The sequence below is a fragment of the Streptomyces sp. NPDC052079 genome (assembly GCF_040680275.1).
In the GTDB taxonomy this organism is placed as follows: Bacteria; Actinomycetota; Actinomycetes; order Streptomycetales; family Streptomycetaceae; genus Streptomyces.
Genome location: NZ_JBFAWL010000036.1, coordinates 1 through 41,927, shown reverse-complemented (window position 1 = coordinate 41,927; position 41,927 = coordinate 1). Strand labels below are relative to the sequence as shown.

Below are 41,927 nucleotides of genomic sequence, written 5' to 3'. Positions count from 1 at the left end.
ATCGTGAAGCAGTACATCGAGCAGCAGAACCGGCCGCTCTGACCCGGGTTGAGGTGAACAGTGCGAATCCGTGCACACAGCTGAGGTCAGAGCAGCTCTCAGATTCGCTTCACCACCGGGCCGAAGCCCGGTGCACTGCGAATACTCCCGGTAGCGCGCGCATGCGACGAGAGGGGGCGCCCGGTGATCACCGGGCGCCCCCTGTCGTCGTACCGCCTACTCCCCGAGCAGGGCCCGCACCCGGTCCTGCCCCACCGCCAGCAGCAGCGTGGGCAGGCGCGGCCCGGTGTCCCGGCCCACCAGCAGGTGGTAGAGCAGCGCGAAGAACGACCGCTGGGCGGTCTTGATCTCCGGCGGCAGCTCCTTGGGCGTGGCGTCGGCCGGGAAGCCCGCCTGGACCTTCGGCACGCCGTAGACGAGGTGGGTGAGCCCGTCCAGCGACCAGTTGTCGGAGAGCCCGTCGAGCAGCAGGCGCAGTGACTGCTGTGCCTGCTCGTCGAGCGACTTGAGCAGCTCCGCGTCGGGCTCCGTGCGGACGATGGTGCGCTGGTCGGCGGGGACGTAGGTGTTGATCCACGCCTCGGCCTTGTCGTACCGCGGCCGGGCCTCGTCGAGCGAGCTCAGCGGGTTGGCCGGGTCGAGTTCGCTGAGGATCCGCAGGGCCTGGTCCTCGTGCCCGGCGGTGATGTCGGCCACCGAGGCCAGCGTGCGGTAGGGCAGCGGACGAGGCGTCCTCGGCAGCTCACCGCTCGCGGTGCGCACCGCGCGGGAGTGCGCGGCGATGTCGGCGGGCAGGGCGGAGCCGTCGGCGACCTTGGCGTCGAGGCGGTCCCACTCGTCGTAGAGGCGCTGGATCTCCTGGTCGAAGGCGATCTTGAAGGACTGGTTGGGCCGGCGTCGTGCGTACAGCCAGCGCAGCAGCTGCGGCTCCATGATCTTCAGCGCGTCGCCGGGCGTGGGCACGCCGCCCCGGGACGACGACATCTTCGCCATGCCGCTGATGCCGACGAAGGCGTACATCGGCCCGATGGGCTGCTTGCCGCCGAAGATCCCGACGATCTGCCCGCCGACTTGGAATGACGACCCGGGCGAGGAGTGGTCGACGCCGCTGGGCTCGAAGACGACCCCCTCGTAGGCCCAGCGCATGGGCCAGTCGACCTTCCAGACCAGCTTGCCGCGGTTGAACTCGCTCAGCCGGACGGTCTCCGAGAAACCGCAGGCCGTGCAGGCGTAGGTGAGCTCGGTGGAGTCGTCGTCGTAGGCGGTGACCGTCGTCAGGTCCTTCTCGCAGTTGCCGCAGTACGGCTTGTACGGGAAGTACCCTGCCGCGCCCGAGCTGCCGTCGTCCTCGGCGGCGGCGCCGGACCCCTCGGCGGCTTCCAGTTCGGCCTCGTCGACCGGCTTCTGCTGCTGCTTCTTGGCGGGAGCCTTCTTGGTGCGGTACTGGGCGAGGATCGCGTCGATGTCCCCGCGGTGCCGCATGGCGTGCAGGATCTGCTCGCGGTAGGCACCGGAGGTGTACTGCTCGGTCTGGCTGATCCCGTCGAATTCCACGCCCAGCTCGGCCAGCGACTCGATCATGGCGGCCTTGAAGTGCTCGGCCCAGTTGGGGTGCGCCGAGCCCTTGGGGGCGGGGACGGAGGTCAGCGGCTTGCCGATGTGCTCGGCCCAGGACTCGTCGACTCCGGGGACGCCGGCCGGGACCTTGCGGTACCGGTCGTAGTCGTCCCAGGAGATCAGGTGGCGGACCTGGTAACCGCGCCGGCGGATCTCGTCGGCGACGAGGTGGGGGGTCATGACCTCGCGCAGGTTCCCGAGGTGGATGGGGCCCGAGGGGGAGAGACCGGACGCGACGACGACGGGTTTGCCCGGGGCCCGACGCTCCGACTCCTCGATGACGTCGTCCGCGAAACGGGAGACCCAGTCGGTGGTCTCGGTGCTCTGAGCCACGATCGGCACGTCCTTCTCTCTGCTCGGGCAGCCGGTACGGTCGCACGGCTGACCGCTTCATTCTCCCAGCCCGGCCCTCATCCGCGAAAATCGCTTTTCACCGCGTGGGATACTCGATGTTCGTAGCAGTCCACGAACCCGAGCAGAACGGCAGCCTCCATGGCCTCGGTCACGTCCCTCACCGACTCCGTCCAGCAGCAGCTCGCGTCCGCCCTCTCGGCCACCCGGCCGGAGGCAGCCGGCGCCGATCCGCTGCTGCGCCGAAGCGACCGGGCGGACTTCCAGGCCAACGGCATCCTCGCGCTGGCCAAGAGGGCGAAGGCGAACCCGCGGGATCTGGCGGCCGAGGTCGTGGCCCGTATCACCACGGGCGATCTGATCAAGGACGTCGAGGTGTCCGGTCCCGGCTTCCTCAACATCACGGTCGCCGACGGGGCGATCATCCGGAACCTCGCCGCGCGGTACGCGGACGCCGAGCGTCTCGGTGTGCCGCTGAACGAGAACGCGGGCGTCACGGTCATCGACTACGCCCAGCCGAACGTGGCGAAGGAGATGCACGTCGGTCATCTGCGGTCGGCGGTCATCGGCGACGCCCTGCGCGGCATGCTCGACTTCACGGGCGAGAAGACGATCGGCCGGCATCACATCGGCGACTGGGGCACCCAGTTCGGCATGCTCATCCAGTACCTGTTCGAGCACCCGGGCGAGCTGGCCCCGCCGGAGGAGGTCGACGGCGAGCAGGCCATGTCGAACCTGAACCGGGTGTACAAGGCGTCGCGTGCGCTGTTCGACGCGGACGAGGAGTTCAAGGAGCGGGCCCGCAAGCGGGTCGTCGCGCTGCAGTCCGGCGACAAGGAGACCCTCGAACTCTGGCAGCAGTTCGTCGACGAGTCGAAGGTCTACTTCTACTCGGTCTTCGAAAAGCTCGACATGGAGATCCGTGACGAGGAGATCGTCGGCGAGTCGGCGTACAACGAGGGCATGCCGGAGACGGCTCGGCTCCTGGAGGAAATGGGCGTCGCGGTCCGTTCCGAGGGCGCGCTCGTAGTCTTCTTCGACGAGATCCGGGGCAAGGACGACCAGCCGGTCCCGCTGATCGTGCAGAAGGCCGACGGCGGCTTCGGCTACGCGGCGTCCGACCTCACGGCGATCCGCCACCGGGTCGGCGAGCTGAACGCGACGACGCTCCTTTATGTGGTGGACGTCCGCCAGTCCCTGCACTTCAAGATGGTCTTCGAGACGGCCCGCCGGGCGGGCTGGCTGAACGAGGACGTCACCGCGCACAACATGGGCTACGGCACGGTGCTCGGCGCGGACGGCAAGCCGTTCAAGACGCGTGAGGGCGAGACGGTGCGCCTCGAGGACCTGCTGGACGAGGCCGTCCAGCGGGCCGCCGAGGTCGTGCGGGAGAAGGCGAAGGACCTCACCGAGGACGAGATCCGGGAGCGGGCCGCGCAGGTCGGCATCGGCGCGGTCAAGTACGCGGACCTGTCGACGTCGCCGAGCCGGGACTACAAGTTCGACCTGGACCAGATGGTCTCGCTCAACGGCGACACGTCGGTGTATCTGCAGTACGCGTACGCCCGTATCCAGTCCATCCTCCGCAAGGCCGGCGAGGTCCGCCCCGCGGCCCACCCGGAGCTGGAGCTGCACGAGGCGGAGCGTGCGCTGGGCCTGCACCTGGACGCGTTCGGCGACACGGTCTCCGAGGCGGCGTCGGAATACGCCCCCCACAAGCTGGCCGCGTACCTGTACCAGCTGGCGTCGCTGTACACGTCCTTCTACGACAAGTGCCCGGTCCTGAAGGCGGACACCCCGGAACAGATCGCCAACCGCCTCTTCCTCTGCGACATGACAGCCCGCACCCTGACCAAGGGCATGGCCCTCCTGGGCATCCGGACGCCCGAACGCCTCTGACGACACCCACACCCATAGGAACGGCCCCACCGCCCGAACAGGACCGGCCGGGGCCGTTCGACCGTTCCGGCCGGCTACGCTACAGGGCCCCGCCAGATCACATTTCTGGCGGGGCCCTACAGTGACTTTCTGAGTCCCACGGTATTACACGCATCCCTTTACGGCTCTAATACGAGCCGTAAAGTAGCGGGATTTCCTCAGACGATCGGATTCCTATTGGGATCGAGAACGTTTACGCCTTCCGCGTCCAGCATGGATTCGAACTCATCAAGAGTCTGACGCTTGATGAAGTCAGCCTCGCTCTTGTGGATCGGAAGCAGCCACAAGAATCGGGCACCCCCCGCTTCCGTCGGAGCCCATTCAAGTTCAGGCCCGTAGGGGTACGGAAGGCTCACCAAGAGGTGATCCATGCGTGAATCCGGCATCCAAGGGCGGCCAATATTGATGACCGATCCCACACCCAACTGATGAGCCTCGAACGAGTGGTAGTGACTCACCATTGCCAACGTTTCCGAGTGAATGTCGGCAGCCACGGGAGACATGAGGAAGAACTCGATTCCGTCGTCTGCAGATCCATGCACAGAGGACCCGACTGTCACGTAAACCCATGCCTCACCAGCACGCTGGGGGTAGACCCGGTAGGTGGCGAAGTGCGGAACCCGCTCCAGGATCGGCCCGCGGTCCCAGGTGGAGGACTCCACAATATGACCATCCCAGAATCTCCGAACATGCCGCTCGAGGGCCGACAATCGTTCGCTTTCCTCGGTCATAGTCCCAGATTCCTTTTTATCGCCTTGGAGACCTTCGCCAGCTCGGCCCCCTGCGATCGCTGACAGACCTGACATGCGGCCCCATTGATGCCTTCTTCCCTTGCGTAGGCCCTTCGCTCTGCATTCGTCATTTCCGACCCGCCGCCGCGATAGTAGTGCATGACAAGCGGCGGGTCGTGCTCGGGAATGGGGGCATGAGCGGTTCCTGATGTCATCGTAGTGCCGCACACCGGGCACGGCTGGCCCTCTGCCGCCGCTCGCGCCGCCCGGCCGCCAGGGCCGTTCGTCTGAGAGCCACCGTAATGCGTAGCCCGATTGTACGGAACTGTGGCCGTGACCGGGTTTGCTGTGTCACTCACAACCCCGCTGGAATCCACTTCGAACCGGGCGGTACCGCAATTGTGAACGAGGACCGAAGTGGCGCCTGCCAGCACATGGTACGTGTGCGTGTTGCCGACGGTGAGGTTGTGGACCGTGGCGTCGGTGGTGGTCCAGCGCTCCACTGCGGAAACCTGGACATACGTGCCCGCGCTGGTCTGCAGCCACTGGCCGGGCTTGAGGGCCGTCGCGTCGACCCACTCGCGGAGCTCGGGGACCCAGAAGGGGTGGCCGTCGGTCGCGGTGACCTGGGCGGTCTTGGTGCCCTTGTCGCCGTCCGTGTCGATGGTGACCTTGACCAGGTGCTTCAGGCCCTCGCCCTTGATCTCGGCGGTAACCCTCTCGATCCGGGTCTTCCCCGTCTTCGGGTCGGTCGCGACGACCTTGTCGCCGGCCTTGACCTGCTCGATCGGCTTCGTGGTGCCGTCGGCCATCAGGACCTTGGTACCGGGTACGAAGCTGTTGTTGATCGGGCAGGAACCACCGCCGTCGGACTTGCCCGAGCCGCCGCTGCCGCTCGAGCCGCCGTTGCTCTTGGCGGAGCCGCCGGAGCTGCCGCCCGGCTTGGAGCCGCCGCCCTTTCCGGCGCCGCCCGAGCCCTTGCCGGCGGAGGACACCTTGGGGGCTGCCTTGGCCTGCGCCTGCTTCTGGACGGGGTTGCCGGTTTTCTTGGTTCTCTGGGCCGCTTGGTCGGCGATTCTCTTCGCCCGTTCGGCGGCCTTCTTCTTCGCTCTCTGCGCGGCCGCCTTCTTGGCCTTCTCGATCGCCGCCTTCTTGGCCGCCAGCGCGGCCGCCTCCGCGGCCTTCGCCTTCTTCAGGACGGCCTGCGCGAGCTTCTTCGCCTTGTTGAAGGCCTTGACCGCGCTGATCGTCCGCTCGACCGCCTTGATCACCTTCGGGATCTTGCCGATCTTGGTCCACGGGATCGCGCCGACGACGAGGCTCACGCACGACCACATGTCACCGCCGAAGCAGGCCATGGCGTCGTTGATGCCGATGAAGTCCTTCAGCGTCTCCCAGGCCACGGCGAGGATCACCGAGGTGAGGGACTTGTTCATGGTGGCGTGTGCCTGGGCGACCTGCGCCGCCGAAAGGCCCGCGCCCTGCAGGGCCGCCGCCCGCTCGGAAGCGGTCAGCGAGATGGCCAGACCCGAGGGGTCGGACATCGTCACCGGGTTGTTGTGGGCGTAGGCGTACCCGTTCGACTGGAGCGGGTCGTTCAGGTCCAGCACCGGGTCGACGGACAGGAAACGTCCGACCACCGGGTCGTACAGACGCGCACCCAGCGGGACGAAGCCCGATGAGTCGTCACGGGGTGCCCCGAGGAACCCGGTGTGGGCCTGGAAGTTCTCACCGACGGTGTCGGCGCCGCGCTGGTTGCCGAACGGGTCCTGCTTGCGGATGCGGACGGGGTTGTCGGCCCTGAGCCCGACCTCCACGAAGGTGCTGCCCTGGTGGTCGCCGGCGAGGGCGACCAGCTGGTCGGCGCCGTTGCCGTAGGCGTACCGCATGACCGCGCCGCCGGGGGCGGAGTAGGTGCGCTGGGTGTTGATCAGCACACCGCCCTGCCCGACGGTGACCTCGGCCTCGCTCAGGTGCAGCGTGGCCTGCTTGCCCTTGATCGTCAGCAGGCGGGAGCCGTCAGGGCCGTAGATGTGACGGGTGTCGTTCTGCGCCGCCCACTGCTGCTCGGCCTTGGTGGCGTCACAGCCGGCCAGCACGATCGGGGTCGAGTTGGCCGAGTCTCCGCCCTGCACCGCCAGGCACAGGCCCGACGCCACATGCGTGAGCTGGCCGGTGGCATTGCGCTTCAGCTCCTGAGCCGCCGAACCGTCGCACTTCTGGAGCTGGACGGCCGAGCCCGCCGTGTTCGCGGCCGGCTGCACGCACCAGGTGTCGTAGACGTTGAGCGTGCCCCGGTCCGGGTCGGTCTGCGTGGCGCCCGGCGAGGGGGAGAACCGCCAGCTCTGTGCGGGGGACGTGTTGCAGGAGTACAGCTGGATCTTGCGGCCCGCGGTCGCCAGACCGCCCGAGAGGTCCAGGCACTTGTCGGCCAGGCCCACGTACGGGGTCTTGCCGCCGGCGCCGGCGCCCTTGATCCGGTCGATCTTGCCGTCGTAGGTCCAGGTCAGCTCCTGCTTGTCGCCGTTGTCCAGCGAGGTGACCGACTTGGTCTCGCCGGTCAGCTCGTACAGCCGCTCGGCCTCCGCGGTGACCTGCGCCCCGGCCGGGGTGGTGTAGGTCTTGGACACCTTGGTCAGCGTGTGCGGCTGGCTGCCGTCGGCCTTGCCGTAGGAGTAGGTGCTCACGGCGTCCTTGGCCGCGGCGCCGGTGAGGTCCTTCTCGGTCAGCTTGGTGCGGTTGCCGAGCAGGTCGTACTCGTACTCCTGCCAGTAGCCGGACTTGTCGGTGCCGGGGGCCACGTTGAGGGTGCCGTCGGACTTGACCGGTCCCGTGCAGGAGGTCTGGTCCTGGGCGGTCCAGGCCTTCTTCAGCTGGCCCAGCGGGTCGTAGGTGAAGCACTGCCGTTCCGCGATCCCGGTGGAGTGCTCCCGGATCGAGGTGACGTTGCCGGCCGGGTCGTAGGTGTAGCTGCGGTCGGAGACGAGGTTGCCGCCGACCACGGAGGTGTCGCCGGCCTGCTCGCGGTAGACCGACTGCTGCTTCAGCTCACCGCTGGACTCGTCGTACAGGGCCTGGGTCCATACCCGGTACGGCTGGGCGCCGAGGGTGGAGCGCAGGACCTGGCCGTAGACGTCGTAGACGGTCTCCGCGCCGTACCAGTCCTTGCCGGAGACGGAGAGCGGCTTGCCGTCCTCGTTGTAGCGGACGACCAGCTTCTCGGCGTCGAACTTGCCGACCGCCGGCAGGGACGCCGCCTTCAGCATGCCCTGGTCGTTGTACTCGTAGCCGTATGTGTACGTCTTCGGCAGGCCCCAGCCGGTGGACAGCGACTGCGGCAGGGTCAGGGTGGTGGAGGTCGGGTCGTAGTCCTTGGTGTAGCCGTTGATCTGCTGGGTGAAGGCCTCGCCGTCGGTGTAGCGGACGGCGGTGGCCGGCAGGCCCTTTCCGCCGGGGGCGGTGTCGTAGAAGTACTTCGACAGCAGCGTCCCGGTGGAGGTGTTCAGGCGCTGCTCGGTCGGCCGGGACAGGACGTCGTAGCCGTTCCACACCGTGACATCGCGGGCGTTGGTGGTGGTCAGCGGGCGGTCGCGGTCGTCGTACGACGTGCGGGTGGTGCCCGAGTCCGGGTCGGTGGCGGTGATCTGGCGGCCGCGGTGGTCGTAGGTCCACTTCCACGGGTGGGCCGTGTCGGCGGAGTTGGTGGCCGTCACCAGGTGCCCGCGGCCGTCGTAGGCGTACCGCGTCGAGGTGAAGCCGCCGGGCGCCTCGGGGTTGAAGGTGTCGGTGCGGACCGTGCGGCCGAGGGCGTCGGTGTAGACGCGGTACGAGGAGGCGCCGGTCGGGTGGACGACCTTGGACCAGTCCTCGCCGTACTCGTACCGGGTGGCCCGCTCGGGGACCGGCTGGGAGGACGACTCGCCCGTCAGCGGGTCCTTGACCTTCAGGACCGGCGTCTCCTGCACCACGCGGCCCAGGCCGTCGTAGGTGTAGCGGGTGATGTTGGGGACGGCCGTGTCCGCGAGCGGCTGGAACAGCACGCCCGGGGTCGCCTCGTCGGTGTAGTAGGCGTTGTTGGTCTGCCAGACCTCCCCGGCACTGTTGTAGAGGGTGTCGGTGATCAGGTGTCCGCGTCCGCCGTCGGCCTCCTCCTGCGTCTGGCGCTCGCGGCCGAGGCCGTCGTAGAGGGTGACGGACTTCTCGACGCGGTCCTTGTAGCCCCGCGTGTACGTGGTGACGTACGGCGGCTTGTGGTCCGACTTCGCCGGGTCGTCGGGGTCGTACTCGGGGACGGTGTAGACCGCCCGGAAGTCCGGCACGGCGGAGGACGACGGGGTGCGGCCAGGTGCCCAGGCCTCCAGCAGGCGGCCCAGGGGGTCGTACTGTGCCTCGCTGACGTGGCCGTTGGCGTCGGTGGTCCGCAGCGTGGTGGCGCGGCCGGGCTCCAGCTCCTGGATCTCGGTGTGGCCGAGTGCGTTGGCCGTGGTGATCTCAAAGACCTGGCCGGTGGCCGGAGTGTAGGTGATCGACCCGGAGTTGCCGTCCGGGTCGGTCTGCTTCACGACGCGGCCGACGGCGTCGAACGCGGTGGTGCCGTCGCTCTGGAAGCCGGTGCCGGAGCCGTTGAGCGACCAGGACGCCGTGGCCAGGCCGCGTGTGCCGGTGCCGAGCGCGGTGCCGTAGGCCTGCCCGTCGTACGCGGTGCGCGTGGCGCCGCTCAGCGTGGACAGGTCGGTGAAGTCGGCGGCGGCGCACGTCGTCGGCGAGACGAGGGCCTGCTTGCTCAGGCCGATGAGGTTCTTGCCGGTGTGGTGGAGGTACTCGAGCTTGGTGCAGGACTCGTCGCCCGACTTGCCGGTGTCGCCGAGTGACTCGACCTGGACGGGCAGGCCGTGGGTCGCCTCGTACGTCGTCTTCGTCCTGACGACCCGCTCGGTGCGGGTGTCGTCACCGGTGCCGGAGGACTTGGTGTACGCGATCTCCTCGGGCTCGGTGACCCGCCAGGCCCGCAGCGGGGACAGCCCGTCGTCGCGGTCGCGCCTGGCGAGTTCGGTCACGGCGGGGACGGTGACGCTGCGGGACAGCCAGTCCGTGTCGGCGGCGTCGGCGGTCGCGTAGGTCAGTTCCTCGGCGATGCGGCCGGCGAACGCCTCGCGGTCCTTGGCTATCTCGGTGCCGGTGATGTCGGTGACCGGGACGGTGTCGCCCATGCCGCGGAAGAAGCGGGTGACCGCCTTGGACCGCTTGGCGCCGACGGACGGTTCGTCCTGGTCGGGTCCCGTGATCACCGTGGTCTGCTCGAAGCCGGCGAAGGTCGAGTAGGTGCGGGTGGCCTTCTTGGTGAACTCGGCCTCGGCCAGTTTCCAGCCGGCGTTCTTGTAGGCGTAGGACGTCTTCGTCGCGAACGCCCCGTCGACGTTGGGCAGTTCCTCGATCGACTGCACCACGTACTTGTGGAACCAGTCGATGTCCTGCACCTCGGGGTCCGGGTGCCAGAACGACGGGTAGCACAGCCGCGTGTTGGACTTCAGCGCGCCGGTGTCGGACTTGCCGGGCAGGCCGGTGCCGGTGGCGCAGTCGCCCGCGGCCGGTTTGTAGGTGACGACGGTCTCGCCGCCGTACTCGTTGATGACGCGCGCGATGCGCAGCCGGGAGAAGCCGGGACGCGGGTCGGTGGAGCCGCGCATCACCCGGTTCGGCATGTCCTCGGCGTTGGGCTCGAAGCGGACCGCGTTCAGGGTCACGCTGTCGTCCGTGGAGCCGTTGCGGGCGTAGCCGGTGCGCTGGACGGACTCCAGCCACAGGGCGGTGTTGGGGCCGGTCCGCAGGACCGGGAAGTTCTGGGTGAGCTGGTACTTGTCCACCACCTGGCGGGCGGTGGTGTCGGTGCGTCGCTGCGCGGAGGTCTGGATCTCCGTCAGGCGCTTGCGGGTCCAGAACGTCGGCCCGGCGTTCCAGCACTTCCTGGTCTGGGTCGAGGTGACGGGCTGGCAGTTGAGGTCGGCCGGGGTGTCGTACCAGATGCGGTACTTGCCCGGGTCCTTGTCCGTGAAGTTGGCGTCCGTGCAGGTCAGCGAGGATTCGGTGAAGCAGCGCTCGTCGACGGTGAAGCCGACGCGGGCCGGGGCGGTCGCCGTGAAGAGGCTGTCCTTGCGCTGGCCGTAGTAGATGTGGGAGAGGTAGCCGCCGCGGTCGTAGACCACGGGCGCCTTGAAGTTGAAGTTCCGCGCGTAGTAGTTCTTCTCCTTCTTCCACCACAGCGACATGGCGTTGCCGTGGACGTCCTCGACATAGTCGAGGTTCCACCGCCAGGCCTGGGTGCACCACGAGCCCGGCCAGTCGCCGGCCTTGTAGCAGTCCTCTCCGGCGTGGTTGCCGTAAACGGGGACGGTCAGCACGGAGTCGGTGACGGGGTCGTCCGTCGACCAGCCGGGCAGCTTGTGCCGGCCGAAGTGGTAGCGGGTGCCGTCCCGGGTGGTGACCACCCAGTACTCGCCGTCCTTGGCCCCGTTGCCCGAGGTGTTGTCGCGGATCCGCTCGATTGTGGACCCGTCGCCGTTGGCGGTGAACCAGGTGTTCTGGGTGTCGTCCCAGACCAGTTCCGTGGTCGTCCCGCCGAGCGACAGGGTGGCGTTGTCCGAGCCCCAGCACAGGTCGGCGGTGCGGTGCGTGGCGTTGTTGGACCCGGACTTCTTGGAGTCCTCGCGGCAGTTGGCGTAGGTGCGGGTGATCGAGCCGGGGTTGTAGTCCCAGCCGTCGCCGATCCAGGAGGCCTGGTTGTTCGTCGCCGATGTGCGGCCGTCCACGGACTGCGAGGAGTAGCCGAGGGCCACCTTCGGCATCAGTCCGCCTGCGGTCTCCGGGACCTGGACGGCGTAGCTGTAGGTGAAGGCGCCCGAGGAGGCGCCGGCCGACCAGGAGCCGGAGGACAGCAGCGGGGTGGCGCTGAAGTCGCCGGCGGCCGAGGCGCCGGTGTCCAGGGCGCCGATCACCTGCGGGCCGGAGGCGTCCACGGCCTGGAGCGCGTCGCCGCGCGCGAAGGAGGCGGTCCGTACCGAGGCACCCGACGTCGACGAGTCCGCGGCGGTGTCGCCGAGCAGGTTCGCGACCGGGACCGACCCGGTGAGGATCTTGCGGGACGGCGCCTTGGCCGCGGCCTTGGACTTGGTGGGCGCCTTCTTGGCGGGCACCACCTCGACCGAGCTGGGCAGCCGCTGCGCCTTGTCCTCGGCTGCGGCCTTGAGCGACATGGTCGTCGTGCCGCCCTCGGCGGCGCAGTCGCCGCTGTCGGGGGAGGTCAGTACGCAGTCCGGCAGCAGCACCAGGCCGAAGCGCTCCGCCGCCTGGGGGCCGTAGAGGTCCGCGAAGCCGGTGGTGTCGACGGCGAGCGCCACCTGTGCGGCCGGGTCCGCGTCGGCCGGCGGGGTGACTTGCATGATCATGCCGGAGACGCCCGCGTCCTGGGACGTCGTGGGCGCCGCCAGGTCGACCTGCCACTCGCCGTCGAGAGCGGCCGGGTCGGTACCCTCGGGGACCCCGATCGCGACCGGCAGGCCGTTGGACAGCGGCACGGTGCTGCCCGGCGCCGTGGTCGCGTCAAGGGTCGCCGTGCCCGTACCATCCGTCCACGGCGTGACCGCGACCGGTTGGTAGGGGGTGACGGGGACCTCGGGCGCGGTGGTGAGGTTCTTCTCGGCCTCCTCGTCCCCGTCGACCGGGACGTCCTCGGGCAGGTCGGGGAGTTCGACCCCCGCACGGTCCATGCCCGGGCCCGGAATCGCCCACGCGTCCGCGCCGAGGCTGGTCACCGTCAGCGTCGAGGACAACAGAAGGACGGTCGCCAGGCGGCTGTGCCGTCGGCGCCGTCGTTGTGACTCCGTCACGGCCAGGCGTCCCCGCCCCAGCCATGACAGCGGACGTTGAGCACGCATACGCGTCGTCGACTCCCCCACCAGGCAAGCGAATCCAGAGGCACGTGCCTGATCAGGCGCATGCGTGCCCGAACCCTCTGTCATGCACGGGGCGCGTTTCAAGATCGCCGCGTGAGCCGGACATCAGGCTCATGTGATATACGTCACGCGCCATAGGGGGGCCAGGACGTCGATATGTCCATCAATGCGAAACGACGCGAAAATCCCTGTCCATGCAGCGATGACCGGCAATTAAATCGAACAACCCAGACATGTCCGATCGTCGGCCATGGGCCGGCCAGGCGTTCATCACAGCCTTATAAATTCTTCATATATGGACGACCTGCGTCGATCATGTGATCGTGTCGGCGCTCATGCCCCGCGGCCAGCCGACCGGGGCTGTCTGTGCTGTCCGCATTCGCCTGGTCCACACGGGAGTAACCACAGCCGTGTCCGCGCCGCCTCGTTTTCTCAGCCCGTTCGTGCGCACGCGCACCCGGCTGACACTCAGCCTCGGCCTCCTCGTGGCCACCCTGACCGCAGCCCTGCTCCCGTGGTGGCTGCCCGACGATCCCTCGGCGTCCCGCGCGGACCGGGCGACCGGCGCACGGCAGGCCGGCACCGGCCCCCGCGACGAGGCCGCCGCCCAGGCGGAGGCCCGGCGCACCGGCAAGCAGGTCCTCGTCGACACCGCCACCACGCCCACCTCCCTGACCTGGGCCCGGCCCGACGGCCAGATGCGTACGCAGATGTCGGCGACCCCCCGGCGGGCGAAGAACGCCGAGGGCGAGTGGGCCGCGATCGACACGCGGCTGCGCCGCACCGACACCGCCGACGGCCTCGGCATCCGCCCCGCCAACCCGGCGGCCCCGGTGCGCTTCGCCGACGGCACGCGCGGCGGGACCCGGGCCGAACGCTCCTTCGCCCGCGCCCCGCTGATGGACGCTCAGGCAGAGGGAAGCGTCCTGGCCGAGATGGACGTGGCCGGACACACCCTCACCTACACCTGGCCCGGCACCCTGCCCGAGCCGGTCCTCGACGGCCCCCGCGCCCTCTACCCCGAGGTGCTGCCCGGCGTCGACCTGCTGCTGGTCGCCCGCGAGGAGGGCGGCTTCGCGCAGCTGCTCATCGTGAAGACCAAGGAGGCCGCACGGAACAAGGCCCTGGCCACCGTCTCCTACGGGCTGCGCTCCGACACGGCCGTCTTCCGGCACGACGAGAGCGCCGGCCGGGTCCTCGTACTCGACAAGGACGGCAAGGAGATCGGCTCGATCCCCACCCCGTTTGCGTGGGACTCCGGCGGCCGCGACCCCGAACTCCCCCAGCCGGAGGCCGAACCGCGGACCTCGGTCGCCACCTCCGCCGACGTGCTCAAGCTGTCCGGCCTGAGCGGCATCGAACCGGGCGCCCGCAGCGCCCCCCTGCCGCTGCGCCTGACCGGTGACGAGACCGGCAGCGCACGGCTCGAACTGGACGTCGCCAAGACCGGTCTGCTCACGGCCGCGGACGTGACGTACCCGCTGTTCGTGGACCCGACCGCCACCACCGGTTGGGCGGCGTGGACGACGGCCTACAAGCCGTATCCGAACACCAGCTTCTGGAACGGCACCAACTTCAGCTCCGGCACCTCCGACGCCCGGGTCGGCCACGAGGACGACACGGGCGGCACCGGCCGCTCCTTCTGGCGGATGGACTTCAAGAGCTCCATCAAGGGCGCGGACGTCACCTCCGCCTACTTCAAGGTGCTCAACAACCACTCCTGGTCCTGCACCGACCGCCAGTTCCAGCTCTGGCTGACCGGAGGGATCTCGACCGGCACGACGTGGAACAAGCAGCCGAGCTGGTCCAGCGAGATCCAGCGCAAGTCCTTCGCGCACGGCTGGTCCTCCAGCTGCCCGGACGCCTACGAGTCGTTCACGGTGACGAGCGCCGCGCAGAAGGGCGCGGACGGCGGCTGGTCGAGCATCACCTTCGGCATGCGCGCCAGCAGCGAGTCCGACACCCAGACCTGGCGCAAGTTCCGCGCCACATCGGCGACGCTGGAGGTCAACTACAACCGCCCGCCGAACGAGCCCACGGACGGCAAGTCCTCCCCGGGCGGCAACTGCGTCGTCGGCGGCACGGGCGTGACGGTCGGCAAGACCGTCATCACCCTGTCGGCGAACGCCACCGACGCCGACGACAACCTCAGCAAGCTGCGCTTCCGCTTCTGGGTGAACGGTGACACCGCCACCCGCAAGGAGTACCTGGTCACCCCGAACGACAACGGCACCGCGAGCCAGTCCATCCCGGTCGACTTCCCCCTGACCGACAAGACGACCTACGCCTGGGACGTGCGCGCCGAGGACTCCGGCGGTCTGGTGTCCTCCTTCCACCCGCCGGGCACCGCGCCCTGCATCATCACCGTCGACGGCAGCGGCCCGGCCCAGCCCGAGGTCGCCAGCACGGACTTCCCCCAGGCGACCTCCGACGGCACGACCTGGACCAAGGTCAAGTTCGGCTCGACCGGCTCGGTCACCTTCACCTCCTCGGGCGCGAAGAAGTTCAAGTACGCCTTCGAGGGCCTGGGGTACAAGGAAATCCCCGCCGACGCCAACGGCGTCGCGACCGTCCCGGACCTGCGGCCGGAGCACGCCGGACCCACCCGGCTGAACGTCTACGCCTACGACCAGTACGGCAACCCGAGCGTGCGCACCGACTACAACATGTACGTACCGCCGCGCGACAAGGCCGACGGGCCCGGCGACACCGGCGGCGACGACATCCCCGACATTCTCATCGTCAACTCCAGCGGCTACCTGTACACCTGCCCCGGAGCACCCGACGGCGAGCTGTTCTCGTGCATGGTCTCCTCCTACACGGTGGACGACTCCGGCGAGACGCGGCTGAACCCGGCCGGCCACTGGTACGACCCCGCCACGGACAAGGCGGCCCTGATCACGCACTACGACGACGCCTACCCGGGCGACGGTGCCACCGACCTGTTCGCCGTCTCCCCCGACGGCGGGTTCTGGCTCTACCCCGGTGACGGCTACGGCAGCTTCAACGTGGACAAGCGGCTGAGCATCCGGCTGCCCTCGAACGCCCCGGCCCCCTCGACCTGGACCCAGATCAAGGCCGTCGGCGACATCACCGGTGACAAGCACCCCGACCTCGTGCTGCGGGCCGGCGCCGCGTTCTGGACGCTGTCCGGCTACACCGGCGCGAGCTTCGAGACCGCCACGCTGATGAACGACGACGCCTGGGGCCGCCGCGACATCGTCAACGTCGCCGACATCAACGGTGACAGCACAGCCGACCTGCTGTGGCGCAACCTGGACAACGGCAATATGTACGTCCGCCACGGCAAACCCGGCACCGAGGGCGGCGTCGACCTCGAGTCGCTCAAGCTGGCGGCCAACTCCCTGAACGGGGACGTCTCCTACGGCACCAGCTGGACGGAGTCGAACGTCTCGACGGCGCTGGGCATCCCCGATGTCAACGGTGACGACATCCCCGACATCTGGGCCCGGTTCGGCGGTGACGGCCAGACCCGTGTCTACCACCCGTCCCGCACCAACACGGGCTCACCCGTCAAGATCGTGCTGTCGACGGACTGGAGCACCATGAAGGCCCTCGGCTGAACCGTCCGCCGACGCCCACCCGGGTGGGCGTCGGCGCGCGGCTACATCGTGGTGCCCTCCGGCACCCACTCCTCGCCGCCCAGCGGAAACTCGTACGCCGGGCGCCCGTTGTTGCCGCTGGTGCGGAAGGGGCGGCCCTTGTCGTCCACGGTCAGCGTGCCGCTGCGGGAACCGCTGGACCACTTCAGCTCCAGGTACCAGCTCACGTCGTACGCGGAGGCGTCGGCGGTGATGTAGTAGACCTCGGGGTCGGACTCGCTGACCGAGAACGGGAAGTTCCGGTGCCCGGCCTCCGGGGTCACGGCCGGGCGGGCGGCGTCGAGGGCGACGGTGAAGGAACGCGTGGGCACGTTGCCGCCGCAGCCGACGCCGGGGTAGCCCATCACGAAGTCGTTCCAGGGGAGCGGCGACCGCTTGCCCGCCACCCGTACGCTGAGCCCCTCGACGACCACCGTCCGGTCCGAGGTCCCCTGCACAGTGAGCTGCACGTACTGCTCTCCGGAGGAGACGGCCCCGAACGAACTGATCCACGCCGTCGCGTCCGACTGCAAGGGCGGCGGTGCCACCTCGCTCGCCGGCCGGTTGACCAGATAGCGCTGCCCGCAGGGGTCGTCCCAGGCGTACGGGTCGGTGTGCACGGTGAGCGGCACCCCACGGTCCCCGCGGCCCCGGGCCCGGGCGTCCGGCGCGGCGGAGGCCCGGGGGGCCGGCGGGCTGCTCGCGTCCTTGCCCTTCGCGCCGGGGGCGGACGCGGACGGGGACGCGGAGGGAGAGGCGAAGAGCGACGGTGAGGGCGTGACGTCCTTGCCCTCGACGCCCGCGGCCCCGACCGATCCCTTGCGCCCGCCACCGTCCGTCCCGCCGTCCGTCCCGCCGTCCGGCAGGCCCACGGCCAGCGTGACACCGACGACCACGGCGGCCACGGCGGCCACGGCTGTCCCGGCGAGGACGGCGGTACGGGTACGGTGCCGAGGGCGGGGACCGGGACGGGGCCGGGGTTCGCCGTCCGCCTCCGGGGCCCCGACGGCCGGAAGCTCCGCCTCCGCTGGAGGTTCCGTGTCCTTCCCCGGCGTCTCCGCCACCGCCGGTCCGGTGTCCTTCTCCCGCGCCGCCGCCCCCGCGGGCTCGGGCCTGCGCCGCCGCGCCGCATCCGCCAGCACCCACCGCCGGTGCAGCTCGACCAGTTCCTCGGGGCCCGCCTTGCACAGCCGGGCCAGCCGTTCCACCGGCGCGTAGTCCGTGGGCACCGCGTCCCCGTTGCAGTACCGGTGCAGGGTCGACGTACTCATGTGGAGCCGCTTGGCGAGGACCCCGTAGCTCAGCCCCGACCGGTCCTTCAACTCCCGCAGGAACGCGGCGAACTCCGCCGCGGGCATGCCTTCCGACACCGTTCCCCCCTCCCCGTGTCCCGTTCCGCCGTTCCAGGGGACGGTCATTTCCCCAGGTCAGAGCGGTGTGAGCGTTCCAGCGTCCCGGATGGTCCGCCGGATGTGGCGGCCGGGACGGATCTCCCCACAAGCTCTGGTCATCCAAGCACGCCGCTCCCGCCGAAACGGTCGAGCGGCCCGTACCGACCCGTACCGATGACAAGGAATTCGCCATGCGCAGCTCCCGCCTCCGCCTGCTCGCCGCCACCGGAATCACCCTGGCCACGCTCGCCCTCACCGCCTGCGAGGACGGCACGGGCACACAGGACGAGGGCACGGGCACGCCGACCGCGACGGCGACCACGGAGAAGCCCGCCGATGCGCCCTCGGACCCGTCGGCGGACGGGACGGGTTCGGGTTCAGGTTCGGACAAGTCCTCCGAGCCCGGCGGCGGCAAGGACAAAGGCGACGACGGCGGCAAGGACAAGACCGGCGGCACCTCGGACGGTTCCGACGACCCGCAGAGCCGCGTCGCCTGCAACGGCTCCAACACCGCCGTCACCGCCCGGCCGGTCCCCCGTCCCGTCAACCACATGCTGATCACGGTCAAGAACACCGAATCCAAGCTCTGCGACCTCACCTACTACCCGGTGCTCCGCTTCGACGAGATGCAGTGGGTGCCGCGGCCGGTCGAGGAGAGCCAGGGCCAGGCCGTGGTGAGTCTCGCCCCGGGCGAGTCGGCGTACGCCGGTGTCCTGCTGTCGGCCGCCGACGGCAGCGGCGACGGCGGCACCACCGGCCACAAGCTCACCGTCGGCTTCCAGGGCAGCACCCCGAACAGCAGCGGCGGCCCGTCCGCGGTCCCGTCCCTGCCGGCCAAGGGCGTCTACTACGACAGCTCGCTGAAGGTGACGTACTGGCAGCAGTCGATGGACGACGCCCTCTCCTACTGAGCGGCCCTCAGCTTCTGGGCCACCTCGGTGGCCCAGTAGGTGAGGATGTTGCGCGCGCCGGCCCGCTTGATGCCGGTCAGCGTCTCGAGGATCGCCCGCTCCCGGTCGATCCAGCCCTTCTCGGCGGCCGCCTCGATCATCGAGTACTCACCGGAAATCTGGTACGCCGCCACCGGCACGTCCACCGTGTCCGCGACCCGCGCGAGAATGTCCAGATACGGGCCCGCCGGCTTCACCATCACCATGTCGGCGCCCTCGTCCAGGTCGAGCGCCAGCTCGCGCATCGACTCACGGACGTTCGCCGGGTCCTGCTGGTACGTCTTGCGGTCGCCCTGGAGCGAGGAGGCGACGGCCTCCCGGAACGGCCCGTAGAAGGCGGAGGCGTACTTGGCGGTGTAGGCGAGGATCGCCACGTCCTCCCGGCCGATCTGGTCGAGGGCTTCGCGGACGACCCCGATCTGCCCGTCCATCATGCCGCTGGGCCCGACCACGTGCGCTCCCGCGTCGGCCTGGACCCGTGCCATCTCGGCGTACCGCTCGAGGGTGGCGTCGTTGTCGACGCGGCCCTGGTCGTCGAGCACCCCGCAGTGCCCGTGGTCGGTGGTCTCGTCGAGGCAGAGATCCGACATGACGAGCAGGTCGTCCCCGACCTCGGCCCGCACGTCCCGCAGGGCGACCTGGAGAATCCCGTCCGGGTCGGTCCCCGGCGTCCCGAGGGCGTCCTTCTTCGACTCCTCCGGCACACCGAACAGCATGATCCCGGAGATCCCCGCCGCCACCGCCTCGGCGGCCGCCTTCTTCAGACTGTCCCGCGTGTGCTGCACGACACCGGGCATCGCCGCGATCGGCACCGGTTCGTCCGCACCCTCGCGCACGAAGGCCGGGAGGATGAAGTCGGCCGGGTGCAGCCTGGTCTCGGCGACCATGCGCCGCATGGCGGGGGTGGTACGCAGACGCCGCGGCCGCGCGCCGGGGAAGGATCCGTACGTCGTCATACCACCTACGCTACGCCCGCCCCACCCATGCCTTTGCCGACGGCGAGTCGGCGGCATCGCCCGGGGCGATGCCGGAGGAAAGGCCCCCGCCGACGACGGCAGACCGGATCCGCATCCGGTGCGTGCACCGGGAGCCCCTGCCTTTTGGACCTGTAGACCCCACACCTTTTGGCTCTGCCCTTCGGACCATGACCGCACCAGGCTGGGAGAACCGTCGATCTCCCGGAGGGATCCTGTGAGTCTCGCGTTCCTTCTGACCACCCTGGTCGTGGTGGTCACCCCCGGCACCGGCGTGGTGTACACCCTCGCCGCCGGGCTGTCCCACGGCCGCCGGGCGAGCCTGGTGGCCCGCCCCCGGGTCATGACCGGCATCCGCCGGGTCTTCGCCGTCTGCTTCGTCGGGCTGAGCGCACGCATGGCGGTGGCCTGACATGCGCTTCCGGCACGCGGACGCGATCTGGTCCGACCACCCCCGCCTCGCGGTGGGCGCCCTGCACGCCACCGGCATCGGCCCGGCGGCCGACGTCGGCCCCCGCCTCACGGAGTACACCGCCCGCGCCCTGACCCGGCTGGCCGACGCCCCCGAAGGCCAGTTTCCCGAAGTGCTCGCGTGGCGCCGGACCTTCGCCCGGATGGGGCTGAAGCCGACGCGGTACCGGTGCGCCTCGGAGTCCCTGCTGCGGCGACTGCGCAAGGAAGGGACACTGCCGCGCATCCACCCCGTGGTCGACCTGTGCAACGCGATCTCCGTCGCATACGCGGTCCCGGTCGCCGTCCTCGACGCCGACCGCATCACAGGACCGCTGCTCGAAGTACGCCATGCCCACGGCGACGAGGAGTACACGGCCTTCGGCGGCGGCACGGAACACCCCACCCCCGGCGAGGTGACATACGCCGACTCCGCGGGCCGGGCGCATGCCCGCCGCTGGACCAACCGGCAGAGCGGCCACTCGGCGGTCGGCGAGCACACCGGCCGGATCTTCGTCGTCGCGGAGGCCATGCACGAGGGCGGTGCGGACACCGTCGCGGCGGTGGTGGAGACGATCGCCGCGGAACTCGCCGCGCACTGGCGGACCGACCCGGTGACGGCCCTTCTCACCTCCTCCGCGCGGGAGTTCACGTTCGGCGACGAACCCGTGTCCGGCACCCGGGCACGGTGACGGGCACATGGCACCATGGGCGCGGTGAGCGAGCAAGAACGGCCGACGACCGACGCGGCGACGGACGCCACCGCCCCGGCGCCCGGTTCCGACTTCCTCTCACTGCACCCCGGGGAAGCGCCCGCGGGCGGCAAGGCGGACTGGCTGGCGCAGCGGCTGCGGCAGGCGATCACCGATCGCCGGCTGACCGTGGGCAGCAGACTGCCGGCCACCCGGGTGCTCGCCGCCGAACTGCGCGTCTCGCGCGGTGTGATCACCGAGGCGTACCGGCGGCTCGCCGAGGACGGCCATGTCGAAGGGCGCCGACGCGGCGGCACGGTGGTGGTCGCGGCACCCCCGGCCCACGGCCCGAAGGCCCGGCACACCGCTGAGCCGGCGCCGCACTCCCCCTTCACCGGCGAACCCGGCGCCGACGTCTTCGACGTACTGCGCGCCGCCGACGCCCGCGTCGACCTCACCCCGGGCCGGCCCGACCTCTCCGCGTTCCCCCGCACGGCCTGGCTGCGTGCCGAACGGGCCGTGCTCGCCGAACTGTCCGCCCCCGACCTGGGATACGGCGACCCGCGCGGCGCCCCGCGACTGCGCCGCGCCGTGGCCGCCTGGCTGGCGCGCAGCCGCGGCATCCGGGTGGACCCGGACGGGATCCTGATCGTCGCCGGCACCGCGCAGGCGCTCACGCTGCTGAACCCGGTGCTGCTGACGGACGGCATCACCGGTGTCGCGGTGGAGGACCCCGGCTCGCTCGGCACCCGTCAGCATCTGCGCAACGGCGGGCTGGACACCCCACCGGTCCCGGTCGACCCCCACGGCCTGCGCATCGACGCACTGCGCGCCACCGGAGCCCGCGCCGTCCTCCTCACCCCCGCCCACCAGTTCCCCACCGGCGTCGTGACCAGCGGCGAACGCCGCCGCGAACTGCTGCGCTGGGCCGCGGACGGCGGACTGATCCTGGAGGACGACTACGACGCCGAGCACCGCTATGACCGCCCGCCCGTACCCGCGCTGCGCTCACTGGTCACCGACCGCCTGCACTACATGGGCAGCGTCTCCAAACTGCTCGCCCCCGCACTGCGCATCGGCTGGCTCCTCCCGCCGGCCCGCCATCTGAAGGCGCTGACCGACGCCAAACGCTTCACCGACCTGGGCAACGCCGTGCTGCCCCAACTGGTCCTCGCCCAGCTCATGGAGTCGGGCCAACTGGAGCGCCACCTACGACTGCTCCGCGCCCGTCACATCCGCCGCCGCGACGCGATGATCGACGCCGTACGCGAACATCTCCCGGGCGCGGTCGTCCACGGCGCGGCGGCCGGCCTGCACCTGACGGTCACCTACACCCCGGACGTCCCCGACACCGACCTCGCCGCCGCAGCCCTCACCCGGGGCGTGAAGTGCCACCCCCTCTCCTGGCACCGCCAACTCCCGGGCCCCCCGGGCCTGGTCCTCGGCTACGCGGCCGACCCGCCCGGGGCCATCACCGAAGGCGTACGGACCCTGGGCCGGGCGCTGCGCGACCTGTCCTGACAGCCGCGGTCAAGCGGATCAACCATGCTCCGGCTGCTTTGAGCGCCACCCCGGCCTTTCGGTCACCGGACGCGTCCGAGCGCCAGCTCGGCCCACACGGTCTTGCACGGGAACGGCCCCGGCAGCACACCCCAGTCCTCAGCCAACTCCTCGACCAGCAGCAGACCGTAGCCCGACTCGGCGGCCTCCGGCGGGGCGCTGCCGCTCGCGGGTGCCTTCTCGCCCCTGGGGTCGGCCACCTCGATGCGCAGCACCCCGTCCACGGTGACGGTGAGGGTGAGCCGGAAGCCCCGCCCGGGGACACGGCCGTGCACGACGGCGTTCGTAGCCAGTTCGGCGACGATCAGCCGGGCCGGGTCCAACGGCAGCCCCCATGCCTCCAGTTGCTCGGTGGCGAGCAGCCGGGCCAGCCGGGCACCCCGGCGCGTGCTGGAGAGCGGCACGGTGAACTGGTGGAGCGGGGTCCGCGGTGCGGCGATTCCTCGATTCATGTCACTCAGCGTGTTCAGTCACGCGCCTGCTGTGAAGGCGAGTGGCCCGTGCGACCGGAGGCTGTCCGGCTCCGTCCGGGCCGCCCCTCAGGGAGACGGCAACGGAAGGCAGGGCATGCTCGGGTGCCGCAGGTGCTGTCCGCCGTCGTGGACGCACAGGGTGAAGGTCTCCGGTCCCGGCCGCCCCGCCATGTCGTAGGCGTCGAGAACACGCTCGACCCGTTCCCACAGCCGCACCGAACCTCCCTCCCGCACCTGCCAGCCGCCGTCGCCGCCAGGCGTCAGCGCGGCGGCCGATCCGCTCACCACGTCGATCAGATGCAGGGCGTCGCCGACGGTGGCCAGTTGGGCGTCGGGTACGGCGCTCTGCGCGAGGAAGCGCAGAGGGAAGGCCTCCTCGGTCGCGGCGGTGATCCGCTCAGGACCGTGCCGGGCGACTCGCGCCTCCCCCGGCAGCTCCGCCGCCCAGTGGGCGGGGTTGCCGAACGCCGGCGCCGCGTGCGTGCGCGCCGACATGAAAGAAACCGTGCCGCCCAGCAGGCGCCCCTCGGCAGTGCCGTCCCCGGCGACGGTGAGCAGGACGCGGGCGTACCCATAGAGCCAGCCCGAGAGCGTCAGCAGGATCTTCCCGCCAGGCCGCGTCTGGGCGACCAGGGCCGGCGGCACGGCGCGGAAGGAGCAGGCCGCGACGATCCGGTCGAACGGGGCCTCGGGCCAGTACCCGTACAACCCGTCCGCGACCGCGAGGGTGGGGGTGTAGCCACAGCCGTGCAGCGCGCCGGCGGCCCGCTCCAGCCGGTACGGATCCACCTCAATGCTCGTCACACCGGCGGATCCGAGACGTTCGCAGGCGAGCGCCGTCGAGTACCCCGTCCCCGTGCCGATCTCCAGCACCGAGTGCCCCTCCCGGACATCGGCGTCGGCCCACATCCGCACCACGAGCGACGGCAGGGTGGAGGACGAGGTCGGAGCCCCTCCGTACCGCTCGACCGGGTTCTCCCAGTCGGGTTCCTCGCCGTCGAACTGCGTGATGAGCGTGGTGTCGGAGTACGCGGCGGCCAGCCAGCGCCCGTGGTCGAGCGCGCCGGTGACCGGCTGCCACAGGGTGAGCCCCCGCCCGTCCCGCTCCTCGCCGGGCAGGTAGAAGCCGGGCACGAACCGGTGCCGGGGAACCTCCTCCACCGCCGCCCGCCAGGCCGGATCGTCCAGCGCCCCGCGTACGGCGAGGTCCTCCGCCATGACCGCGCGCAGCCGTGCGGCATCGCTTTCGAGGTCCACGGGCAGCGTCACGAGCGGCCCTTCCTTTCCACGGTGAGGAGATCGGCCGTCCAGTGTTCCGGGTCGTCCCCGTCCCCGGTGAGCGCGAAGTCGAAGCAGCCGAAGACCGGACCGAACGAGGCCAGGTACGCGTGCAGCGCCCCGCGGTGACGTCCTCCAGCGCGGTGACGACCAGGACGGTGAAGGCCATCGGTCAGTCCGATTCGTAGTCGGTGGTGCTGTCGTCCTGCGTCTGGGGCTGCGGACCGTTCCCGTCACCGCCCCCGGACACGGAAGCGGTACCGATCGTCCTCGACGTCCCGTGCTTGCCCATCTCGACCGGCCGCCCGGCGGCGTCGGCGTAGCGGGCGGTCTGCGCGACGGGGTCGAGCGTCACGGTCGCGTACGGCGGCGGCCCGACCGGCAGCCGATCGGTGACCAGGCGCAGCGCCCAGGGGGCGGCGGGGGCGAGTGTCGTCATGGGTGTCCCTTCTCTTTCCGCGACGCGGAGTTCTCAATTCGCGCCACTCAGTGTGCTCACCCATGTGCACACTGTGAATACGGACAGGTCGTACGGCCGACAGCTGTACGTCAGGTGTCCGGTTTCTGTCCGCCCTGCCCGGGGTGACCGGGCGCGGGCGGCCGGAGTTGGTCCGGGGAAGGGCACGCGACGGGAGGCGGCGAACGTGGGCGAGTGGGAAGCGGGGCTGGACGACGACGAGGCCGGGGCCGTGATGCGCACCGTCACACGGCAGTTGAAGCTCTGGCGCGAGGCGGCCGGCCTCACCCAGGCGGAGCTCGGGGCGGCGATCAAGTACGGGGAGGAGACGGTCTCCTGCGTGGAGCGGGGGCGGCGGATTCCCCGCCCGGAGTACTTGGACGCGGCGGACGAGGTGTTGGGGGCGGGCGGCAAGATCGCCGCGATGAAGAAGGACGTGGCGGAGATCCGGTACCCGAAGATGGTGCGGGACTTGAAGAACCTGGAGGAGGAGGCTGTTGAGCTGTGCGCGTACAACAACTCCGTCATCCATGGACTGTTGCAGACCGAGGACTACGCACGAGCCGTGTTCAACGCGCATCGACCGACGCTCACCGAGGCCGAGGTTGAGCAACAGGTCACGGCACGCTTGGCACGCCAGGAGATCCTTGATCTCATGACCGGGCGGCGCGTCTTCAGCTTTGTGCAGTGCGAGTCGACGCTTCGCAGGCCCATGGGAGGCAGAATGGTGATGCGCCAGCAGATTGAACGGCTGCTGGAGGTCGCCCAGTTGCGCAACGTGGACCTCCAGGTCCTTCCCTTGGACCGTGAGGTGAACTCCGGAACAGGTGGTTCGTTCCGGCTACTCAAGCTCAAGAAGGGAACCACAGTCGCGTTCAGTGAATCGCCCCTCAGCAGCAGAGTGACGACTGACCCCAAGGAAACGACGGTCCTCGACATCCGCTACGGAGCCCTGCGCGCCCAGGCTCTCAGCCCACAGGATTCATTGCCCCTCATCGAGAAAGTACTGGGAGAGACAAGGACATGACGCTCAAGGTCTCTAGAACCGGCACCAAGCCGGAATGGATAAAGAGCAGCTACAGCACGTCCGACGGCCCCGACTGCATCGAGGTGGCCACCGCCCCCGCTCACATCCTCGTCCGCGACTCCAAGAACCCGAACGGCCCCCGCCTCGCCCTCGCCCCCACGACCTGGGCAGCCTTCCTGCCGTACGCCTCCGGGCACTGACCCCGATACGTGCGATGGCGGGGCGCGCCTTAACAGCGCACCCCGCCACCTCACAATCAGGAGCTCACGTCGTAGACCGGCGTCTCCGCGCCCCCGGCCGCCGTTCGCTCGGCCTCGTCACCGGGTCGCCCGCGTCGATCGCGGCCGCGCGGCGACGCGTGCCGAAGTCGGCCAGGGCCTCCGCCAGCTTGTGGACCGACGGCTCGGGAGCCATGACGTCCACGCGCAGGCCGTGTTCCTCGGCCGTCTTCGCCGTCGCCGGGCCGATGCAGGCGATCACCGTCACGTTGTGCGGCTTGCCCGCGATGCCGACCAGGTTCCGGACCGTCGACGACGAGGTGAACAGCACCGCGTCGAAGCCGCCGCCCTTGATGGCCTCCCGGGTCTCGGCGGGCGGCGGCGAGGCGCGCACGGTGCGGTAGGCCGTGACGTCGTCCACCTCCCAGCCCAGCTCGATCAGGCCGGCGACCAGCGTCTCGGTGGCGATGTCGGCCCGCGGCAGGAAGACGCGGTCGATCGGGTCGAAGACCGGGTCGTAGGGAGGCCAGTCCTCCAGCAGACCCGCCGCCGACTGCTCGCCGCTCGGCACCAGGTCCGGCTTCACGCCGAAGGCGATCAGCGCGGCGGCCGTCTGATCGCCCACCGCGGCGACCTTGATACCGGCGAAGGCACGGGCGTCGAGCCCGTACTCCTCGAACTTCTCCCGGACCGCCTTCACCGCGTTGACCGAGGTGAACGCGATCCACTCGTAGCGGCCCGTCACCAGGCCCTTGACCGCCCGCTCCATCTGCTGCGGGGTGCGCGGGGGCTCCACGGCGATCGTCGGCACCTCGTGCGGCACGGCCCCGTACGAGCGCAGCTGGTCGGAGAGCGACGCCGCCTGCTCCTTCGTGCGCGGGACGAGCACCTTCCACCCGAACAGCGGCTTGGACTCGAACCACGCCAGCCGGTCGCGCTGGGCGGCGGCGGAACGCTCACCGACCACGGCTATCACCGGACGGCCGCCCTCCGGGGAGGGCAGCGCCTTCGACTGCTTCAGCGTCTGCGCGATCGTGCCGAGCGTCGCCGTCCAGGTGCGCTGCCGGGTCGTCGTACCGCCGACCGTCACCGTCAGCGGGGTATCGGGCTTACGTCCGGCGGACACCAGTTCGCCCGCCGCCGCGGCCACGGAGTCGAGCGTGGTGGAGACGACCACCGTGCCGTCCGACGCCCCGACCTCCGTCCAGCACCGGTCGGACGCCGTACGCGCGTCGACGAACCGCACGTCCGCGCCCTCGGCGTCGCGCAGCGGCACACCGGCGTACGCGGGCACGCCGACCGCGGTGGCGACACCGGGGACGACCTCGAACGGCACCCCGGCCGAGGCGCACGCCAGCATCTCCTCGGCGGCGTACGCGTCGAGCCCGGGGTCACCGGACACCGCACGCACGACCCGCCTGCCGCCCCGCGCGGCCTCCATGAGAAGATGTCCGGCATCCCTGATCGCGGGGACACCGGCGGTTGTTGACGCGCCGTCAACGACCGTCAGCTGGGGCGTGCCCGTGCCCGGAAGCGACGGATCGGCATCGGTGTGCACTTCGGCGACGCCCTGCCTGGCGTGCGTCCGTACGACGTCGAGCACGTCCTGCTCGGCGACGAGGACGTCCGCGTTCGCCAGCGCCTCCACGGCGCGCAGAGTCAGCAGTCCCGGATCCCCGGGTCCGGCACCGAGGAAGGTGACGTGCCCGTGTTCCGGAGGGGCGGGAAGGGTGGTGGGGCTCAATGTGCTCGCTCCCCCATCAGACCGGCCGCGCCCTGCGCGAGCATCTCGGTGGCGAGTTCGCGACCGAGCGCCGTCGCCGCCTCGTGCGTCTCGGGCACGGGACCGGTGGTGGACAGCTGCACCAGCGTGGCACCGTCGGTCGAGCCGACGACACCCCGCAGGCGCATTTCCTTGACAACCTGCCCGTCGGGCAGAAGGTCGGCCAACGCTCCAACAGGGGCGCTGCAGCCGGCCTCCAGGGCGGCGAGCAGTGACCGCTCGGCCGTCACGGCGGCCCGCGTCAACGGGTCGTCGAGCTCGGCGAGCGCGGCGATGAGGTCCGCGTTGTCCGCGGTGCACTCGACCGCCAGTGCCCCCTGGCCGGGGGCGGGCAGAATCGTGTCGACCGACAGGAAGTCGGTCACTTCGTCGCTGCGTCCGATCCGGTTCATTCCGGCGGCGGCCAGCACCACGGCATCCAGTTCGCCCTTATGGACGTACCCGATGCGGGTGTCGACGTTGCCCCGGATCGGGACCGTCTCTATTTCCATGCCGTGGCTGCGCGCGTACGCGTTCAGCTGCGCCATGCGGCGCGGCGAGCCGGTGCCGATGCGGGCGCCGCGCGGCAGATCCGTGAGCTTCAGCCCCTCGCGCGTGATCATCACATCGCGCGGGTCCTCGCGCACCGGAATGGCCGCCACGACGAGCGCGTCGGGCTGCGTGGTGGGCAGGTCCTTCAGCGAGTGCACCGCGAAGTCCACCTCGCCGCGCGCCAGCGCCTCCCGCAGCGCGGCCACGAACACGCCCGTGCCGCCGATCTGCGCGAGGTGCTCGCGCGACACATCGCCGTACGTGGTGATCTCGACGAGCTCGACAGGCCGTCCGGTCACCTGGCTCACGGCATCCGCCACCTGCCCGGACTGGGCCAGGGCGAGCTTGCTGCGCCTGGTCCCCAGCCTCAGTGCCTTCTCAGTCATCCCGGCCCTCGGTTCTCTGCGTTCTTCTCGGTGCTTTCCTCGGCGCGGGAGACGGAGGCCACCGTCTCGGGGTCGAGGTCGAACAGGGTGCGCAGCGCGTCGGCGTACCCGGCGCCGCCGGGCTCGGCCGCGAGCTGCTTGACCCGTACCGTCGGCGCGTGCAGCAGCTTGTCGACCACCCGCCGCACGGTCAGCGTGATCTCCGCGCGGTGTTTGTCGTCCAGGCCGGGAAGCCGCCCCTCCAGACGGGCGATCTCTCCGGCCACCACATCGGCCGCCATGGTGCGCAGGGCGACGACGGTCGGCGTGATGTGCGCCGCCCGCTGGGCCGCCCCGAACGCGGCGACCTCGTCGGAGACGATACGCCGGACCTGGTCCACATCGGCAGCCATCGGAGCGTCCGCGGACGCCTCCGCAAGCGATTCGATATCGACCAGCCGTACGCCGGCCAGCCGGTGCGCGGCCGCGTCGATGTCGCGCGGCATCGCCAGGTCGAGCAGAAAGAGCACGGGCTCGGGGCGCGGCGGCTCGGCCACCGGCTCCGGGCGGCGCCGCTCGGGGATCCGGCCGACGGCGGACACGGTCGCGGCGAGCGCGCCGATCAGTTCGGCGTCCGCCTCCGGGCCGCTGCGGTCGGTGCGGCGGCGGTCGACGGTGGTGCCCGTGGCCCATGCGGCGTGCTGCTCCAGCGTGGCCGCGTCCATACCGGCGACGGCGGCCTCGCCCATCACGGAGAAGCCGGGGGGTACGGAGGTCACGGAGGCCAGGTCGAGGGGGCAGTTGTCGTCGGTGCCGGCGGAGGCGGACTGCTGGGAAGCCCCGGTGCCGGCGGAAGCAGCCGGCTGGGAAGCCCCCGCGGAAGCGGCCCGCACCGGAGCCTTCGCGGCCTCCGCGTCGAGGTCGACGACCACCGGCTGCTCGCCGATACGGCTGTCGACGACCACCGGCTGCTCGCCGATACGGCCCCCGACACCCGCGGCCACCGCGTCGGCCGTGAGGACCAGCCCGGTCGCACCGGTGCAGGAGACGACGACGTCTGCACGTGTCAGCTCGAACGGCACCGAATCCATCGGTACCGCGCGGGCCAGCACGTTCGTGTCGTCGCCCGCCGTGAGGATCTCGGCGAGCCGCTCGGCGCGGTCGGGCGTGCGGTTGGCGACGACGATCTCGGCGACACCGGCCCGCGCGAGCGTGGCCGCGGCCAGGGAGGACATCGAACCGGCGCCTATGACCAGGGCCTTCTTGCCGGGGGCCCAGCCCTCGACGGGCCGGCCGACGGCGAGCTGCTCCAGCCCGAAGGTGACCAGGGACTGCCCGGCGCGGTCGATCCCGGTCTCGGAGTGGGCGCGCTTGCCGACCCGGAGCGACTGCTGGAACAGGTCGTTCAGCAGCCGCCCGGCGGTGTGCATCTCCTGCGCCCGGGCCAGCGAGTCCTTGATCTGGCCGAGGATCTGCCCCTCGCCCACGACCATGGAGTCCAGCCCGCAGGCAACCGAAAACAGGTGGTGAACGGCCCGGTCCTCGTAGTGCACATAAAGATAAGGAGTGAGCTCCTCCAGGCCGACCCCGCTGTGCTGGGCGAGGAGCGTGGACAGCTCGGCGACACCGGCGTGGAACTTGTCCACATCGGCGTACAGCTCGATGCGGTTGCAGGTGGCCAGGACCGCTGCCTCGGTGGCCGGCTCCGCGGCGACCGTGTCCTGCAGCAGCTTTGTCTGCGCGTCCACGGCCAGCGAGGCCCGCTCCAGCACGCTGACCGGCGCGCTGCGGTGACTCAGTCCGACGACGAGGAGACTCATGCCGGCATCACGGCGGGCATGTCCCCGTCGGGCCCCTGGTCGGTGGCGGACTGCTTACGGGTGGCGGCGGGGGCGACGGCAGCCGCCGCTTCCTCACCGGCTTTGCGCTGCTCGTGGAAGGCGAGGATCTGCAGCTCGATGGAGAGGTCCACCTTGCGCACGTCGACGCCGTCCGGCACGGACAGCACGGTCGGCGCGAAGTTCAGGATGGAGGTGACACCGGCGGCCACGAGCCGGTCGCAGACCTGCTGGGCGGCACCGGCGGGGGTTGCGATCACGCCGATCGACACGCCGTTGTCCGTGATGATCGACTCGAGCTCGTCGGAGTGCTGCACCGGGATGCCGGCGACGGGCTTACCGGCCATCGCGGGGTCGGCGTCGATCAGCGCGGCGATCCGGAACCCACGGGAGGCGAACCCGCCGTAGTTGGCGAGGGCGGCGCCGAGGTTACCGATCCCGACGATCACAACCGGCCAGTCCTGGGTCAGGCCGAGTTCACGGGAGATCTGGTACACGAGATACTCGACGTCGTAGCCGACGCCCCTGGTGCCGTACGAACCCAGGTAGGAGAAGTCCTTGCGCAGCTTCGCGGAGTTGACGCCCGCGGCGGCCGCCAGCTCCTCCGAGGAGACCGTGGGCACCGAGCGCTCGGAGAGCGCGGTGAGGGCGCGGAGGTACAGCGGAAGACGGGCGACGGTGGCCTCGGGAATCCCTCGGCTGCGGGTCGCCGGTCGGTGAGTTCGGCCAGTTGCCACGGTGCTCCTGCGGGTAGAGCGGGGCTTCAGGCGGTCACTCGTGAGGTCATACGTCGGGTCATACGCCCTCGGACCGCCCCGTCGAATGCAGGCTATGTCTTTGTGAACGCGTGCACAAAGATTGTGTCCGATTTGCCCGGGCAACGTGACCGGGGTCACGCGCCCCCGGCGCACTGGTCTGGAACCGGCGCACGAGCACCACCGTTCCTTTTCTTCTGGGGGCAAAACCGCACACTCTCCTCAGTGAATCCCGCCCCCGAGACCAAGCCACCATCGATCCTAAGCGAGTTCCGGTCACTTTGTACTGGCCGGTCAGTCACTGAGTGCCTTGCGCAGCCGCTCCTCGTCGACACGCCAGAACGTGTGCTGACGGCCGTCGACGAGAACCACGGGGACCTGCTCCCAGTACCGGTCGTACAGCTCCCGGTCCTCGGTGATGTCCTTCCGCTCCCATGGAACGCCGAGCGCCTCGCACACCTTCTCCACCACCACCTGCGCTTCGTCGCACAGGTGACAGCCGGGCTTGCGGACGAGGGTGACGAGCCGGTCCCGTGGGGCGGCCGGAGTGTTGCGGCGGAAGAGAGGGCTCATACGGGCCATTGTCGCGCGCGCCGTAACGCCACCGCCCCCGAGAGTTCACGACGTTCGAACCGCGCGGATCCGGAACCGCCGTGCGGACTGGCTATGCTCACGCCATGGCCGCTCTCGGATGGCTCACTCCCCGTAGGCGCTCCGCCACGGCGCGGAGCGTGTTGGCAGGCGAGGCCTCGGCGGAGGCAGCACGCAAGTCGACCCAGGACATTGCCGAACGCGAACCGGAGTTCCCGGTACCCGGCGACGAACGGGCCGCCGCGTTCTTCGACCTGGACAACACCGTGATGCAGGGCGCGGCCCTGTTCCACTTCGGGCGGGGCCTGTACAAGCGGAAGTTCTTCGAGACGCGCGAGCTGGCCCGCTTCGCCTGGCAGCAGGCGTGGTTCCGGCTGGCCGGGGTCGAGGACCCCGAGCACATGCAGGAGGCCCGCGACTCCGCGCTGTCCATCGTCCAGGGTCACCGCGTCGCCGAGCTGCAGTCCATCGGCGAGGAGATCTACGACGAGTACATGGCCGAGCGGATCTGGCCGGGGACCCGGGCGCTGGCCCAGGCGCACCTCGACGCGGGGCAGCGGGTGTGGCTGGTCACGGCGGCACCGGTGGAGATCGCCCAGGTGATCGCGCGCCGGCTCGGGCTGACCGGGGCGCTGGGCACGGTCGCCGAGTCGGTCGACGGCGTGTACACCGGCAAACTCGTCGGCGAGCCGCTGCACGGTCCGGCCAAGGCGGAGGCGGTGCGCGCGCTGGCCCTCGCGGAGGATCTGGACCTGAGCCGCTGCGCGGCGTACAGCGACTCGCACAACGACATCCCGATGCTCTCGCTGGTCGGCCACCCCTACGCGATCAACCCGGACTCCAAGCTGCGCAAGCACGCCCGCCGCATGGACTGGCGCCTGCGCGACTACCGCACCGGCCGCAAGGCGGCCAAGGTCGGCATCCCCGCGGCGGCAGGCGTCGGCGCGGTGGCCGGCGGCACGGCGGCCGCCATCGCCCTCCACCGAAAGCGCCGCTGACCTCCGACCGACCTGCGGGTTGCCGCGCCAGTCCACAGGCCCCCACGCCTCCCCTGAAAGCCCGCCAAACTGCTCTACGGCAGCCTGGCCGCACGGGGGGTGGGACGTGTCCGCACGCGAGCGTCGATCACGCGGCGAGCTGATCCGGCAACGCGCACAGGGGCAGACGCCCCGGCCGGCGCCTTTCCTCGCCGACCGCGACGACAAAGCCCTCACGGAAACTCGACCGCGCTATCGCGCTCGACCCCCGCAACCCGCGCCTGGGCCCACCGGGGGAAGGTCCCTATCTGGCACAACCGCACCGATCAGGCCCCGCGTGACCGAGGGAAGCGATCCGACTGATGCTCGAGACGGTGACGTCGGAGTTCCCGGCCTGCAGGGACCGGAGGACGGAGTTGCTCAACACCCCGGAGGAGGATGCGACCCGGGCTTTCGGCCTCTTCCGGGCGCTGCTCTCCTCGAACCCGGCGAGAGCATGGCGCCGGCGGTGCGGAGCTTCCTTGCCGCGGGCCCGGATCACGACGCCGTCACCGACGTACCGCTGCATCTGGCCGAGCTCGCGGACCTGGCGGCCGCGTACGTCAGTGCCGACAGCAGCTCTCCGGGCACCGCCGGGGCGAGGGGCGGAGCGCCCTCGGGGCGGGTCAACCGGGCGCACCCTGACCGACCGCGACCGGGCCCCCCACCCCGCTCACCAACACGCCCAATCCAACTCCCGTACCCCGCAACCCTTCTGTCCAGTCCCGTTGGCTGCACACGGCCACAACTCGCCCCTCAGCACACCGGATACGAAATATTTCGGTCAACAATCGGTCACCCCACCACACGTGAACGCACGTCAACCGGTTACGGAAGCGACGTAATCGATGATTTGAGCAACTCGGTGTAGCAGAGCCTGCACGAAGCGTTATTCTCCTCAGACGCAATCCGGTACCAACCCGTCGCTACGACGGGTGAACGGTCCCGCACTGCACGTACTACGTACTGCACGTGATGGAAGCTCTGCCTCTGGGAGTCCCGTGTACCCACACGTCGGGGTTGACGCCTCGGGCCTGGCTACGCTGCGCGCGACAGTCGCGACAGCCCGAGACATGTTGCGCGGTATCGTCCCCGCCGCGCAGACCGTCCCCGCATTCGCCACCGCCCCCGCCGGCCCGTGCTACGCCCTCGCCGAAGGTACCGCCGCCGTCGGCAGACGAGGGCGCCCCGCCACCACCGCTCGCCGCCCCGCCGCCGACAGCGACAGTGCCCGGATGATGGACCTCGTGGAGCGCGCGCAGGCCGGCGAGGCGGAGGCCTTCGGGCGGCTCTACGACCAGTACAGCGACACCGTGTACCGGTACATCTACTACCGCGTGGGCGGGAAGGCGACCGCCGAGGACCTCACCAGCGAGACGTTCCTGCGGGCGCTGCGCCGCATCGGCACCTTCACCTGGCAGGGCCGCGACTTCGGCGCCTGGCTGGTGACCATCGCCCGCAACCTCGTCGCCGACCACTTCAAGTCGAGCCGCTTCCGCCTCGAGGTCACCACCGGGGAGATGCTCGACGCCAACGAGGTCGAGCGATCCCCCGAGGATTCCGTTCTCGAGTCCCTGTCCAACGCCGCCCTCCTCGATGCCGTACGACGACTCAACCCCCAACAGCAGGAATGCGTCACGCTCCGGTTCCTCCAGGGGCTGTCCGTCGCCGAGACCGCCCGGGTCATGGGCAAGAACGAGGGCGCCATCAAGACCCTCCAGTACCGGGCCGTCCGCACCCTCGCCCGGCTCCTGCCGGAAGACGCCCGCTGACCCGGGCGCCCCCGCCGGCCGGAACACGCACCGCGACAGCCAACTGACGGTACGTGTAACCCGGTTGGCTTCCTCATTCGGTCATCCGGTGTCCGTAACCCAGGTGCCGCGCCGCTCGTTGTGCGGGATACAGGCTCCCTGTGGTCACCCCCTGACCGACTTGGATCACTCGATCGTGTGGCCTTGGTCGGGCCGGGGAACCCTCAGGACCCCCTGGGGAGTCGACCGTCATGACGAGAGGAGGTGCCGCCAGTGATCGCGAACGTATCGGCGCACCGGCGGGCGAACGCCTTCGCCCAGGCCCTGGAGGAGCAGTCCGACCGGGGCACGGCGGCCGAGCAGTCCGAAGGACGGGCACCGGCACCGGCCGTCGCGGAGGGCGAGCAGGCAGAGCTGCTCGCGCTGACCTCCGGCCTCGGCGCGCTGCCCAAGCCGGAACTGGACCCCGAGGTCAAGGTCGTCCAGAGGGCCCAACTGGTGGCCGCGTTCGAGGCCATGCTCCAGGAAGGCACCGCGGCGGGCGAGGCGACGGATCAGGCCGTACCCGAACAGCGTTCGCGCCGATCCCGGGGCGCACACCGGGCGACCCCGCTGGGCAGGCTACGACCGCGATCGCGGCTGGCCAAAGGGCTCACCGCGAGCGGACTCACCGTCGGTGTCGCCGCCGGCGCCCTCGGCGGAGTCGCCGCCGCCAGCTCCGACGCCCTGCCCGGCGACTCCCTCTACGGGATCAAGCGCGGAATCGAAGACGTCAAGCTCGGACTTGCCGACGGCAGCGACGAGCGCGGCCGGGTCTACCTCGACCACGCCTCCACCCGCCTGGGCGAAGCACGCCGGCTGATGGAGCGCGGCCGCAGCGGGCCCCTCGACCACGAGTCCCTCGGCGAGATCCGCCGCGCCCTCTCCGGCATGCGGCACGACGCCTCCGAGGGCCACCGGCTGCTCCGCGAGGCGTACGAGCGGGACCCGGACTCCCTGAGCCCCATGCAGGCGCTCTCCTCCTTCTCCCAGGCCCACCGCAAGGCCTGGAGCACGCTCCGCGACCGGCTGCCGGTGCAGTTGGGGGACGTCAGTCAGCAGGTCTCGTCGGTGTTCGACGCCATAGACGAAGACGTCGCCCCGCTCCGGTCCATGCTCCCCCAGCCCCCGACCGACAAGGTGGGCGAGGGGGCACGGCACAGCGGCTCCGAGCCGGCATCCGGCGACCCGTCGGCGTCCCGCCCCGCTCAGTCCCCCGGCACCGGCGACGACACCTCCGGCGACAGCAGTTCGCGCCGGGCCGATCCGTCCCGTTCCGCCGACGCCGACCGCGAGAGCGACAGCCTGCTCGGCGGCAACACCGGCGGTCTGCTCGACCCGCCGAAAGAGAGCGGCGGACTCGCCACCACACCGCCGCCCACGGGCGACATCACCCGACCCCCCGCCCCCGACGTCACCCTCCCACCTCTCCTGCCCGGTCTCCTCCCGGGTCTGGGCATCGACGCCAAGGGCGCGGAATAGGGCTGGGGGCGCCCCCACCAAGGGGCGCCCCCAGCACCGCACGCACCACGCCGCCGGTCAGAAGAACACGGGTCTCGAAGGCAACCTCAGAAGAACACCGACCGCCGCTGCACCAGCAGCTTGGCCCCTCCTGTCTGCCGTCCTCGCACTGCTTCGCAGGCTTCGGACAGCTGCGCCGGACTCCGTCCGCCGGCTCACCGCCCGGCCTCGAAGGCAACCTCAGAAGAACACCGACCGCCGCTGCACCAGCAGCTTGTACAGCGTGTGCTGGATCTCTTCCCTGACCTGGTCCGTCAGGTTGAACATCAGCATCGGGTCCTCCGCCGCCTCCGGCGGATAGCCGTCCGTCGGGATCGGCTCACCGAACTGGATCGTCCACTTCGTCGGCAGCGGCACCGCACCCAGCGGCCCGAGCCACGGGAACGTGGGCGTCAGCGGGAAGTACGGAAAGCTCAGCAGCCGGGCCAGCGTCTTCGCGTTGCCGATCATCGGATAGATCTCCTCCGCCCCGACGATCGAGCACGGAACGATCGGCACCCCTTGCCGCAGCGCGGTCGACACGAACCCGCCCCGCCCGAAGCGCTGCAGCTTGTACCGCTCACCGAAGGGCTTCCCGATGCCCTTGAAACCCTCCGGCATCACTCCGACCAGTTCCCCCTGCGCCAGCAGCCGCTCCGCGTCCTCCGCGCAGGCCAGGGTGTGCCCGAGCTTCCGGGCGAGTTCGTTGACCACCGGCAGCATGAACACCAGGTCCGCCGCCAGCAGCCGCAGATGACGGTCACCCGGGTGATGGTCGTGCACGGCGACCTGCATCATCAGGCCGTCCACCGGCACCGTCCCGGAGTGGTTGGCGACGATCAGCGCGCCGCCCTCCGACGGAATGTTCTCGATGCCCTTCACATCGACCCGGAAGTACTTCTCGTACACCGGACGCAGCAGGGACATCAGAACCTGGTCGGTGAGCTCCTCGTCATAGCCGAAATCGTCGACCTCGTAGTCCCCGGTGACGCGGCGGCGCAGAAAGGCCAGGCCGCTCGCGATCCGCCGCTCCAGGCCGCCGTCGCCGTCACCGGCGCTCTGGGCGGCCGGCTCCTGAGGCTGCTCGTCCTCACCGGTCACCGGACCATCATCCTGTACGGAGGCCACGCCCGGCAGTGGCTGGACGTCCCCCACCGCCGCGGGCCCCGGGCCGCCCTGGCGCCGGCTCCCCGCACTGCGGCGGCGCGACGGGCGCTGCCCGGCACCGCCGCGGGAACGGTGGTCGTCATCGAACGGAATGACCTTGGCGTCCGCCATCGTTGCTGCGCTCCTCAGTTGGCGCTCTGCGTCGGGGAGTGACCGCTGTCCGGCAGGGACAGCGCGGCGATCCGGTCGACGGCCCCCGCGAGGGCCTCCGGCGGAAGCAGTCCGGGACCACGACTGCGCACAAACTCGGAAAACGTTTCGGCAGTCGAGTACTTCGGGGTGAAACCCAGCGTCTCCCGCATCTGGTCCGTCGCCACCACCCGCCCGTGGGTGAGCAGCCGGATCTGCTCGGGCGAGAAGTCCGTCATCCCCAGCGTACGCACCAGCGACCCCGCCCAGGTGACCGCGGGAAGCAGCAGCGGCACCGTGGGCCGGCCCAGCCGCCGCGAGCACTGCGAGAGCAGCAGCACGCCGTCGCCGGCGATGTTGAAGGTTCCGCTGTTGAGCGTGGACCGCCGGGGCTCGTGCGCACCGATCCGCAGCACCTCGATGACGTCGTCCTCGTGCACGAACTGCAGCCGGGGGTCGTAGCCGAACACGGTCGGCAGCACCGGCAGCGAGAAGTACGAGGCGAGCGGACTGTCCGCGGCCGGACCCAGGATGTTGGCGAACCTGAGCACGCACACGGCGACATCCGGGCGGCGGCGCGCGAAGCCGCGCACATAGCCCTCGACCTCGACCGTGTCCTTCGCGAAGCCGCCGCTGGGCAGCGACTTGGGCGGTGTCGTCTCGGTGAAGACCGCCGGATCACGCGGCGCCGAACCGTAGACGTTCGTACTGGACTTCACGACCAGCCGCTTGATGCTCGGGGACTTCTGGCAGGCACCCAGCAGCTGCATGGTGCCGATGACGTTGGTCTCCTTCAGCGCCGTCCGGCTGGAGCTGCCCAGCGGCGTGCCCGTGACGTCGAGGTGGACGACCGTGTCGGCGCCCGTCTCGGCGAGCACCCGCGCGATGGTGGGCAGCCGGATGTCCGCCTGGACGAATTCGGCGCCGCCCAGATGGTGCTCGGGTGGGACCGCGTCCACGCCGACGACCCGGTCCACCTCCGGATCCCGCAGGATCCGCCGGACGAAACGGCCGCCCAGCTGCCGGGCCACCCCGGTGACGAGCACGACCTTGCCCAAGATCAGCGCCTTTCTCTCGTCCTGCTCCCGACGGCCAACCTATCGGGTCACCGTCGCTCTGTGGAACCAAGCGAATGCTTGAAGTGACGACAGCCCCGGACGTACGAACGTCCCGCACCCATGCCGCCCAGGACACACGGACGACAGTGGCCCCCCACCGGACTGCGGTGGGGGGCCACTGGACACGCTTTCGCGCTGTCGCTTACTTCTTGTTGCGACGCTGGACGCGCGTGCGCTTGAGCAGCTTGCGGTGCTTCTTCTTGGCCATCCGCTTGCGCCGCTTCTTGATAACAGAGCCCACGACTACCCTCGCTCACTTCTCATCACTCGGTGTTTGGGCGCCATGGGCCCACACGACCTACGAGGGGTTAGCCTACCCGCCCGAGCGCTGAGGTCGTAATCGAGGTGACCGGGGAGGCCCATGAGTACCCGGTACGGGTCTCCCCGACACGCCGTCAGGGGGTTTCCACCCCCACATAGCTCTCGCGGAGGTACTCGTGAACCGCTTGCTCGGGGACGCGGAAGGACCGCCCCACCCGGATCGCGGGCAGATGACCGCTGTGCACCAGCCGGTACACGGTCATCTTCGACACTCGCATCACCGAGGCGACTTCCGCCACGGTAAGGAACTGAACCTCGTTCAGAGGCCTCTCGCCAGCTGCAGCCATGACACACCTGAACCTTCCGCACTCGACGGCCACCGGCTTCCCCTTCCGGTGACTCTTCGTCGCTGCGTGCTCACTCCCCAATGTAGGGGCGGGTGATGCGAGTGGGGAAGAGGTGCAGCCATCGGCGACCTACTGTGACAGACACGCTCGATTGAGTACGTAGCGGGTCAGCGGCAGGTAGTAATCGGACCGCACGCCGTCATCAAGTGGAACGACGAGGGACACGGCGCCCTCGGCCTCCCCGACGAACGGGGCGGGGTCGTTCACATCGGCGAGTCCCACGGTGTCGAACCCCAGCTGACCTGCACCGCAGACCCAGCCGTGGTCTCCGATCACCAGCCCGGGGAGCGGCCCGCCGGCGTCGGCCGCCGCGGCGAGCGCGGTCCGAACCGGGAGAGGGGAGTGCGTATGTGCGCCGGGCTCACAACCGGGGCGTTGCGAGGTCGCGCCCCGGACCAGCCCGACTCCTCGTACGTAGTCGAGGTTGTACGTACGTAGGCCGAACCGGGTCGTTATGTCGACACGGCGACCCTGCGCCGGAGTGAGGACGGTACATCCCGCTGACGACAAACCGTCTGCCAGAGCCGCGTAGAAACCGAGCAGCCGGTGCGGGTGCCCGGTCCCGAGAAGGACCGGCACACGGCACCGGGCGACCGCGGCCAGCCGCTCCGCACAGGCGTCCAGGGCGGCCAGGGTGCGCCCGGGGTCGATCACATCATGGCCGAACGTATGCGCGGGATCGGCCGAAACCCCGCACCTTGCCGACATCAGGGCCAGCAGATCCCGCTGCCCCCATACCCCCTGCGGATCCAATCCGATCAGCAGACGCGGATCCCGCGCCGCGAACAACCGGTAACTCCGAAGGCTCTCCTCCCGGGTCGTACCCACCACCCCGGCCAGCCGGGCAGCAAGGAGATGCGCACGAAGGCCGTCGGTGGTCAGCACATGAGCGATGGTGCGCTACACCGGGGCCCGGCGCGGCCGGAACGGCACCGACACCGCACGGTTGGCCCAACGGCCGGCGGACTTCGCCGGACAGGCCCTACGGCAGCAGCCCCCGCAGCGGGAACACCGCGCGCCGGGTCGCCAGGATCGCCTGGTCCAAACGGTCCGCCGGGTCGTACCCCTCGTCCCACGCGGCCCAGGAGACCGGCCACCGCCCGTCCGTCATCCGCCGGGGTGCCGGCTGCCGGGTCCGGGCGTAGACCTGCTGCCGCCAGCTCTCGGGAATCATCGTCGTCGGCTCCACGGGCCGCTCGGCCGCGATACCCACCAGATGGGTCCAGGACCGCGGCACGACCTCCACCACCGCGTATCCGCCACCGCCCAGCGCCACCCACCGCCCGTCGGCGTACTCGTGCGCCAGTTCGTGACAGGCCACCTGCACCCCCCGCTGCGCGTCCAGCGACACCGCCAGATGCGCCAGCGGATCCTCGAAATGCGTATCGGCCCCGTGCTGCGTCACCAGCACCTGCGGCCGGAAGTCCGCCAGCAGCTCCGGTACGACGGAGTGGAACGCCCGCAGCCACCCGGCGTCCCCGGTCCCGGCCGGCAGGGCGACGTTGACCGCACTGCCCTCCGCCGTGCCCGCTCCGGTCTCCTCCGGCCATCCGGTCTGCGGGAACAGCGTCCGCGGATGCTCGTGCAGCGAGATCGTCAGCACACGCGGGTCCTCCCAGAACGCCGCCTGCACCCCGTCCCCGTGATGCACGTCCACATCGATGTACGCGACCCGCTCGGCCCCCAGTTCCAGCAGCCGGGCGATCGCCAGCGAGGCGTCGTTGTACACACAGAAGCCGGAGGCGGCCCCGGGCATCGCATGGTGCAGCCCCCCGGCGAAGTTCACCGCGTGCGGCGCCTCCCCCCGCCACACGGCCTCCGCCGCCCCCACCGACTGCCCCGCGATCAGCGCCGACACCTCGTGCATCCCGGCGAACGCGGGATCGTCCATCGTGCCCAGCCCGTACGACTGGTCCGCCAGCTCGGGGCTGGCCGAAGCGGTCCGCACCGCCTCGATGTAGTCCTCCCGGTGGACGAGCCGCAACGTCGACTCCCCGGCCGCCTTCGCGGCGACCACCTCCACCTCCCGGTCGAGCCCGAAGGCTCCGACCAGACTCCGGGTGAGGGCGAGCCGGACCGGGTCCATCGGATGGTCCCGGCCGAAGTCATAGCCCGTTACTGCCTCGTCCCACATCAGCTGTGCGCGGCCGCTCATGACCGCCACCGTATCGGTCCTGTTGAGGCGCGAACGACCGGTAGGGCCCGGGGGTACTGGTGGGTACTGGTGAATCGGTTTTAGTTTTCGTAGAGCAGTGCTGCCAACTCCCGCATGTCGTCGAAGAGCCCGGTGGCCCCGACGAGCCTCTCGGCCGGCGTCATCGCGGTGAACCCGTACACGTCCATCCCGGCCGCGACCGCCGCACGCACGCCCAGCGGACTGTCCTCGACGACCACACACCGCTCGGGTGCCGCACCCATCCGCTCGGCCGCGTGCAGAAAGAGATCGGGGGCCGGCTTGCCCCGTCCCACGTCCTGTGAGCTGAAGATGCGCTCGTCCTCGAACCATCGCTCGAGCCCTGTCGTGCGGTGCCCCACCCTGATCCGCTCATGGCTCCCGGACGACGCCACACAGTAGGGCACACCGTCCGCGGCCAGCTTCTCCAGTACGTCCATGGCCCCGACGACGGGCTTCAATTCCCGCTCGAACGCGGCGAAGACACGGGCGTGGAAGACGTCGTCGAAGTCCACCGGCAACCGCTGCCCGGTCCGCTCCTCGACGAGATCGTGCACGCGATGCAGGGCGGAGCCCATGTAGTCACGGATGGAGTCCTCGTACGTGGTCGGGTGACCGAGCTCGGTGAGATAGGCGGCCAGGAGCTGGTTGGAGATCGGCTCACTGTCGACAAGAACACCGTCGTTGTCGAAGATGACGAGGTCATAGCGCATGACACGACCCTAAACGCAGAAAACCCCGCACCGTTACGGTGCGGGGTTTCCCCTAATAATTGTTCGGCGGCGTCCTACTCTCCCACAGGGTCCCCCCTGCAGTACCATCGGCGCTGTAAGGCTTAGCTTCCG

30 protein-coding genes and 1 pseudogene are annotated in these 41,927 nt (G+C 70.3%); 11 read left to right on the top strand and 20 right to left on the bottom strand.

Annotated elements, in window-relative coordinates; all coding sequences use genetic code 11:
• Positions 1 to 216: 216 nt before the first annotated feature.
• Positions 217 to 1,959 (bottom strand): lysine--tRNA ligase, encoded by a 1,743-nt coding sequence (lysS, locus tag AB0L56_RS30230; protein ID WP_365428981.1) that lies wholly within the window; start codon positions 1,957 to 1,959, stop codon positions 217 to 219.
• 150 nt (positions 1,960 to 2,109) lie between these two features.
• On the opposite strand from lysS, the gene argS reads away from it, so the two are divergent.
• On the top strand, positions 2,110 to 3,867 hold the full coding sequence (gene argS, locus AB0L56_RS30225) for an arginine--tRNA ligase (RefSeq protein ID WP_365428978.1): 1,758 nt from the start codon (positions 2,110 to 2,112) through the stop codon (positions 3,865 to 3,867).
• Positions 3,868 to 4,064: 197 nt separating this feature from the next.
• Here the strand turns inward: argS and AB0L56_RS30220 are convergent, their stop codons facing one another.
• Positions 4,065 to 4,637, bottom strand: a complete 573-nt coding sequence (locus AB0L56_RS30220; protein WP_365428975.1) for a suppressor of fused domain protein — start codon at positions 4,635 to 4,637, stop codon at positions 4,065 to 4,067.
• Positions 4,634 to 12,481 (bottom strand): ricin-type beta-trefoil lectin domain protein, encoded by a 7,848-nt coding sequence (locus AB0L56_RS30215; protein WP_365428984.1) that lies wholly within the window; start codon positions 12,479 to 12,481, stop codon positions 4,634 to 4,636. Before AB0L56_RS30215 ends, AB0L56_RS30220 begins: the two co-directional genes overlap by 4 nt.
• 515 nt (positions 12,482 to 12,996) lie before the next feature.
• On the opposite strand from AB0L56_RS30215, the gene AB0L56_RS30210 reads away from it, so the two are divergent.
• Positions 12,997 to 16,170: a DNRLRE domain-containing protein gene (locus tag AB0L56_RS30210; protein ID WP_365428972.1), complete on the top strand. Its 3,174-nt coding sequence runs from the start codon at positions 12,997 to 12,999 to the stop codon at positions 16,168 to 16,170.
• Positions 16,171 to 16,211: 41 nt separating this feature from the next.
• On the opposite strand, the gene AB0L56_RS30205 is transcribed toward AB0L56_RS30210, so the two are convergent.
• Positions 16,212 to 17,546 (bottom strand): helix-turn-helix transcriptional regulator, encoded by a 1,335-nt coding sequence (locus AB0L56_RS30205; RefSeq protein ID WP_365428969.1) that lies wholly within the window; start codon positions 17,544 to 17,546, stop codon positions 16,212 to 16,214.
• A gap of 224 nt (positions 17,547 to 17,770) precedes the next feature.
• Between AB0L56_RS30205 and AB0L56_RS30200 the strand changes: the two genes are divergently transcribed.
• Positions 17,771 to 18,490 (top strand): DUF4232 domain-containing protein, encoded by a 720-nt coding sequence (locus AB0L56_RS30200; protein ID WP_365428966.1) that lies wholly within the window; start codon positions 17,771 to 17,773, stop codon positions 18,488 to 18,490.
• Here AB0L56_RS30200 and hemB read toward each other — a convergent pair.
• A complete protein-coding gene (hemB, locus tag AB0L56_RS30195) occupies positions 18,484 to 19,485 on the bottom strand; it encodes a porphobilinogen synthase (RefSeq protein WP_365428963.1) in 1,002 nt (333 codons plus the stop codon). The two genes, AB0L56_RS30200 and hemB, sit on opposite strands and share 7 nt — an antisense overlap.
• 235 nt (positions 19,486 to 19,720) lie before the next feature.
• On the opposite strand from hemB, the pseudogene AB0L56_RS30190 reads away from it, so the two are divergent.
• From AB0L56_RS30190 to AB0L56_RS30180, 3 genes and pseudogenes are all read left to right on the top strand, one after another.
• Positions 19,721 to 19,834: pseudogene (locus AB0L56_RS30190) on the top strand (LysE family translocator); the annotation flags it as partial.
• A gap of 82 nt (positions 19,835 to 19,916) precedes the next feature.
• Positions 19,917 to 20,645 carry a phenylalanine--tRNA ligase beta subunit-related protein gene (locus tag AB0L56_RS30185; RefSeq protein WP_365428960.1) on the top strand — a complete coding sequence of 243 codons (729 nt, stop codon included), beginning with the start codon at positions 19,917 to 19,919 and terminating at the stop codon, positions 20,643 to 20,645.
• A gap of 15 nt (positions 20,646 to 20,660) precedes the next feature.
• Complete coding sequence (locus tag AB0L56_RS30180) at positions 20,661 to 22,166, top strand: PLP-dependent aminotransferase family protein (protein WP_365428957.1); 1,506 nt, start codon at positions 20,661 to 20,663, stop codon at positions 22,164 to 22,166.
• 62 nt (positions 22,167 to 22,228) lie between these two features.
• On the opposite strand, the gene AB0L56_RS30175 is transcribed toward AB0L56_RS30180, so the two are convergent.
• The 3 genes from AB0L56_RS30175 to AB0L56_RS30165 all read right to left on the bottom strand — a co-directional run bounded on the left by AB0L56_RS30175 (position 22,229) and on the right by AB0L56_RS30165 (position 24,395).
• Positions 22,229 to 22,657 carry an ATP-binding protein gene (locus AB0L56_RS30175; protein WP_365428954.1) on the bottom strand — a complete coding sequence of 143 codons (429 nt, stop codon included), beginning with the start codon at positions 22,655 to 22,657 and terminating at the stop codon, positions 22,229 to 22,231.
• 87 nt (positions 22,658 to 22,744) lie between these two features.
• Positions 22,745 to 23,947, bottom strand: a complete 1,203-nt coding sequence (gene tgmC, locus AB0L56_RS30170) for an ATP-grasp peptide maturase system methyltransferase (RefSeq protein ID WP_365428951.1) — start codon at positions 23,945 to 23,947, stop codon at positions 22,745 to 22,747.
• A gap of 181 nt (positions 23,948 to 24,128) precedes the next feature.
• A complete protein-coding gene (locus tag AB0L56_RS30165) occupies positions 24,129 to 24,395 on the bottom strand; it encodes a putative ATP-grasp-modified RiPP (RefSeq protein ID WP_365428948.1) in 267 nt (88 codons plus the stop codon).
• A gap of 205 nt (positions 24,396 to 24,600) precedes the next feature.
• Here AB0L56_RS30165 and AB0L56_RS30160 point away from each other — a divergent pair, with 205 nt between their 5' ends.
• Positions 24,601 to 25,440, top strand: coding sequence for a helix-turn-helix transcriptional regulator (locus AB0L56_RS30160; RefSeq protein WP_365428945.1), 840 nt, complete (start codon positions 24,601 to 24,603; stop codon positions 25,438 to 25,440).
• Complete coding sequence (locus tag AB0L56_RS30155; RefSeq protein ID WP_365428942.1) at positions 25,437 to 25,640, top strand: DUF397 domain-containing protein; 204 nt, start codon at positions 25,437 to 25,439, stop codon at positions 25,638 to 25,640. The genes AB0L56_RS30160 and AB0L56_RS30155 overlap by 4 nt, the downstream gene beginning before the upstream one ends.
• A 64-nt stretch (positions 25,641 to 25,704) precedes the next feature.
• Here the strand turns inward: AB0L56_RS30155 and AB0L56_RS30150 are convergent, their stop codons facing one another.
• From AB0L56_RS30150 to AB0L56_RS30130, 5 genes are all read right to left on the bottom strand, one after another.
• A complete protein-coding gene (locus AB0L56_RS30150) occupies positions 25,705 to 27,402 on the bottom strand; it encodes a uroporphyrinogen-III synthase (RefSeq protein WP_365428939.1) in 1,698 nt (565 codons plus the stop codon).
• Positions 27,399 to 28,358, bottom strand: coding sequence for a hydroxymethylbilane synthase (hemC, locus tag AB0L56_RS30145; protein WP_365428936.1), 960 nt, complete (start codon positions 28,356 to 28,358; stop codon positions 27,399 to 27,401). The genes AB0L56_RS30150 and hemC overlap by 4 nt, the downstream gene beginning before the upstream one ends.
• On the bottom strand, positions 28,355 to 30,157 hold the full coding sequence (locus AB0L56_RS30140) for a glutamyl-tRNA reductase (RefSeq protein WP_365428933.1): 1,803 nt from the start codon (positions 30,155 to 30,157) through the stop codon (positions 28,355 to 28,357). The genes hemC and AB0L56_RS30140 overlap by 4 nt, the downstream gene beginning before the upstream one ends.
• Complete coding sequence (locus AB0L56_RS30135) at positions 30,154 to 30,912, bottom strand: redox-sensing transcriptional repressor Rex (protein WP_361037991.1); 759 nt, start codon at positions 30,910 to 30,912, stop codon at positions 30,154 to 30,156. The genes AB0L56_RS30140 and AB0L56_RS30135 overlap by 4 nt, the downstream gene beginning before the upstream one ends.
• A 312-nt stretch (positions 30,913 to 31,224) precedes the next feature.
• The gene (locus tag AB0L56_RS30130) at positions 31,225 to 31,503 is read right to left on the bottom strand and encodes a glutaredoxin family protein (RefSeq protein WP_365428929.1); all 279 of its coding nucleotides are present in this window, start codon (positions 31,501 to 31,503) and stop codon (positions 31,225 to 31,227) included.
• Positions 31,504 to 31,607: 104 nt separating this feature from the next.
• Between AB0L56_RS30130 and AB0L56_RS30125 the strand changes: the two genes are divergently transcribed.
• The 3 genes from AB0L56_RS30125 to AB0L56_RS30115 all read left to right on the top strand — a co-directional run bounded on the left by AB0L56_RS30125 (position 31,608) and on the right by AB0L56_RS30115 (position 35,809).
• Positions 31,608 to 32,519: an HAD-IB family hydrolase gene (locus AB0L56_RS30125; RefSeq protein WP_365428926.1), complete on the top strand. Its 912-nt coding sequence runs from the start codon at positions 31,608 to 31,610 to the stop codon at positions 32,517 to 32,519.
• Positions 32,520 to 33,538: 1,019 nt separating this feature from the next.
• Entirely contained in the window at positions 33,539 to 34,309 is a 771-nt protein-coding gene (locus AB0L56_RS30120) for an ECF subfamily RNA polymerase sigma factor, BldN family (protein ID WP_361037987.1), read from the top strand.
• A 252-nt stretch (positions 34,310 to 34,561) separates the two neighbouring features.
• Entirely contained in the window at positions 34,562 to 35,809 is a 1,248-nt protein-coding gene (locus AB0L56_RS30115) for a DUF5667 domain-containing protein (protein WP_365428922.1), read from the top strand.
• Positions 35,810 to 36,028: 219 nt separating this feature from the next.
• Here the strand turns inward: AB0L56_RS30115 and AB0L56_RS30110 are convergent, their stop codons facing one another.
• The 7 genes from AB0L56_RS30110 to AB0L56_RS30080 form a co-directional block, all read right to left on the bottom strand.
• Positions 36,029 to 37,105 carry a lysophospholipid acyltransferase family protein gene (locus AB0L56_RS30110; protein WP_365428919.1) on the bottom strand — a complete coding sequence of 359 codons (1,077 nt, stop codon included), beginning with the start codon at positions 37,103 to 37,105 and terminating at the stop codon, positions 36,029 to 36,031.
• Positions 37,106 to 37,119: 14 nt separating this feature from the next.
• Positions 37,120 to 38,181 carry an NAD-dependent epimerase/dehydratase family protein gene (locus AB0L56_RS30105; RefSeq protein ID WP_365428916.1) on the bottom strand — a complete coding sequence of 354 codons (1,062 nt, stop codon included), beginning with the start codon at positions 38,179 to 38,181 and terminating at the stop codon, positions 37,120 to 37,122.
• 202 nt (positions 38,182 to 38,383) lie between these two features.
• Complete coding sequence (locus tag AB0L56_RS30100) at positions 38,384 to 38,482, bottom strand: AURKAIP1/COX24 domain-containing protein (RefSeq protein WP_003948845.1); 99 nt, start codon at positions 38,480 to 38,482, stop codon at positions 38,384 to 38,386.
• A 154-nt stretch (positions 38,483 to 38,636) separates the two neighbouring features.
• Positions 38,637 to 38,849: a helix-turn-helix domain-containing protein gene (locus tag AB0L56_RS30095; RefSeq protein WP_189365561.1), complete on the bottom strand. Its 213-nt coding sequence runs from the start codon at positions 38,847 to 38,849 to the stop codon at positions 38,637 to 38,639.
• 129 nt (positions 38,850 to 38,978) lie between these two features.
• Entirely contained in the window at positions 38,979 to 39,794 is an 816-nt protein-coding gene (locus AB0L56_RS30090; protein ID WP_365428913.1) for a phosphatase, read from the bottom strand.
• 97 nt (positions 39,795 to 39,891) lie between these two features.
• Positions 39,892 to 41,064, bottom strand: a complete 1,173-nt coding sequence (locus AB0L56_RS30085) for an acetoin utilization protein AcuC (protein WP_365428910.1) — start codon at positions 41,062 to 41,064, stop codon at positions 39,892 to 39,894.
• An 80-nt stretch (positions 41,065 to 41,144) separates the two neighbouring features.
• Positions 41,145 to 41,795, bottom strand: coding sequence for an HAD family hydrolase (locus tag AB0L56_RS30080; RefSeq protein ID WP_365428907.1), 651 nt, complete (start codon positions 41,793 to 41,795; stop codon positions 41,145 to 41,147).
• Positions 41,796 to 41,927 lie beyond the last annotated feature (132 nt).

Excerpts from the sequence above, each read along its gene's own strand:
- AB0L56_RS30080 (WP_365428907.1), bottom strand. The coding sequence starts at position 41,795 with ATGCGCTATGACCTCGTCATCTTCGACAACGACGGTGTTCTTGTCGAC.
- AB0L56_RS30220 (WP_365428975.1), bottom strand. The coding sequence starts at position 4,637 with ATGACCGAGGAAAGCGAACGATTGTCGGCCCTCGAGCGGCATGTTCGG.
- AB0L56_RS30140 (WP_365428933.1), bottom strand. The coding sequence starts at position 30,157 with ATGAGTCTCCTCGTCGTCGGACTGAGTCACCGCAGCGCGCCGGTCAGC.
- AB0L56_RS30110 (WP_365428919.1), bottom strand. The coding sequence starts at position 37,105 with ATGGCGGACGCCAAGGTCATTCCGTTCGATGACGACCACCGTTCCCGC.
- AB0L56_RS30200 (WP_365428966.1), top strand. The coding sequence starts at position 17,771 with ATGCGCAGCTCCCGCCTCCGCCTGCTCGCCGCCACCGGAATCACCCTG.
- argS (WP_365428978.1), top strand. The coding sequence starts at position 2,110 with ATGGCCTCGGTCACGTCCCTCACCGACTCCGTCCAGCAGCAGCTCGCG.
- AB0L56_RS30125 (WP_365428926.1), top strand. The coding sequence starts at position 31,608 with ATGGCCGCTCTCGGATGGCTCACTCCCCGTAGGCGCTCCGCCACGGCG.
- AB0L56_RS30095 (WP_189365561.1), bottom strand. The coding sequence starts at position 38,849 with ATGGCTGCAGCTGGCGAGAGGCCTCTGAACGAGGTTCAGTTCCTTACC.
- AB0L56_RS30165 (WP_365428948.1), bottom strand. The coding sequence starts at position 24,395 with ATGACGACACTCGCCCCCGCCGCCCCCTGGGCGCTGCGCCTGGTCACC.
- AB0L56_RS30185 (WP_365428960.1), top strand. The coding sequence starts at position 19,917 with ATGCGCTTCCGGCACGCGGACGCGATCTGGTCCGACCACCCCCGCCTC.
- AB0L56_RS30205 (WP_365428969.1), bottom strand. The coding sequence starts at position 17,546 with ATGCCCGCGGCGGAGTTCGCCGCGTTCCTGCGGGAGTTGAAGGACCGG.
- AB0L56_RS30175 (WP_365428954.1), bottom strand. The coding sequence starts at position 22,657 with ATGAATCGAGGAATCGCCGCACCGCGGACCCCGCTCCACCAGTTCACC.
- AB0L56_RS30180 (WP_365428957.1), top strand. The coding sequence starts at position 20,661 with ATGGGCGCGGTGAGCGAGCAAGAACGGCCGACGACCGACGCGGCGACG.
- hemC (WP_365428936.1), bottom strand. The coding sequence starts at position 28,358 with ATGACTGAGAAGGCACTGAGGCTGGGGACCAGGCGCAGCAAGCTCGCC.
- AB0L56_RS30085 (WP_365428910.1), bottom strand. The coding sequence starts at position 41,064 with ATGAGCGGCCGCGCACAGCTGATGTGGGACGAGGCAGTAACGGGCTAT.
- hemB (WP_365428963.1), bottom strand. The coding sequence starts at position 19,485 with ATGACGACGTACGGATCCTTCCCCGGCGCGCGGCCGCGGCGTCTGCGT.
- AB0L56_RS30130 (WP_365428929.1), bottom strand. The coding sequence starts at position 31,503 with ATGAGCCCTCTCTTCCGCCGCAACACTCCGGCCGCCCCACGGGACCGG.
- AB0L56_RS30155 (WP_365428942.1), top strand. The coding sequence starts at position 25,437 with ATGACGCTCAAGGTCTCTAGAACCGGCACCAAGCCGGAATGGATAAAG.